Origin of the sequence: Streptomyces sp. NPDC017225 (genome assembly GCF_044331465.1) — a bacterium.
Taxonomy (GTDB): domain Bacteria; phylum Actinomycetota; class Actinomycetes; order Streptomycetales; family Streptomycetaceae; genus Streptomyces.
Window position 1 is genome coordinate 116,022 of sequence record NZ_JBIRNE010000003.1, and the last position, 56,610, is coordinate 172,631.

At 72.6% G+C, this 56,610-nt stretch carries 50 protein-coding genes and 2 pseudogenes (2 of these 52 running past the window's edge); 19 read left to right on the plus strand and 33 right to left on the minus strand.

Going from position 1 to position 56,610, the window contains the following annotated elements:
- Both ACH4NX_RS07760 and ACH4NX_RS07765 read left to right on the plus strand, forming a co-directional pair.
- Nucleotides 1–236 carry the final stretch of a rhomboid family intramembrane serine protease gene (locus ACH4NX_RS07760; protein WP_398127712.1) on the plus strand. 694 nt of this gene lie to the left of the window's left edge, so only the last 236 of its 930 coding nucleotides appear in the window; its start codon lies beyond the left edge, outside the window; the stop codon is at nt 234–236.
- Complete coding sequence (locus ACH4NX_RS07765) at nt 233–1,132, plus strand: chitosanase (RefSeq protein WP_351392030.1); 900 nt, start codon at nt 233–235, stop codon at nt 1,130–1,132. Before ACH4NX_RS07760 ends, ACH4NX_RS07765 begins: the two co-directional genes overlap by 4 nt.
- A gap of 123 nt (nt 1,133–1,255) precedes the next feature.
- On the opposite strand, the gene ACH4NX_RS07770 is transcribed toward ACH4NX_RS07765, so the two are convergent.
- The 3 genes from ACH4NX_RS07770 to ACH4NX_RS07780 all read right to left on the minus strand — a co-directional run bounded on the left by ACH4NX_RS07770 (nt 1,256) and on the right by ACH4NX_RS07780 (nt 8,423).
- A complete protein-coding gene (locus ACH4NX_RS07770; protein ID WP_398127713.1) occupies nt 1,256–2,719 on the minus strand; it encodes a glutamate synthase subunit beta in 1,464 nt (487 codons plus the stop codon).
- Entirely contained in the window at nt 2,712–7,265 is a 4,554-nt protein-coding gene (gltB, locus tag ACH4NX_RS07775) for a glutamate synthase large subunit (protein WP_351392479.1), read from the minus strand. The genes ACH4NX_RS07770 and gltB overlap by 8 nt, the downstream gene beginning before the upstream one ends.
- Nucleotides 7,266–7,691: 426 nt before the next feature.
- The gene (locus tag ACH4NX_RS07780; RefSeq protein WP_351392036.1) at nt 7,692–8,423 is read right to left on the minus strand and encodes a VIT1/CCC1 transporter family protein; all 732 of its coding nucleotides are present in this window, start codon (nt 8,421–8,423) and stop codon (nt 7,692–7,694) included.
- A 246-nt stretch (nt 8,424–8,669) separates the two neighbouring features.
- Between ACH4NX_RS07780 and ACH4NX_RS07785 the strand changes: the two are divergent.
- The 6 genes and pseudogenes from ACH4NX_RS07785 to ACH4NX_RS07810 form a co-directional block, all read left to right on the plus strand.
- Nucleotides 8,670–9,681: pseudogene (locus ACH4NX_RS07785) on the plus strand (ADP-ribosylglycohydrolase family protein); the annotation flags it as partial.
- A 535-nt stretch (nt 9,682–10,216) separates the two neighbouring features.
- Nucleotides 10,217–11,584: an ADP-ribosylglycohydrolase family protein gene (locus ACH4NX_RS07790; RefSeq protein ID WP_351392042.1), complete on the plus strand. Its 1,368-nt coding sequence runs from the start codon at nt 10,217–10,219 to the stop codon at nt 11,582–11,584.
- A complete protein-coding gene (locus ACH4NX_RS07795) occupies nt 11,581–12,804 on the plus strand; it encodes an ADP-ribosylglycohydrolase family protein (RefSeq protein WP_351392045.1) in 1,224 nt (407 codons plus the stop codon). Before ACH4NX_RS07790 ends, ACH4NX_RS07795 begins: the two co-directional genes overlap by 4 nt.
- Nucleotides 12,792–14,261, plus strand: a complete 1,470-nt coding sequence (locus ACH4NX_RS07800; protein WP_398127714.1) for an ADP-ribosylglycohydrolase family protein — start codon at nt 12,792–12,794, stop codon at nt 14,259–14,261. The genes ACH4NX_RS07795 and ACH4NX_RS07800 overlap by 13 nt, the downstream gene beginning before the upstream one ends.
- Nucleotides 14,237–15,493, plus strand: a complete 1,257-nt coding sequence (locus ACH4NX_RS07805; RefSeq protein WP_351392050.1) for a CoA transferase — start codon at nt 14,237–14,239, stop codon at nt 15,491–15,493. The genes ACH4NX_RS07800 and ACH4NX_RS07805 overlap by 25 nt, the downstream gene beginning before the upstream one ends.
- Nucleotides 15,490–16,314, plus strand: a complete 825-nt coding sequence (locus ACH4NX_RS07810) for a CoA ester lyase (RefSeq protein WP_351392053.1) — start codon at nt 15,490–15,492, stop codon at nt 16,312–16,314. Before ACH4NX_RS07805 ends, ACH4NX_RS07810 begins: the two co-directional genes overlap by 4 nt.
- Before the next feature lie 60 nt (nt 16,315–16,374).
- Here ACH4NX_RS07810 and lgt read toward each other — a convergent pair whose 3' ends face one another.
- The 11 genes from lgt to hisI form a co-directional block, all read right to left on the minus strand.
- Nucleotides 16,375–17,379, minus strand: a complete 1,005-nt coding sequence (lgt, locus tag ACH4NX_RS07815; RefSeq protein ID WP_351392056.1) for a prolipoprotein diacylglyceryl transferase — start codon at nt 17,377–17,379, stop codon at nt 16,375–16,377.
- Between the two features lie 184 nt (nt 17,380–17,563).
- Entirely contained in the window at nt 17,564–18,337 is a 774-nt protein-coding gene (locus ACH4NX_RS07820; RefSeq protein ID WP_398127715.1) for a DsbA family protein, read from the minus strand.
- A gap of 100 nt (nt 18,338–18,437) precedes the next feature.
- On the minus strand, nt 18,438–19,253 hold the full coding sequence (gene trpA / locus ACH4NX_RS07825; protein ID WP_398127716.1) for a tryptophan synthase subunit alpha: 816 nt from the start codon (nt 19,251–19,253) through the stop codon (nt 18,438–18,440).
- Nucleotides 19,250–20,533 carry a tryptophan synthase subunit beta gene (trpB, locus tag ACH4NX_RS07830; protein WP_398127717.1) on the minus strand — a complete coding sequence of 428 codons (1,284 nt, stop codon included), beginning with the start codon at nt 20,531–20,533 and terminating at the stop codon, nt 19,250–19,252. The genes trpA and trpB overlap by 4 nt, the downstream gene beginning before the upstream one ends.
- A 57-nt stretch (nt 20,534–20,590) precedes the next feature.
- Nucleotides 20,591–20,815, minus strand: a complete 225-nt coding sequence (trpM, locus tag ACH4NX_RS07835) for a tryptophan biosynthesis modulator TrpM (RefSeq protein ID WP_398127718.1) — start codon at nt 20,813–20,815, stop codon at nt 20,591–20,593.
- A gap of 21 nt (nt 20,816–20,836) precedes the next feature.
- The gene (gene trpC / locus ACH4NX_RS07840) at nt 20,837–21,646 is read right to left on the minus strand and encodes an indole-3-glycerol phosphate synthase TrpC (protein WP_351392067.1); all 810 of its coding nucleotides are present in this window, start codon (nt 21,644–21,646) and stop codon (nt 20,837–20,839) included.
- A 165-nt stretch (nt 21,647–21,811) separates the two neighbouring features.
- Complete coding sequence (locus ACH4NX_RS07845) at nt 21,812–22,270, minus strand: DUF2752 domain-containing protein (RefSeq protein ID WP_351392070.1); 459 nt, start codon at nt 22,268–22,270, stop codon at nt 21,812–21,814.
- Nucleotides 22,271–22,364: 94 nt separating this feature from the next.
- The gene (locus ACH4NX_RS07850; protein ID WP_279563301.1) at nt 22,365–22,616 is read right to left on the minus strand and encodes an HGxxPAAW family protein; all 252 of its coding nucleotides are present in this window, start codon (nt 22,614–22,616) and stop codon (nt 22,365–22,367) included.
- A gap of 208 nt (nt 22,617–22,824) precedes the next feature.
- Nucleotides 22,825–23,466 carry a TIGR02234 family membrane protein gene (locus ACH4NX_RS07855; RefSeq protein WP_351392074.1) on the minus strand — a complete coding sequence of 214 codons (642 nt, stop codon included), beginning with the start codon at nt 23,464–23,466 and terminating at the stop codon, nt 22,825–22,827.
- Between the two features lie 195 nt (nt 23,467–23,661).
- Complete coding sequence (locus ACH4NX_RS07860; protein ID WP_351392482.1) at nt 23,662–25,152, minus strand: anthranilate synthase component I; 1,491 nt, start codon at nt 25,150–25,152, stop codon at nt 23,662–23,664.
- Between the two features lie 20 nt (nt 25,153–25,172).
- A complete protein-coding gene (hisI, locus tag ACH4NX_RS07865; RefSeq protein WP_351392076.1) occupies nt 25,173–25,583 on the minus strand; it encodes a phosphoribosyl-AMP cyclohydrolase in 411 nt (136 codons plus the stop codon).
- Nucleotides 25,584–25,664: 81 nt separating this feature from the next.
- On the opposite strand from hisI, the gene ACH4NX_RS07870 reads away from it, so the two are divergent.
- Complete coding sequence (locus tag ACH4NX_RS07870) at nt 25,665–26,300, plus strand: TIGR03085 family metal-binding protein (protein WP_351392079.1); 636 nt, start codon at nt 25,665–25,667, stop codon at nt 26,298–26,300.
- 12 nt (nt 26,301–26,312) lie between these two features.
- Here the strand turns inward: ACH4NX_RS07870 and ACH4NX_RS07875 are convergent, their stop codons facing one another.
- From ACH4NX_RS07875 to hisD, 9 genes are all read right to left on the minus strand, one after another.
- Nucleotides 26,313–27,593: an MFS transporter gene (locus ACH4NX_RS07875; protein ID WP_398127719.1), complete on the minus strand. Its 1,281-nt coding sequence runs from the start codon at nt 27,591–27,593 to the stop codon at nt 26,313–26,315.
- A 143-nt stretch (nt 27,594–27,736) separates the two neighbouring features.
- The gene (hisF, locus tag ACH4NX_RS07880) at nt 27,737–28,492 is read right to left on the minus strand and encodes an imidazole glycerol phosphate synthase subunit HisF (protein ID WP_398127720.1); all 756 of its coding nucleotides are present in this window, start codon (nt 28,490–28,492) and stop codon (nt 27,737–27,739) included.
- Nucleotides 28,493–28,517: 25 nt separating this feature from the next.
- A complete protein-coding gene (locus ACH4NX_RS07885; protein WP_055416449.1) occupies nt 28,518–28,913 on the minus strand; it encodes a RidA family protein in 396 nt (131 codons plus the stop codon).
- Nucleotides 28,910–29,635 carry a bifunctional 1-(5-phosphoribosyl)-5-((5-phosphoribosylamino)methylideneamino)imidazole-4-carboxamide isomerase/phosphoribosylanthranilate isomerase PriA gene (priA, locus tag ACH4NX_RS07890; protein ID WP_351392085.1) on the minus strand — a complete coding sequence of 242 codons (726 nt, stop codon included), beginning with the start codon at nt 29,633–29,635 and terminating at the stop codon, nt 28,910–28,912. The genes ACH4NX_RS07885 and priA overlap by 4 nt, the downstream gene beginning before the upstream one ends.
- Before the next feature lie 2 nt (nt 29,636–29,637).
- The gene (gene hisH, locus ACH4NX_RS07895; protein ID WP_351392488.1) at nt 29,638–30,291 is read right to left on the minus strand and encodes an imidazole glycerol phosphate synthase subunit HisH; all 654 of its coding nucleotides are present in this window, start codon (nt 30,289–30,291) and stop codon (nt 29,638–29,640) included.
- A complete protein-coding gene (locus ACH4NX_RS07900; RefSeq protein ID WP_345596732.1) occupies nt 30,282–30,446 on the minus strand; it encodes a hypothetical protein in 165 nt (54 codons plus the stop codon). The genes hisH and ACH4NX_RS07900 overlap by 10 nt, the downstream gene beginning before the upstream one ends.
- Nucleotides 30,447–30,449: 3 nt before the next feature.
- The gene (gene hisB, locus ACH4NX_RS07905; RefSeq protein ID WP_345596734.1) at nt 30,450–31,043 is read right to left on the minus strand and encodes an imidazoleglycerol-phosphate dehydratase HisB; all 594 of its coding nucleotides are present in this window, start codon (nt 31,041–31,043) and stop codon (nt 30,450–30,452) included.
- Nucleotides 31,040–32,176: a histidinol-phosphate transaminase gene (locus tag ACH4NX_RS07910; RefSeq protein WP_351392089.1), complete on the minus strand. Its 1,137-nt coding sequence runs from the start codon at nt 32,174–32,176 to the stop codon at nt 31,040–31,042. The genes hisB and ACH4NX_RS07910 overlap by 4 nt, the downstream gene beginning before the upstream one ends.
- Nucleotides 32,173–33,498 carry a histidinol dehydrogenase gene (hisD, locus tag ACH4NX_RS07915; protein ID WP_398127721.1) on the minus strand — a complete coding sequence of 442 codons (1,326 nt, stop codon included), beginning with the start codon at nt 33,496–33,498 and terminating at the stop codon, nt 32,173–32,175. The genes ACH4NX_RS07910 and hisD overlap by 4 nt, the downstream gene beginning before the upstream one ends.
- A 200-nt stretch (nt 33,499–33,698) precedes the next feature.
- Here hisD and ACH4NX_RS07920 point away from each other — a divergent pair, with 200 nt between their 5' ends.
- The 4 genes from ACH4NX_RS07920 to ybaK all read left to right on the plus strand — a co-directional run bounded on the left by ACH4NX_RS07920 (nt 33,699) and on the right by ybaK (nt 37,946).
- Entirely contained in the window at nt 33,699–35,276 is a 1,578-nt protein-coding gene (locus ACH4NX_RS07920; protein ID WP_398127722.1) for an oxidoreductase, read from the plus strand.
- Between the two features lie 352 nt (nt 35,277–35,628).
- Nucleotides 35,629–36,678 carry a hypothetical protein gene (locus tag ACH4NX_RS07925; RefSeq protein ID WP_398127723.1) on the plus strand — a complete coding sequence of 350 codons (1,050 nt, stop codon included), beginning with the start codon at nt 35,629–35,631 and terminating at the stop codon, nt 36,676–36,678.
- An 11-nt stretch (nt 36,679–36,689) separates the two neighbouring features.
- On the plus strand, nt 36,690–37,430 hold the full coding sequence (locus tag ACH4NX_RS07930) for an LON peptidase substrate-binding domain-containing protein (RefSeq protein ID WP_351392100.1): 741 nt from the start codon (nt 36,690–36,692) through the stop codon (nt 37,428–37,430).
- Nucleotides 37,431–37,442: 12 nt separating this feature from the next.
- Nucleotides 37,443–37,946, plus strand: coding sequence for a Cys-tRNA(Pro) deacylase (gene ybaK / locus ACH4NX_RS07935; RefSeq protein WP_351392102.1), 504 nt, complete (start codon nt 37,443–37,445; stop codon nt 37,944–37,946).
- Between the two features lie 167 nt (nt 37,947–38,113).
- On the opposite strand, the gene ACH4NX_RS07940 is transcribed toward ybaK, so the two are convergent.
- The 4 genes from ACH4NX_RS07940 to ACH4NX_RS07955 all read right to left on the minus strand — a co-directional run bounded on the left by ACH4NX_RS07940 (nt 38,114) and on the right by ACH4NX_RS07955 (nt 42,173).
- Entirely contained in the window at nt 38,114–38,818 is a 705-nt protein-coding gene (locus ACH4NX_RS07940) for an AAA family ATPase (RefSeq protein WP_351392105.1), read from the minus strand.
- Between the two features lie 34 nt (nt 38,819–38,852).
- A complete protein-coding gene (locus ACH4NX_RS07945) occupies nt 38,853–39,677 on the minus strand; it encodes an ABC transporter permease (RefSeq protein ID WP_351392108.1) in 825 nt (274 codons plus the stop codon).
- Between the two features lie 98 nt (nt 39,678–39,775).
- Entirely contained in the window at nt 39,776–40,750 is a 975-nt protein-coding gene (locus tag ACH4NX_RS07950) for an ABC transporter ATP-binding protein (RefSeq protein WP_351392490.1), read from the minus strand.
- A 196-nt stretch (nt 40,751–40,946) separates the two neighbouring features.
- Nucleotides 40,947–42,173, minus strand: a complete 1,227-nt coding sequence (locus tag ACH4NX_RS07955; protein WP_351392110.1) for an NYN domain-containing protein — start codon at nt 42,171–42,173, stop codon at nt 40,947–40,949.
- Nucleotides 42,174–42,409: 236 nt separating this feature from the next.
- Here ACH4NX_RS07955 and ACH4NX_RS07960 point away from each other — a divergent pair, with 236 nt between their 5' ends.
- Complete coding sequence (locus ACH4NX_RS07960; RefSeq protein WP_351392113.1) at nt 42,410–42,574, plus strand: hypothetical protein; 165 nt, start codon at nt 42,410–42,412, stop codon at nt 42,572–42,574.
- Nucleotides 42,575–42,701: 127 nt separating this feature from the next.
- On the opposite strand, the gene dnaE is transcribed toward ACH4NX_RS07960, so the two are convergent.
- Nucleotides 42,702–46,241: a DNA polymerase III subunit alpha gene (gene dnaE, locus ACH4NX_RS07965; RefSeq protein WP_351392115.1), complete on the minus strand. Its 3,540-nt coding sequence runs from the start codon at nt 46,239–46,241 to the stop codon at nt 42,702–42,704.
- A 276-nt stretch (nt 46,242–46,517) separates the two neighbouring features.
- Here dnaE and ACH4NX_RS07970 point away from each other — a divergent pair, with 276 nt between their 5' ends.
- From ACH4NX_RS07970 to ACH4NX_RS07985, 4 genes and pseudogenes are all read left to right on the plus strand, one after another.
- Entirely contained in the window at nt 46,518–47,858 is a 1,341-nt protein-coding gene (locus ACH4NX_RS07970) for a DUF2252 domain-containing protein (RefSeq protein WP_351392118.1), read from the plus strand.
- A gap of 69 nt (nt 47,859–47,927) precedes the next feature.
- Nucleotides 47,928–48,635 carry a hypothetical protein gene (locus ACH4NX_RS07975; RefSeq protein ID WP_351392121.1) on the plus strand — a complete coding sequence of 236 codons (708 nt, stop codon included), beginning with the start codon at nt 47,928–47,930 and terminating at the stop codon, nt 48,633–48,635.
- 78 nt (nt 48,636–48,713) lie between these two features.
- The gene (locus ACH4NX_RS07980; protein WP_398127724.1) at nt 48,714–49,514 is read left to right on the plus strand and encodes a DsbA family protein; all 801 of its coding nucleotides are present in this window, start codon (nt 48,714–48,716) and stop codon (nt 49,512–49,514) included.
- A 75-nt stretch (nt 49,515–49,589) separates the two neighbouring features.
- Nucleotides 49,590–51,307 (plus strand): annotated as a pseudogene (locus ACH4NX_RS07985) (alkaline phosphatase D family protein).
- On the opposite strand, the gene ACH4NX_RS07990 reads toward ACH4NX_RS07985, so the two are convergent.
- The gene (locus ACH4NX_RS07990) at nt 51,292–51,963 is read right to left on the minus strand and encodes a dienelactone hydrolase family protein (RefSeq protein WP_398127812.1); all 672 of its coding nucleotides are present in this window, start codon (nt 51,961–51,963) and stop codon (nt 51,292–51,294) included. The pseudogene ACH4NX_RS07985 and the gene ACH4NX_RS07990 overlap by 16 nt on opposite strands.
- Nucleotides 51,964–52,023: 60 nt before the next feature.
- On the opposite strand from ACH4NX_RS07990, the gene ACH4NX_RS07995 reads away from it, so the two are divergent.
- Entirely contained in the window at nt 52,024–53,148 is a 1,125-nt protein-coding gene (locus tag ACH4NX_RS07995; protein WP_351392126.1) for a mechanosensitive ion channel domain-containing protein, read from the plus strand.
- 43 nt (nt 53,149–53,191) lie between these two features.
- Here ACH4NX_RS07995 and ACH4NX_RS08000 read toward each other — a convergent pair whose 3' ends face one another.
- The 4 genes from ACH4NX_RS08000 to lspA form a co-directional block, all read right to left on the minus strand.
- Nucleotides 53,192–54,778 carry a Na+/H+ antiporter gene (locus ACH4NX_RS08000; protein ID WP_351392129.1) on the minus strand — a complete coding sequence of 529 codons (1,587 nt, stop codon included), beginning with the start codon at nt 54,776–54,778 and terminating at the stop codon, nt 53,192–53,194.
- A gap of 92 nt (nt 54,779–54,870) precedes the next feature.
- Nucleotides 54,871–55,356, minus strand: coding sequence for a GNAT family N-acetyltransferase (locus ACH4NX_RS08005; protein ID WP_351392132.1), 486 nt, complete (start codon nt 55,354–55,356; stop codon nt 54,871–54,873).
- Complete coding sequence (locus ACH4NX_RS08010) at nt 55,353–56,297, minus strand: RluA family pseudouridine synthase (RefSeq protein ID WP_351392135.1); 945 nt, start codon at nt 56,295–56,297, stop codon at nt 55,353–55,355. The genes ACH4NX_RS08005 and ACH4NX_RS08010 overlap by 4 nt, the downstream gene beginning before the upstream one ends.
- 94 nt (nt 56,298–56,391) lie before the next feature.
- On the minus strand, nt 56,392–56,610 hold the 3' end of the coding sequence (gene lspA / locus ACH4NX_RS08015) for a signal peptidase II (protein WP_398127725.1). It continues 375 nt past the right edge of the window; only the last 219 of its 594 coding nucleotides appear in the window; its start codon lies off the right edge, out of view — the gene reads right to left on this strand; its stop codon occupies nt 56,392–56,394.

Genomic DNA, 56,610 nt, shown 5'->3' on the forward strand with positions numbered 1-56,610 from the left:
GCTTCATGGCGTTCCTGCTGCTGTGGCTGGTGGTGTCCGCCGGGCTCACCTCCTGGCAGGGCCATCTCGGCGGTTTCCTGGTGGGTGGCGCGGTGGCCCTGGCGTACGCGTACGCGCCCCGGGACGGGCGCCGGGTGGCGGTGCAGGCAGGTGTGTGCGCGGGGCTGGTGGTGCTGCTGGCGGTGACGGCGGCGGTCAAGATGTCGGAAATGACAGGCGGAGGTATCCCCCTATGAAACGTGCCGGTGTGCTGCTCCTCGCGGCCGTTCCCGTGATCGCCACGGGGGTGTACTTCGTGATGCCGACGGACTCGGCCGACGCGCCGGTGACGCCGCCCGTGGCCACCACACAGTCGCGTGAGGACGCCAAGAGCCGGGCGGAGGAGGAGCGGGCGGCGGACGACGCGCTGATCGCCGACCTGCCGCCGGGGCTCGCCGCGCCCGCGAAGAAGGAGCTGGCCCAGCAGCTGGTGTCCAGCGCCGAGAACTCGACCACGAAGTGGCGTACCTCCTACGGCACCATCGAGGATCTCGGCGACGGGTGCGGCTACACGGCGGGCATCATCGGTTTCTGCACCGGTACGCACGACCTGCTCACCCTGGTCGAGCGCTATACCGAGGCCCACCCGGACAACGGCCTGGCGACGTACCTGCCCGCCCTGCGCGAGGTGGACGGCAGCGACTCCCACGAGGGTCTGGACCCCGGTTTCACGGCCGCCTGGCAGGCGGAGGCGGAGCTTGACGCGTTCCGTGAGGCGCAGGAGGAGGAGCGCGACCGCGTCTACTTCGAGCCGGCGGTGCGCCTGGCCAAGCTGGACGGCCTCGGCACGCTGGGCCAGTTCGTCTACTTCGACGCGATGGTCTTCCACGGCCCCGACACGGACGCCGGGGGCTTCTACGGGCTGCGTGAGGAGGCCATGCGCAAGGCGGGGACGCCGGGGCGGGGCGGCGCCGAGAAGGCCTATCTGAAGACCTTCCTGGACGTCCGCCGGGACGCCATGAGGGCGAAGCGTCCGGGCATCGACACCTCCCGTGTCGACACGGCGCAGCGCCGCTTCCTGGAGGCGGGGAACATGAAGCTGGACACGCCGCTGGTGTGGGAGATGTACGGGGAGACGTACCGGCTGCCGTAGCCGCGCATGCGACGGCGCCTGCCCTTTGTCCGGTCGGGGACGGGGCAGGCGCCATCAGTGTTCCGCACGCCTTTGTGCGGGACGTTCTTCGGTTGTCCGTCCGTCGGACGGTCGTCCCGTCCGTCAGACCGCGAGGGCGCGGTCCGTCGGGCGGATCGGGGCCGGCAGTTCGCTGGCTCCGGTCAGGAAGCTGTCGGCGCCGCGGGCGGCCGAGCGGCCCTCCGCGATCGCCCAGACGATGAGCGACTGGCCGCGGCCGGCGTCACCGGCGACGAACACACCCGGCACGTTGGTCTGGAAGTCGGCGTCCCGGGCGATGTTACCCCGTGCGTCGAGCTCCAGGCCGAACTGGTCGACCAGTCCGTTCTCCCGGTCGGTGCCGGTGAAGCCCATGGCGAGGGTGACCAGCTGGGCGGGGATCTTGCGCTCGGTGCCCGGCTTCGGGGTGAGCTTGCCGTCGATGAACTCGACCTCGCTCATGTGCAGCCACTGGACGTTGCCGTCCTCGTCGCCCTCGAAGTGGGTGGTGGAGACGGCGTAGATTCGCTCGCCGCCCTCCTCGTGGGCCGAGGTGACCTTGTAGAGCATGGGGAAGGTCGGCCAGGGCTGGGCGACCGGGTTCCGCTCCTCGCCGGGGCGGGGCATGATCTCCAGCTGGGTGACGGAGGCCGCGCCCTGGCGGTGGGCGGTGCCCACGCAGTCGGCGCCGGTGTCGCCGCCGCCGATGACGACGACGTGCTTGCCCTCGGCGGAGATCGGCGGGGCGACGTAGTCACCCTCCTGGACCTTGTTGGCCAGGGGGAGGTACTCCATGGCCTGGTAGATGCCCTGGAGCTCGCGGCCGGGGACCGGCAGGTCGCGGGCGGTGGTGGCGCCGGCGGCGATGACGACGGCGTCGTAGCGCTTCTTCAGGTCGGTGGCCTTGAGGTCGCGGCCGATCTCGACTCCGGTGCGGAAGCGGGTGCCCTCCGCGCGCATCTGCTCGATACGGCGGTTGATGTGCCGCTTCTCCATCTTGAACTCGGGGATGCCGTAGCGCAGGAGGCCTCCGACGCGGTCCGCGCGCTCGTAGACGGCGACGGTGTGACCGGCCCGGGTGAGCTGCTGGGCGGCGGCCAGGCCCGCGGGGCCGGAGCCGATGACGGCGACGGTCTTGCCGGACAGGCGCTCGGGGATCTGCGGGGCGACGTCCCCGGTCTCCCACGCCTTGTCGATGATGGAGACCTCGACGTTCTTGATGGTGACCGGCGGCTGGTTGATGCCGAGGACGCACGCCGACTCGCAGGGGGCCGGGCACAGGCGGCCGGTGAACTCCGGGAAGTTGTTGGTGGCGTGCAGGCGCTCCTGCGCGGCCTGCCAGTCCTCGCGGTAGGCGTAGTCGTTCCACTCGGGGATCAGGTTCCCGAGCGGGCAGCCGTTGTGGCAGAACGGGATGCCGCAGTCCATGCACCGGCCGGCCTGCTTGCTGATGATCGGCAGCAGGGAGCCGGGGACGTAGACCTCGTTCCAGTCCTTGACGCGCTCCTCGACGGGGCGGGTCCTGGCGACCTCGCGTCCGTGGTTCAGGAAGCCCTTGGGATCAGCCATTGGTCGCCGCCTCCATCATCTTCTCGGTGGTCTCGGTCTCGGAGAGACCGGCTCGCTCGGCGGCGTCCTTGGCGGCGAGCACTGCCTTGTACGTGCTGGGGATGATCTTGCTGAAGCGCTCCACGGCGGTGGGCCACTCGGCGAGCAGCTTCTCGGCGACGGTCGAGCCCGTCTCCTCGCGGTGGCGGCGCACGACGTCGTGCAGCCACTGACGGTCGGTGTCGTCGAGTGCCTCGACGGCGCCGACGTTGCCGCCGTTGACGTTGTCCCGGTCGAGGTCGATGACGTAGGCGACGCCGCCGGACATGCCGGCCGCGAAGTTGCGCCCGGTCTCGCCGAGGACGACCGCGTGGCCGCCGGTCATGTACTCGCAGCCGTGGTCGCCGACGCCCTCGGAGACGACCAGCGCGCCGGAGTTGCGGACGCAGAAGCGCTCGCCGACCTTGCCGCGCAGGAACATCTCGCCGCCGGTGGCGCCGTAGCCGATGGTGTTGCCGGCGATGGTGGAGTACTCGGCGAGGTGGTCGGCGCCCCGGTCGGGGCGGACGATGATCCGGCCGCCGGAGAGGCCCTTGCCGACGTAGTCGTTGGCGTCGCCCTCCAGGCGCAGCGTGATGCCGCGCGGGACGAAGGCGCCGAAGGACTGGCCGGCGGAGCCGGTGAAGGTGATGTCGACGGTGTCGTCGGGCAGGCCCGCGCCGCCGAACTTCTTCGTGATCTCGTGGCCGAGCATGGTGCCGACGGTGCGGTTGATGTTGCGGATCGCGACCTGGGCGCGTACCGGCGCGGCCTCGGTGGCGTCGGCGCCGGCCAGCGCGTCGGAGGCGAGCTTGATCAGCTGGTTGTCGAGCGCCTTCTCCAGGCCGTGGTCCTGTTCGACGGCCTGGTGGCGCACCGCGCCCTCGGGCAGCGCGGGTACGTGGAAGAGCGGCTCGAGGTCGAGGCCCTGTGCCTTCCAGTGGTGGACGGCGCGGGTGACGTCGAGGGTCTCGGCCTGGCCGACGGCTTCCTCGATGGAGCTGAAGCCCAGCTCGGCGAGGATCTCGCGGACCTCCTCGGCGATGAACCGGAAGAAGTTCACGATGTACTCGGCCTTGCCGGAGAACCGGTCGCGCAGGACCGGGTTCTGGGTGGCGATGCCGACCGGGCAGGTGTCGAGGTGGCAGACGCGCATCATGACGCAGCCGGAGACGACGAGCGGCGCGGTCGCGAAACCGAACTCCTCGGCGCCGAGGAGGGCGGCGATGACGACGTCGCGGCCGGTCTTGAGCTGCCCGTCGGTCTGGACGACGATCCGGTCGCGCAGGCCGTTGAGCAGCAGGGTCTGCTGGGTCTCGGCGAGGCCGAGCTCCCAGGGGCCGCCGGCGTGCTTGAGCGAGGTGAGCGGGGAGGCGCCGGTGCCGCCGTCGTGGCCGGAGATGAGGACGACGTCCGCGTGCGCCTTGGACACGCCCGCCGCGACCGTGCCGACGCCGACCTCGGAGACCAGCTTGACGTGAATCCGCGCCTGCGGGTTCGCGTTCTTCAGGTCGTGGATCAGCTGGGCCAGGTCCTCGATGGAGTAGATGTCGTGGTGCGGGGGCGGGGAGATCAGGCCGACGCCGGGGGTGGAGTGCCGGGTCTTGGCGACCCAGGGGTACACCTTGTGGCCGGGCAGCTGGCCGCCCTCGCCGGGCTTGGCGCCCTGGGCCATCTTGATCTGGATGTCGTCGGCGTTGACCAGGTACTCGGAGGTGACGCCGAAGCGGCCGGAGGCGACCTGCTTGATCGAGGAGCGGCGCGCCGGGTCGTACAGGCGCTCCGGGTCCTCGCCGCCCTCACCGGTGTTGGACTTGCCGCCCAGCTGGTTCATGGCGATGGCGAGGGTCTCGTGCGCCTCCTGGGAGATGGAGCCGTACGACATGGCGCCGGTGGAGAAGCGCTTGACGATCTCGGAGACGGGCTCGACCTCGTCGAGGGGGATCGGCTGCCGGCCGTCGGCTCCGGACTTGAAGCCGAAGAGGCCGCGCAGCGTCATGAGGCGCTCGGACTGCTCGTTGACGCGCTCGGTGTACTTCTTGAAGATGTCGTACTCGCCGGAGCGCGTGGAGTGCTGGAGGCGGAAGACCGTCTCCGGGTCGAACAGGTGCGGCTCGCCCTCGCGGCGCCACTGGTACTCGCCGCCGATGTCCAGCGCGCGGTGGGCGGGCGCGATGCCGCTGGCCGGGTAGGCCTTGGCGTGGCGGGCGGCGACCTCCTCGGCGACGACGTCGATGCCGACGCCGCCGATCTTGGTGGCGGTGCCGTTGAAGTACTTCGCGACGAAGGCCTCGTCGAGACCGACGGCCTCGAAGACCTGGGCGCCGCGGTAGGAGGCGACGGTGGAGATGCCCATCTTGGACATGACCTTGAGGACGCCCTTGCCGAGGGCGTAGATCAGGTTGCGGATGGCCTGCTCGGGCTCGCCGTCGACGGCCTGGAGGAAGGTGCCCGCGCGGACCAGGTCCTCGACGGACTCCATGGCCAGGTACGGGTTGACGGCGGCGGCGCCGTAGCCGATGAGCAGGGCGACGTGGTGGACCTCACGGACGTCGCCGGCCTCGACGAGCAGACCCACCTGGGTGCGCTGCTTGGTGCGGATGAGGTGGTGGTGGACGGCCGCGGTGAGCAGCAGCGAGGGGATCGGCGCGTGTTCGGCGTCCGAGTGGCGGTCGGACAGGACGATCAGCCGGGCGCCGTTCTCGATGGCGGCGTCGGCCTCGGCGCAGATCTCCTCTATGCGCGCGGCCAGGCTGTCGCCGCCGCCGTGTACCCGGTAGAGGCCGGAGAGGGTCGCGGCCTTGAAGCCGGGCATGTCGCCGTCGGCGTTGATGTGGATGAGCTTGGCCAGCTCGTCGTTGTCGATGACCGGGAAGGGCAGCAGGACGGTGCGGCAGGAGGCGGCCGTCGGGTCGAGCAGGTTGCCCTGCGGGCCCAGCGAGGAGCGCAGGGAGGTGACCAGTTCCTCGCGGATCGCGTCCAGCGGCGGGTTGGTGACCTGCGCGAACAGCTGGGTGAAGTAGTCGAAGAGCAGCCGGGGGCGGTCGGAGAGCGCGGCGATCGGCGAGTCGGTGCCCATGGAGCCGATCGGCTCGGCGCCGGCCTTGGCCATCGGCGCGAGGATGACGCGCAGCTCCTCCTCGGTGTAGCCGAAGGTCTGCTGGCGGCGGGTGACCGAGGCGTGGGTGTGCACGATGTGCTCGCGCTCGGGCAGGTCGGACAGCTCGATCTCGCCGGCCTCGATCCACTCGGCGTACGGCTCCTCCGCCGCGAGCTGGGCCTTGATCTCGTCGTCCTCGATGATGCGGTGCTCGGCGGTGTCCACGAGGAACATGCGGCCGGGCTGCAGGCGGCCCTTGCGGACGACCTTGGCCGGGTCGATGTCCAGGACGCCGACCTCGGAGCCGAGGACGACGAGGCCGTCGTCGGTGACCCAGTAGCGGCCGGGGCGCAGGCCGTTGCGGTCGAGCACGGCGCCGACCTGGGTGCCGTCGGTGAAGGTGACGCAGGCGGGGCCGTCCCAGGGCTCCATCATCGTGGAGTGGAACTGGTAGAAGGCGCGCCGGGCCGGGTCCATGGAGTCGTGGTTCTCCCACGCCTCCGGGATCATCATCAGCACGGAGTGCGGCAGGGACCGCCCGCCGAGGTGCAGCAGCTCCAGGACCTCGTCGAAGGAGGCGGAGTCGGAGGCGTCCGGCGTGCAGATCGGGAAGATCCGCTCCAGGTCCGACGACGAGCCGAACAGGCCGGAGGCGAGCTGGGACTCGCGGGCGACCATCCAGTTGCGGTTGCCCTTGACCGTGTTGATCTCGCCGTTGTGCGCGACGAAGCGGTACGGGTGGGCGAGCGGCCAGGCCGGGAAGGTGTTCGTCGAGAACCGGGAGTGCACGAGCGCGATCGCGGAGGCGAAGCGGCGGTCGGACAGGTCCGGGAAGAAGGGTTCCAGCTGGCCGGTGGTCAGCATGCCCTTGTAGACGATGGTGCGCGCGGACAGCGACGGGAAGTAGACGCCGGCCTCGCGTTCGGCGCGCTTGCGCAGCGCGAAGGCGTGGCGGTCCAGGGCGACGCCCTGGGACACGCCGTCGGCCACGAAGATCTGGCGGAAGGCCGGCATCGTCGAGCGGGCGGTGGCGCCCAGCATCTGCGGGGCGACCGGGACCTCGCGCCAGCCGAGGACGGTGAGGCCCTCCTCGGTCGCGATCGTCTCGATGCGCGAGACGGCGTCCTCGGTGTCGTCCTCCGGCAGGAAGGCGATGCCGACGGCGTACGCCCCGGCCTCGGGCAGTTCGAATCCGGCCACTTCGCGGAAGAAGGCGTCCGGCACCTGGGAGAGGATGCCCGCGCCGTCGCCGGAGTCGGGCTCGGAGCCGGTGGCGCCTCGGTGTTCCAGGTTGCGCAGCACGGTGAGCGCCTGGTCGACCAGGGCGTGGGACGCCTCGCCGGTGAGGGTGGCGACGAATCCGACGCCGCAGGCGTCGTGCTCGTTGCGGGGGTCGTACATACCCTGCGCAGCAGGGCGAGCATCCATGAAGGACCGGTTCTGGCCATTCGCGGAGTGCTGGGACGGCTGGCGCGGCGTACGCATCGGCTCTCCCGTCGTCGTCATCTGGCATGTGCAAGTGCCGAGGGACGACGTTGGCCCTCTGCTGGGATCAAAATTTGGTGCAGATTACATGATGGAGCGGTTCTCGGAAAGCGGGATGATCCGTTCCATCATGCGGACACCTGGGGTGGCGGCGGGGGTACCGCGCCCGGCGGTGAAGGCTGTGGAGACCGAGGCGGACAGATCGATGTCCGTCGGTCCGAAGGCGCGGAGGGAGCGCCGTCGCTCGCCCCGCGGGTGCGCGGGAGGCCTCATTGCCTACAGCGCTTACGGCTCATGCCCGGAGATTACGCGCTCGAAACCAGTGAGTAACGGCTACTTATGCGGACCACCGCATAAGTTCGAGCCGGGCTATCCTACGGCCGTTCCGAACACGCTGCCCAGGGCGTACGTCACACCGGCCGCGGCGCCTCCGAGGGCGAGCTGCCGCAGTCCGCTGTACCACCAGCTGCGCGCCGTCACCTTGGCGACCACCGCGCCGCACAGGAACAGCCCGGCCAGGGCGAGCAGCACCGCGGGCCACAGCGCGTCGGCGCCCAGCAGGAACGGCAGGACGGGGAGCAGGGCGCCCAGCGCGAACGAACCGAACGACGAGACGGCCGCGACCAGCGGCGAGGGCAGATCGCCGGGGTCGATGCCCAGCTCCTCGCGGGCGTGTATCTCCAGGGCCTGCTCGGGGTCGCGCGACAGCTGGCGGGCCACCTCGCGCGCGAGGCCCCTCTCGACGCCGCGGGCCTCGTAGAGCGCGGCCAGCTCGGCCTCCTCGTCCGCCGGGTGCTTCCTCAGCTCCTGGCGTTCCACGTCCAGCTCGGCCTCGACGAGCTCGCGCTGCGAGGCGACGGAGGTGTACTCGCCGGCGGCCATGGAGAAGGCGCCGGCGGCCAGGCCGGCCAGTCCGCTCAGTACGACGGTCTGCTGACCGGCCGCGCCGCCCGCGACACCGGTCATCAGGGCGAGGTTGGAGACCAGGCCGTCCATCGCGCCGAAGACGGCGGGGCGCAGCCAGCCGCCGTTCACGTCGCGGTGCGTGTGGTTGTCACGGTGCGCCTCGTGCAGCGGCGCCTCGGTTTCGATGATGGCCATGAGGGTGCCCCCGGGAGGTTGGTACGGAAGCCAGTTTGGACAAGTTCTATTTCTCGACAACAGCCAATCTACGCCGGTCATTTCCGCGTCGCCAGCAAGGAAAGGCTGGGCTTACCTGCGGTTTTACCCTCTGGCGCTCATCCGTGATCTTGGCTGCACAGATGTCGACCGGGTGACGCTGAGGCCTGAGAGGCTGCGCGGCGCACCTCACCGGGGACACATCCGCAAAGGGAGAGGAGAGGCCGCATGGCATCAACCGCCTGCATTCCCCCGGCCCCCGCGTCCGGGGACGCCGTCGGACTCCGCGAACGGGCCCGGGGCGCGCTGCTCGGCCTGGCCGTCGGGGACGCCCTCGGGGCTCCGGCCGAGAACATGAAACCCTCCGAGATCCGCGCCCGCTGGGGCCGCATCACGGGCTACGTGGCCAAGAAGCCGGCCGGCACCGACGACACCGAGTACGCGATCTTCTCGGGTCTGCTGCTGGCCCGCTACGGCTCCGCGCTCACCCCGGCCCATGTCGAGACGGCGTGGCACGAGTGGATCGCGGACCGGGAGGAGGGCCCGTTCCGGGGCGCGGGCTTCAGCGAACGCGGCACCCTGGAGAACCTGCGCCGCGGTCTGGCCGCCCCGGTCTCCGCCCAGCACCGCCACGCCTGGAGCGACGGACTGGCGATGCGGGCGGCGCCCCACGGCGTGTTCGCGGCGGGCCGTCCCGCCGAGGCGGCCCGGCTGGTGGCGATCGACGGCTCGGTCAGCCACGACGGCGAGGGCATCTACGGCGGCCAGGCGGTGGCGGCGGGTGTCGCGGCGGCGATGGCGGGGGCGCCGCCCGTCACGGTCGTGGCCTCCGCCCTGGCCGTCGTCCCGGAGGACTCCTGGACGGCCCGTTGCCTGCGCCGCGCGATGACGGCCGCCCACCTCGGCGAACGCGCCGTCCGCTCCGCGGTGGTCATCGGCGGCTACCCCTGGACCGACCTGGCGCCCGAGGCGGTCGCCCTGGCCTTCGGCGCGTACGCGGCGGCCGACGGCGACTTCACGGACGCCGTGCTGACGGCCGTCAACATGGGCCGCGACGCCGACACCACGGCAGCGGTGGCGGGCGCCCTGGCCGGCGCCACCCAGGGCGCCGCCGCCATCCCTGCCGAGTGGGCGGCGGCCATCGGCCCGGCCCGCGGCAGCTGCCTGCCGGCGATGGCGGGACACCACGTGCTGGAGGTGGCGGATCTGCTGACGCGGGACGCGGAAGCCCCGAAAGGCCGCTCCCGCGCCACCCGGCCCCGGGACACCCCGCGGGACGCGCCCCCTCACCGCGGCGGCCCCCCGGCCGAACGCGCCGCACCGCACGCCGGTTCCGTACCGGGCCCGGTCGGCGCGGGCCCCACCGGTCCGCGGCAGACACCAGGGCACGAGCCGAGACCCGCGGCGGGGCACGGGCCGGACGACGGACCCACTCCGGCACCGGACGACGGAAGCGCTCCGGTACTGGGCGACGGGCTCGCTCCGCAACCGGACGACGGAAGCGCTCCGGCACCGGACGACGGACTCTCTCCGGCACCGGACGACAGACTCACTCCGCGACCGGACGACGGACTCACTCCGCACCGGGAAGGCGGAAGCGCTCCGGCACCCGGCCACGCGCTCGCAGGGCACGGCGGCCCCGTACGGACCGACACCCTCGCGGCACCGGGCAGGCGCCCGGCGCGGCACGGCCCGCCCGTACCGGAGGCGAGCCCCGCCGGGCGGGAAGGGAACGAACCCGCGCCGGACGGCGACGCGGCGGCGGGGGTGACACCGTGAGCAGGTCACGTCCCGCCGGTGAGGAACCGGTCACCACCGCGTACGTCGCCCCGCCCGGCGCACCGGAGGAGGCCGCGCCCACCGGGAGCGGGCACCGGCCGGGGACCGAGCCCGCAGCCCCGCCCCGCACGCCAGGCACCGAACCCGTCGCCCCGCCCCGCACGCCCGGGACCGGGCCCGTCGCACCGCCCCGCACGCCTGGGACCGGGCCCGCCGCGCCGCCCCGCCCGGTGACGCGGCCCGACCGCGTCGAAGGGCTCCTCCTCGGACTCGCCGCGGGGGACGCCGCCGGCTGGCCCGCCGCCCGGCACCGGGCCGCCCGGATGCCCGAGTGGACGCGCCGCCTCACCCGCGAACTGGACACCTTCGCCGAGCAGAACGCGACCACCACCCTCCCCGTCCCCATCGCGCTGAACCAGCCCCCGGAGCCGCTGCGCCTCGGCCCGTCGGACGACGCCGAGTGGGCCGCCTTCGCGGCGGAGGCGGTGCTGCGCGCCGGGGACGACAGCGCGCTCGGCGACCTGAGCCGGGAACGCCGCATGCGCGCCGCGATCGACCTGACCTGGAACGCCGTCGCCAGCGAGGTGGCCGCCGCCGCGGACCGCGCCCCCGAGGTCGAGTCGGCCGTACTTCCGCTGCGCGCCCGCATCTCGGTACGGGCCGGGCTGGGCAACCTCGCCACCGGCCTGCGCCCGCCCGCCACCGGCCACGACAACCCGCACTACTTCGACGACGCCGCCTGCGTGCGGGCCTGCGTCCTCGCCGTAGTCCACCCCGGCGCCCCGCGCCTCGCCGCCGACCTCGCCGAGTTCGACGCCCGGTACACCCAGGACGGCGACGGAGTGCACGGCGCCCGGGCCATGGCGGCGGCACTGTCGTGCGCCCTCGACGGCGCCGGCGTACGCGCCTGTGTCACGGCCGCGCTCGCCGAGCTGCCCGAGGAGACGGAGATCGGCCGCAACGCCCGCCACGCACTGGCGCTGGCGGCGGACGCCGAGAGCGCCTTCGCCCTCGTCCCGCTGCTGGAGCACGACATCGTCGACCACGTCTACAGCTACGGCATCGCCGCCGCCGAGACCGTCCCGGTCGCCCTCGCCCTGGCCACCGCGGCCGGGGGCCGCCTCGCGGAGGCGGTACCGGCGGCTGCCTGCCTCTCCCGGCTCGCGGACTCCGCCCCCGCACTGGCGGGCGCCCTCACCGGCGCACTGGGCGGCGGCACGTCGGTCCCCGCGTCCTGGCGGGAGACCTGCCGCACCCTCCCCGGCTGCGTACTGCCCCGGCTCACCGGCACCGACCTGGTCGAACTCGCCGGCCTCCTGCACGCCACGCAACCGTCCCGACCAGAAGGGCGACAGACGACATGAGGACACCCGGCACTACGGACGACGGCCCGACGGGCCACGGCACAGCGGACAACGGCACGGCGTTCAACGCCGGCGCGGGTCTGGACGAGCGCGTCACCGGCGCCCTCGTCGGCGCGGCCGTCGGTGACGCGCTCGGCGGCCCGGTCGAGGGCTACTCCCCCGAGCAGATCCTCGAACGCCACGGCGGCCGCGTCCACGGCGTCGTCGGCCCCTGGAACGGCGACGCCTGGCGCACCGCCCGCCCCGTCGCCCCCTACCACAAGGGCGACGGCCACGTCACCGACGACACCTTGATGACCCACGCGCTGGTACGGGTCTACGGCACGGTCCGCGACCACCTCGACGCCCACGCGGTCGCCGAACACCTGGTCCCGGACCTGATGACCACCCCGCGATGGATCCCGGAACTGGAGGCCGAGGCACTCCCGCTCCAGCGGATCTTCCTGGCGGAGAAGTGGCTGGTGGCCAGGGTCCACTACGGCCACGTCGACCCGCGCGAAGCGGGCACCGGCAACATCGTCAACTGCGGTGCCGCGATGTACATGGCCCCGGTCGGCCTGGTCAACGCCGCCCACCCGGCGGGCGCCTACGCCGAGGCGCTGGACGTCGCGGGCGCGCACCAGTCGTCGTACGGCCGGGAGGCGGCCGGTGTCCTCGCGGCGGCGGTGGCCGCGGCCTGCGCGCCCGGGGCGACGCCGGACTCGGTGGTGGCGGCGTGTCTGTCCCTGGCGAAGGACGGCACCCGGGCGGCGATCGAGGCGGTCTGCGACGTGGCCTCGCGGTACTCGGACTTCGAGTCGGCGCTCGGGCCGCTGCGGGAGGCGGTGGCGCCGTACGACACGGTGGGCCCCGACTACCGCGCGCCCTCACTGGCCGCCCGCCGCCCGTCCCGGGTCCACTCGATCGAGGAACTGCCCGTCGCCCTCGGCATGCTGCTCGTCTCCGGCGGCGACTACCGGCACGCGGTCCTCGGCGCGGTGAACTACGGCCGCGACTGCGACTCCATCGCCACCATGGCGGGCGCGCTGGCCGGGGCGCTGGGCTCACCGGTCCCGGAGGACTGGGCGAAGACGGTCGCCGAGGCGAGCCGCCTGGACCTCTGGGAACCGGCCGCGACGCTCACCGCGGTGGCCCGGGAGGTCTTCGGGCGCGACGTGGCGCGGCGCCGCGCCCACGAGCAGGCGTTCACCGCGATCAAAGGGGCGGGATGCTCCGACTGACCTGGGTCCAGCCCGAGGACCTGATCGGCCACGAGCTGCGCCAGGCGGCGCAGGACGGCCGCGACCCGTCGGCGATCGCGGCGCGCTGGCGAGCGGCCGGCGGCTGCGAGGCCCCCGCCCGGGCCGGCGCCTCCTCCCGGCCGGCCTCCCCCTGCCTGCGCCTGCTGGCGGAAGACCTGCTGGACGAACTGGCCGCCCTGCCGAGCCCTCTGGCGGACGCGGAGCCGACGGACCTGGACCGGATCCGGGCCCTGTGCCCGGACTGGCCCACGCCGCGCCCCTCGTCCGGCCCGGCCACGGCCCCGTTCCGTCCCGGGGCCGTCTCCCGGCCCGTCGCAGCCACGCCCCGACCCGCAGCCATGTCCCGCCCCGCAGCCATGTCCCGTGCCCGCCTGGAAGCCGCCTGGCTGGGCAGAGCCGTCGGCTGTCTCCTCGGCAAACCCGTCGAGAAACTCCCCCTGACCGGCATCCGGCGTCTCGCCAAGGCCACCGGCAACTGGCCCCCGACCACCTATTTCACCGCCCGGGGCCTGCCCGAGGACCTCACCGGCGCGTACCCGTGGAACCGCCGTTCCGCACCCACCTCCCTCGCCGAGAACATCGACGGCATGCCCGAGGACGACGACCTCAACTACCCCCTCCTGGGCCTCCTGCTCCTCCAGCGCCACGGCAGGGCCTTCACCACCGCCGACGTCGCCCGCGTCTGGCTCGACGAACTCCCCGCAGGCCGCACCTTCACCGCCGAACGCCTCGCCTACCGCAACCTCCTCACCGGTCTCGAACCCCCGCACACCGCCCGCCACCGCAACCCCTTCCGCGAGTGGATCGGCGCCCTGATCCGCGCCGACGTGCACGGCTGGACCAACCCCGGCGACCCGGCCGCCGCCGCCGGGCAGGCGCACCGCGACGCGACCCTCACGCACACCGCGAGCGGCGTCCACGCGGCGATGTTCGCGGCGGCCGTCATCGCCACCGCCGCCACCGGCGCCCACGACGTCCACGCCTGCCTGCGCGCCGGCCTCACGGTCGTACCGCCCGGCTCCCGCCTCGCCGAGGCGGTCCGGCACGCCGTCCACCTCGCCGAGACGCACGCCGACTTCGACACGGTCGTGGACGCGCTCCACGCCCGCCACTCCCCCACCCACCACTGGGTCCACGCCGTCCCCAACACCGCCCTGATCGCCGCCGCCCTCACCCACGCGGACGGCGACTTCACCGGCTCGGTCTCCCGCGCGGTCTCCGGCGGCTGGGACACCGACTCCAACGGCGCCACCGCCGGCAGCGTCGCCGGGCTCCTCGCCGGTTGTCCCGCCGCCCTGCCCGAGCACTGGACGGCCCCGCTGAAGAACCGCCTGGCCACCTCCGTCGGCGACTTCGACGGCACCGGCTTCGACGCCCTCGCCCACCTCACCCACCGGGAGGCCACCCGCCCATGCCCCAGTCCCAGCCCCGCCTGACCTCCGCCCCCGAGCCCCCGGCCGGTCCGGGCTCCCCCGGCTCCCCGGCCCAGCCCCTGACCGGTCTGCGCGTCCTCGACCTCGCCACCCTCTTCGCGGGCCCGCTGGCCGCCACCATGCTCGGCGACTTCGGCGCCGAGGTCGTCAAGGTCGAACACCCCGACCGGCCCGACCCCTCCCGGGGCCACGGCCCGTCCAAGGACGGCATCGGCCTGTGGTGGAAGCTGCTGGGCCGCAACAAGCGCACGATCACCCTGGACCTGTCCAAGCCCGCCGGCCGCACCACCCTGCTCCGTCTCGCCTCGACCGCGGACGTCGTCATCGAGAACTTCCGCCCGGGCACCCTGGAGAGGTGGGACCTGGGCTGGGACGAGCTGTCCGCCGTCAACCCCCGTCTGGTCCTCACCCGGGTCACCGGCTTCGGCCAGTTCGGCCCGTACGCGCGCCGCCCCGGCTTCGGCACCCTCGCCGAGGCCATGAGCGGCTTCGCCGCGATGACCGGCGAGCCGGACGGGCCCCCGACGCTGCCGCCGTTCGGCCTCGCGGACTCGATCGCCGCCCTGGCGACGTCGTACGCCGTGATGACCGCGCTCGCCGCGCGGGAGCGCACCGGTGAGGGCCAGGTCGTCGACATGGCGATCATCGAGCCGATCCTGACCGTGCTGGGCCCGCAGCCCACCTGGTACGACCAGCTCGGCCACGTCCAGCCGCGCACCGGCAACCGCTCCCAGAACAACGCCCCGCGCAACACCTACCGCACCGCCGACGGCAACTGGGTCGCCGTCTCCACCTCCGCCCAGTCGGTCGCCGAGCGCGTGATGCGCCTGGTCGGCCGCCCGGAGCTGATCGACGAGCCCTGGTTCGCCACGGGCGCCGACCGGGCCCGGCACGCCGACGTGCTCGACACGGCGGTCGGCGACTGGATCGCCCGGCACAGCCGCGCCGACGTGCTCGCCGAGTTCGAGAAGGCCCAGGCTGCGGTCGCCCCGGTCCAGGACGTGCGGGACGTGATGGCCGACCCGCAGTACCAGGCCCTCGACAGCGTCACCACCGTCGACGACCCCGAGCTGGGCCCCCTGCGCATGCAGAACGTCCTCTTCCGGCTCTCCGCGACCCCCGGCGCGATCCGCTGGGCGGGGCGCCCGCACGGCGCGGACACCGAGGAGGTGCTGACCGAGCTGGGCCTGACCCCGGCGGACGTGAAGGAGCTTCGTGAGGAGGGCGTCGTATGACCGCACCCCCGCTGACCTGGCTGTACGCCCCCGGGGACCGGCCCCGGGTGGTCGCCAAGGCGCTCGCCGCCGGTGCCGACGTGGTCGTGGTCGACCTGGAGGACGCGGTCGCCCCGGACCGCAAGGAGTACGCCCGCGAGGCCACCGCCGAGCTGCTCGGCGAGCCGCAGCCGGTGCCGGTCCACGTCCGCGTCAACGCCCTGGACGGGCCGTTCGCAGCGGCTGACCTGGCGGCGCTGGCCGCGCTGCCGGGACTGTCCGGGCTGCGGCTGCCCAAGGTGACGTCCCCCGCGCAGATCACCGGCGTCGTGGCGGCCACCGGCGGGCCGCCCCTGTACGCGCTCCTGGAGACAGCCCTGGGCGTGGAGCGGGCGTACCTCATCGCCGGCGCCCACGCGTCGCTGCGCGGCATCGCCCTGGGCGAGGCGGATCTCCGTGCCGACCTGGGTGTACGCGGCGACACCGGCCTGGACTGGTCGCGCTCGCGCGTGGTCGTGGCCGCACGGGCGGCGGGGCTGGTGCCGCCGTCGCAGACGGTGCATCCGGACACCCGGGACCTGGAGGGCCTGGCGGCGTCGTGCGCCCACGGCCGCGCGCTGGGCTTCCTCGGGCGTGCCGCGATCCATCCCCGCCAGCTGCCGATCATCGAGCGGGCCTATCTGCCCAGCGAGCGGGAGCTGGAGGAGGCGGAGACGATCGTCAAGGCGGCCACCGCGCAGCCGGGCGCGCTGGCGCTGCCGGACGGGCGGTTCGTCGACGCGGCGGTGGTGGCGACGGCCCGGCGCACCCTGTCGCTGGCCCGGCGGCCCGTCCTGTCCTGATACACGCCGAGGGCGCCCGGAGACTTCCGGGCGCCCTCGGCGACGTGCGGCGGCGGGCCGTCAGCCCTTCTTGGCCGAGTCGGCCCCGTCCTTCACGCCCTTCACGTCTTTCACGTCCTTCTCCGTGCCGTCCTCGGCGTCCGGGAGATCGGCGTCGGTTCTCTCGGGAACGGCGTCGGCGTCCGTGGTGCCGTCGTCGGCGTCGGCGTCGTCCTTCGCGTCGTCCCCGAAGCCGTCGGCGGAGGGCTCCGCGCCCGGCTCGACCAGCTGTTCCCGGCCCGGCCGCATCCGCGCCGAGAGCACCATGTACACCACGGCGAGCAGGAACACGAAGAGCGCGGTCCAGTTGTTCAGCCTGAGGCCCAGGATGTGGTGGGCGTCGTCGACGCGCAGGTACTCGGTCCAGAACCGGCCCACGCAGTAGGCGGCGACGTACAGCGCGAACGCCCGCCCGTGGCCGAGCTTGAAGCGGCGGTCGGCCCAGATGACGAGCACGGCGACGCCGACGCACCACAGCGACTCGTACAGGAAGGTCGGGTGGTACGTGCCCGGTACCCGGCCGTCGGCCGACGAGGTGATCTCCACGGCCCAGGGCAGGTCGGTGGCCTTGCCGTACAGCTCCTGGTTGAACCAGTTGCCCCAGCGGCCGATGGCCTGGGCGAGGGCGATGCCGGGGGCGACGGCGTCGGCGTACACGGGCATCGGGACGCCCATGCGCCGGGCGCCGATCCAGGCACCGAGCGCGCCGAACGCGATGGCGCCCCAGATGCCGAGGCCGCCCTCCCAGATCTTGAAGGCGTCGACCCAGTCACGGCCCTCGCTGAAGTACAGCTGGTAGTCCGTGATCACGTGGTAGAGCCGGCCGCCGACCAGGCCGAACGGAACGGCCCAGACCGCGATGTCGGCCACCGTGCCGGGCCGCCCGCCCCGGGCCACCCAGCGCCTGTTGCCGAGCCAGACGGCAACGAAGACGCCGATGATGATGCAGAACGCGTAGCCGCGCAGCGGGATGGGACCGAGGTGCAGCACCCCGCTGGACGGGCTGGGAATGAAGGCAAGTTCCATGGCAGGGTCGACGCTACCGTGTCGGAGGGGACCCGTGACGGGCAGCCCGGCTACGGGTCCGTAACGAGGGGACGGGAAGAGCGGACGGGAAGAGCGCCCCCTCGGTCATCCTGCGGACGCCCGCGGACACGCACGGACCCCCGCCGGAGCCCCGTGGGTACTCCGTCACCGCCGCGCCGCGGCGCTACTTGTTGGCGTCGAGCACCATCTGCTTCAGCTTCTCGGGGGTCATGGAGCGGTCCTGGTAGACGTTCTCGCCGTCCAGCAGGACGGTCGGTGTACCGCCGAAGCCGCCGGTGGTGAAGGCCTTGTTGGACTTCTCCACCCAGCTGTTGTGCGTGCCGTTCCTGACGCATTCCTGGAAGAGGGTGGTGTCGAGGCCGTCGACCTCGCGCGCCAGATCGAGCAGCTTGCTCTCGTCGGCGAAGGCGTCGTCGCTCTCCGCCGGCTGGTTGGCGAACAGCAGGTCGTGGTACGGCGTGAACTCGCCGGCGTCCTGGGCGCAGGCCGCCGCGTTGGCCGCCTTGCGGGAGCCGGTGCCGCCCATGTTGCCGTCGATGATCGTCGCCAGGTGGTACTCGACCTTGAGCTGCCCGGCTTCGGTGAGCTCGTGGATCGTGTCGCGGTACGCCAGCTCGAAGGCCTTGCAGGCCGGGCAGCGGAAGTCCTCCCAGATGGTGAGCGTCGACCTGGCGCTCTCCTTGCCGACGGGGATCGCGAGGCTGTCCTTCCCCTGGGCACCCGAGGGCGCCACGACCGGGCCGGCCGCCTCGCCGCCTTCGTCCTTGCCCGCGTTCGCGCCGATCACGCCGATCACCGCCGCGAGCCCCAGGACGCAGACCACGCTCGCGCCGACGATCAGCGCGCGCCGGCGCCTGTCCTTGGACCTCTGCTTCTCGCGCTCGGCCGCCAGCTTCTGACGGGCGGTGCGCTTTCCCTCTCGGTTCTTCTCGCTCACACCCCGCAGAACGAACCGGGGAGGCGCAGCGCGCCTCCCCGGTCCCAGGTCCACTCGTACGAGGGACCCCTGTCACGTGCCTGTCGTCAGGTGCCCGGCGTCACGCCTGTCCGCGCACGCCCTTCGCCAGGTCGGCGGCGAGGGTGCGGACGCCCTCCAGGCCGGCCGCGTCGTCGGGGGCGTCCAGCATCCGCTTGACGAACGCCGAGCCGACGATCACGCCGTCGGCGAAGCCGGCCACCTCGGCGGCCTGCGCGGCGTTGGAGACGCCGAGCCCGACGCAGACGGGGATGCCGGTGGTGGCGCGGGTGCGCCGCACCAGGTCCTCGGCCTGCGCGCCGACCGACTCGCGGGTGCCGGTGACGCCCATGAGGGAGGCGGCGTAGACGAATCCGCTGCCGGCCGCGGTGATCTCGGCGAGCCGCGCGTCCCTGCTGCTGGGCGCGACCACGAAGACGGTGGCGAGCCCGTGCTTGTCGGCGTGCTCCCGCCACAGCGCCGACTCCTGGACGGGCAGGTCGGGCAGGATGCACCCGGCGCCGCCCGCCTCGGCCAGCTCGGCGGTGAAGCGCTCGACGCCGTAGCGGTCGATGGGGTTCCAGTACGTCATGACGAGGATCGGCTTGCCGGTGGCCGCGTGCGCCTCGCGGACGGTGCGCATCACGTCGGCGATGCGGACGCCGCCGCGCAGGGCGATGTCGTCGGCGGTCTGGATGACGGGCCCGTCGAGGACGGGGTCGCTGTGCGGCAGGCCCACCTCGACGACGTCGGCGCCGCCGTCCAGCGCGGCCTTGACCGCCGCGATGCCGCCGTCCACGGTGGGGAAGCCGGCCGGGAGGTAGGCGATGAGGGCGGAGCGGCCCTCGGCCTTCGCCGCGGCGAGGGTGTCGTCCAGCAGTCGCACGTTCCCGCTCACTTGGCGTCCCCCTCGATCTCGGCGGTGCCGGCCTCGTCGGCGGCGACCTCGGCGTCGGTGTCGTACAGCCCGAAGTAGCGGGCGGCGGTGTCCATGTCCTTGTCGCCGCGGCCGGACAGGTTGACGACGATCAGCCCGTCCTCGCCCAGTTCCTTGCCGACCTCGATGGCGCCGGCCAGCGCGTGGGCCGACTCGATGGCCGGGATGATGCCCTCGGTGCGCGACAGCAGGCGCAGCGCCCGCATGGCGGCGTCGTCGGTGACCGCGCGGTACTCGCCGCGGCCGGAGTCCTTGAGGTAGGAGTGCTCGGGGCCGATGCCCGGGTAGTCCAGGCCGGCCGAGATGGAGTACGGCTCGGTGATCTGGCCTTCGTCGTCCTGGAGGACGTACGAGCGTGAGCCGTGCAGGATGCCGGGCTCGCCCTCGGTCAGGGTGGCCGCGTGCTCGCCGGTCTCGATGCCGTGTCCGGCGGGCTCGCAGCCGATGAGGCGGACGTCCGCGTCGGGGATGAAGGCGTGGAAGAGGCCGATGGCGTTGGAGCCGCCGCCGACGCAGGCGATCGCGGCGTCGGGGAGGCGTCCGGCCTGCTCCAGGAGCTGGCGGCGGGCCTCGACGCCGATGACGCGGTGGAAGTCGCGCACCATCGCCGGGAAGGGGTGGGGGCCGGCGACGGTGCCGAAGAGGTAGTGGGTGCGGTCGACGTTGGCGACCCAGTCGCGGAAGGCCTCGTTGATCGCGTCCTTGAGCGTGCGGCTGCCGGACTTCACGGCGATGACCTCGGCGCCGAGCATGCGCATGCGGGCCACGTTGAGGGCCTGGCGGCGGGTGTCGATCTCGCCCATGTAGATCGTGCAGTCGAGGCCGAAGAGCGCGCAGGCCGTCGCCGTCGCCACCCCGTGCTGGCCGGCGCCGGTCTCGGCGATCACCCGGGTCTTGCCCATGCGCTTGGTGAGCAGGGCCTGGCCGAGCACGTTGTTGATCTTGTGGGAGCCGGTGTGGTTGAGGTCCTCGCGCTTGAGGAAGACGCGGCAGCCTCCGGCGTGCCCGGCGAAGCGGGGTACCTCTGTGAGGGAGCTGGGCCGGCCGGTGTAGTGGACCAGCAGGTCGTCGAGCTCACGGGCGAACTCGGGATCGGCCTTCGCCTTGTCGTACTCGACGGCTACCTCGTCGACCGCCGCGACGAGGGCCTCGGGGATGAACTTGCCGCCGAACTCGCCGAAGTAGCCCTCGGCGCTGGGGACCTGCCCCTCCGGGTCGGGGATGAAGAAGTTGCTGGGCATGCGTGAACCTCACGGTGAGTGTCTGGTGTGGGCACTTTCGCCGTGGGGCGCGGGTCGTCAGGCCCCTTCGGGCCGTCTCTGGTTGCTCGCGCAGTTCCCCGCGCCCCTTACGGGGCGCTGAGGCCATCGCATGCCGTTGACCTGCCCGGGTTCGTCTCCGATGACGTAGCGCACCCTGCGACCACGCACCCTGCGCGCGGGCGCGCGGCAGCCCCGGGGCCGGCAGCCGCGCGCGAGGCGGGCATACGGGTCCCTGGTGGCGGGGGTGAGCGGGAGCGTCATCGTCGGCAAGCCTACCGGGGGTCAGCCGCGCCCGTGCCGCAGTGCCGGGTGCTCTCCGGCCGCGACCAGGTCGGAGACCGCCGTCTTCGGGTCACGGCCGGTGACCAGGGACTCACCGACCAGGACGGCGTCGGCGCCCTCGTTGGCGTAGGCGATGAGGTCGTGCGGGCCGCGGACGCCGGACTCGGCGACCTTGACGATGTGCGCGGGGATCTCGGGGGCGACCCGCTCGAAGGTGCCGCGGTCGACCTCGAGCGTCTTCAGGTTGCGCGCGTTGACGCCGATGATCCTGGCGCCGGCGTCCACCGCGCGCTCGACCTCGTCCTCGTCGTGCACCTCGACGAGCGGGGTGAGCCCGATGGACTCGGCGCGCTCGATCAGCGACTCGAGCGCCGGCTGCTCGAGGGCCGCGACGATCAGCAGCACGAGGTCGGCACCGTGCGCGCGGGCCTCCCACAGCTGGTACGAGGTGACGATGAAGTCCTTGCGCAGCACGGGGATGTCCACGCTCGCGCGGACCGAGTCCAGGTCGGCCAGCGAGCCGCCGAAGCGGCGCTCCTCGGTGAGGACGGAGATGACGGCGGCGCCACCCGCCTCGTAGTCCGCGGCGAGTCCGGCGGGGTCGGCGATGGCGGCCAGCGCGCCCTTGGACGGGCTGGAGCGCTTGACCTCGCAGATGACCTTGACGCCGTCGCCGCGCAGGGCGGACACGCCGTCCTTGGCGGGGCGAGCCTTGGCCGCGCGCTCCTTGAGCTCGTCGAGGCTGACGCGCGCCTGCCGTTCCGCGAGGTCGGCACGGACTCCGTCGATGATCTCGTCGAGCACACTCACGCGAGCGGCCCCCTTTCAGACGGCGAAACCTGTGGTCACTTGTGATGGTATCCGGAGCACGGCACGGGCCTCGCATCCGGTGGACGCCGATCGCTCCCCCGCCCTCGGACCGGCTTCGCCCGGCCCTGGCGCGAGGCACTCCCGTCCTGGACGTTCGTCAGGTGATCAAGGGATGAGCCAGCCGCCGAACGGCAGGTTCCGGACCACGGTGAAGACCAGCAGCAGCGTCCCCAGCGTCCACAGGTGCACCGGACCGAGGTCGATCCGCAGGGGGCGGCCGCGCACCACGCGGACCACCCAGACGGTCCACAGCACGGCGAAACCCAGATAGCCCAGGACGGCCGGCGCGTTGGCGTGCAGCGCGGCCAGCACGTCGCCGTGGGCGAAGGCGTGGGCGCTGCGCAGGCCGCCGCAGCCCGGGCAGTGGATGCCGGTGAAGCGCAGCAGGGGGCAGACGGGGTAGTGGCCGGGTTCGCCCGGGTCCACGTTGCCCACGTACGTGAAGGCGCCGACGACGGCCGCGAGCACTCCGGCCGGGACGGCCAGGCCCAGGAGGGCGGGCGTGCCCCGTGTCACGGTCCTGCTCCGCGTCGGCTTCCCGGTCTCGGCATCCACGCACCGCATTGTGCCCCTGCCGGGCCGTGAGCGCACGTGAGGGGCGGCTCCGGCACTCTCGTGCCGATCCGCCCCTCGGGAATGGCGTGACCGCCGTGCCCGGTCAGCCCTTGGCGCCGGCCGGCTCGCGCTCGCCGGCGACCTGGTGCACGGGGTGGTTCGACTTCGGCTGGCCGAGACCCATCATGCGCATGATGCCGCCCACGGCACCGCCGAGAAGCACGACCGCCATGCCGGCCCAGAAGCCCACCGGCTGGGCCGCCACCATGAACACGCCCGCGACGCAGAAACCGATGAAGGCGATGATGACACCCGTCCAGGCGGCCGGGGTGTGACCGTGGCTGCTGCCCGACATTGCTTGCTCCTCGTTGCTGTGTGCCAAGTCTGAGCAGGACGCTCGTGCCCATTGTCCCGCACGGACGCGCGCGGTGTGAGCGGGGGTGGTCCCCACGCGCGGGCCGCTGCCCACGCGCGCGCGGCGGCCGCCGGGCGGCGTCCGGGGCGCGCGTGCCGGGTCGACGGGTGCCCTCGTGCGCGCGGGTGAACCACCGGCCGGGGGCGTGTCAGGCGCCGGTCGGGTCCTCGCCCCGGTCGATGGCCTTCCAGAGGTCCTCGGGGCGGTTGGGGTCGACGGTCTGGGGGGCGCGGCGCGGGCGCGGGGTGCCGTCCCGCTCGTAGCGGCCGGACATCGCGGGCCACAGGCGGCCGTAGCGCAGGGCGAGCAGCCCGGCCAGCAGGAGCAGGGCGCCGCCCACGGCCGCGACGTAGGGCCAGGCGGTGTGGGAGAGGGCGTCCACGGTGGCGGAGGTGTCACCGGCCGCCTTCGCCGCCTGTTCGTCCAGCGCGGAGCTGTCGGAGGCACCGGCCAGGGCTGCGGCGACGGTGCCCGCGCCGCTCAGCGCGAGCAGGGCGGCGACGGCGAACCGGCCCGCGCGGCGCACGGCGAAGACGGCGACGAGCGCGGCGAGGCCCACTATGGCGAGCGCCGCGGGCACGCCCGTGACGTCGCTGCCCTTGGCGGTCAGGGGGAACGCGCCGCCGGCCACCGTCGCGGTGCCCTCCGCCCACTCCTGCCGGGTGGCGAGCAGGGCGACGGCCGCGCCGAGCGCACCGCACAGCAGGGCGGCGGCGAGGCTGCGGCGGCCGGCCCGGGCGGGTCCTGCGGCTGGGGTACGGGGGTGAGGAACAGCTGTCACGTACTCCACTATCACCCGAACCCCGGGCGAACCCTCACGCGGGGCTCGGATTGGCGGACGTGAGAATCGCCCCACCGTCTCCGTCCGAGCCTCCCACCGCCTCCGTCCGAGCCCCCGGCCGGGCGGGCGGATCGCCCCCGCCACCCCGGCCGGAGCGCCCCTACTGCCCCGGCCGGAGCGCCCTACGGGCCCCTCCGGGTCGCCCTACCGCCCCAGCCGGTTGGCCGTGTGCACCGCCCTCAGCACCGCCGCCGCCTTGTTGCGGCACTCGGTGTCCTCGGCGACCGGGTCGGAGTCGGCCACGACTCCGGCGCCCGCCTGGACGTAGGCCGTGCCGTCGCGCAGCAGGGCGGTGCGGATGGCGATGGCCGTGTCGGAGTCGCCCGCGAAGTCGAGGTAGCCGACACAGCCGCCGTACAGGCCGCGCCGGGACGGTTCGAGTTCGTCGATGATCCGCAGGGCGCGCGGCTTGGGCGCGCCGGAGAGCGTGCCGGCCGGGAAGCAGGCGGTGAGGACGTCGAAGGCGGTGCGGCCCGGGGCGACCCGGCCGGTGACCGTGGAGACGATGTGCATGACGTGCGAGTACCGCTCGACGGACATGAAGTCGACGACCTCGACCGAGCCGGGTTCGCAGACCCGCCCGAGGTCGTTGCGGCCGAGGTCGACGAGCATGAGGTGCTCGGCGCGCTCCTTGGGGTCGGCGAGCAGCTCGTCCGCGAGCGCCTGGTCCTCCTGCGGGGTGGCACCGCGGGGCCGGGTGCCGGCGATGGGGTGCACCATGGCGCTCCCGTCCTCGACCTTGACCAGCGCCTCGGGGGACGAGCCGACCACGTCGAAGCCGTCGAGGCGGAAGAGGTACATGTACGGGGAGGGGTTGGTGGCCCGCAGCACCCGGTACACGTCCAGGGCGCTCGCCGTGCACGGCGTCTCGAACCGCTGCGAGGGCACGACCTGGAAGGCCTCGCCCGCGCGGATGCGCTCCTTGATGTCCTCGACGGCCTCCTGGAAGTCGGGGCCGCCCCACAACGCGGTGTACTCGGGCAGCTCGGACGGCGGCAGCGCGGCCGGGGGCTGGGCCACCGCGCGCGTGAGGTCGGCCTCCATGGCGTCCAGGCGGGCCACCGCGTCGGCGTAGGCCTCGTCGACGCCCGTTTCGAGGTCGTTGTGGTTGATCGCGTTGGCGATCAGCAGGACCGACCCCTCCCAGTGGTCCATGACGGCGAGGTCGCTGGTGAGGAGCATGGTCAGCTCGGGGAGCTTCAGGTCGTCGCGCTCCCCCGGGCCGACCTTCTCCAGGCGGCGCACGATGTCGTAGCCGAGGTAGCCGACCATGCCGCCGGTGAAGGGCGGCAGGCCCAGGTCCTGGGCGAGGTCGCGTGGGGTGTGCAGGGCCTCGACGGTGGTGCGCAGGGCGGCGAGGGGGTCGCCGTCGGTGGGGACGCCGACGGGCGGGGTGCCCTGCCAGTGGGCTTGTCCGTCCCGCTCGGTGAGGGTGGCGGCGCTGCGGACGCCGACGAAGGAGTACCGGGACCAGGAGCGGCCGTTCTCGGCGGACTCCAGCAGGAAGGTGCCGGGGCGTTCGGCGGCGAGCTTGCGGTAGAGCGCGACCGGGGTGTCGCCGTCGGCGAGGAGCTTGCGGCCGACCGGGATCACCCGGCGGTCGGTGGCCAGCTTGCGGAAGGTGTCCAGGTCCATGACGTCCATGGCGGCAGACCCTACTGATCCGCGGCGGGCGCGTCGGCACCCGCGCCGTCGACGGCGTCCGTGAGGAGCACGTCGGCGTCGAAGCAGGTGCGCGCGCCGGTGTGGCAGGCGGCGCCGACCTGGTCGACCTTGACCAGGAGGGTGTCGGCGTCGCAGTCCAGGGCGACGGACTTCACCCACTGGAAGTGTCCTGAGGTGTCGCCCTTGACCCAGTACTCCTGCCGGCTGCGCGACCAGTAGGTGCAGCGCCCGGTCGTCAGGGTGCGGTGCAGTGCCTCGTCGTCCATCCAGCCGAGCATCAGCACCTCACCGGTGTCGTACTGCTGGGCGACGGCGGGCAGGAGACCGTCGGCGCCGCGCTTGAGGCGGTCGGCGATCTCCGGGGCGAGCGGGCTGGTCGGCCGGGGGGAGCTGCTGGTCATGCGCCCATTGTGCCGCGCGGGAGGGACACGCTCCGGCGCTGTCCACTGGGCGGACCCGGCCGGCGGCCGTAGGCTGACCGCATGTCGACCTTCGCCAAGCGTGAACGACTTCTGCTCGCGGACCTGTTGGAGACGGCGGGGCCGAGCGCCCCGACCCTGTGCGACGGCTGGCGGACCCGTGACCTCGCCGCGCACGTGGTGGTGCGCGAGCGCCGGCCGGACGCCGCCGGGGGCACCCTGATCAAGCAGCTGGCGTCCCGGCTCGACCGGGTGATGGAGGAGTACGGGGCCAAGCCGTACGACGAGCTGATCCAGCTGATCCGCACCGGCCCGCCGCGGTTCTCGCCGTTCTCGCTCAAGCAGGTCGACGAGGCGGCGAACATCGTGGAGTTCTACGTCCACGCCGAGGACGTCCGCCGTGCCCAGCCGGACTGGTCGCCTCGCGAGCTGGACCCCGTCTTCCAGGACACCCTCTGGTCCCGCCTGGAGCGCAGCGCCCGTCTGATGGGCCGCGGCATCCCGACGGGCCTGGTGCTGCGCCGGCCGAACGGCCAGACGACGGTCGCCCACCGCGGTACGCCGGTGGTGACGGCGACGGGCGAGCCGTCCGAGCTGCTGCTGTTCGCGTACGGCCGGCAGAGCGCCGCGAAGGTGGAGCTGGAGGGCGAGAAGGAGGCGATCGCCCGGCTGCACGAGACGAAGCAGCTCGGCATCTGAGCGCGGGGGCCGCTACTTCGGCAGTTCGGCCCGCCGCACGCCGGGCGCGCCCAGGGCGACGACCCCGCCGAGTGCGCAGACCGCGCCGCTGACGGCGAAGACCGGGCCGGTGCCCCAGACGCCGATGGCGGCGGCGGACAGCGGCATGCTCAGCGGTGCCACGCCGAGGCTGACGATCCCGCCGACCGCGGTGACGCGTCCCAGGTAGGCGGGTTCGGACTGGGTCTGCAGCAGGGCTCCGCACATGGCGCCGCTGAGGCCTGTGAGCAGCCCGATGATCACCGAGATGCCGACGGCCGCGAGGAGGCCGGGCGCGTGTGCGAGGGCGCCGATCGCGGCCGCGCCGGGGATGAGGGCACCGGCGGCGACGCACCCGGCGCGCGGCAGGCGCCCCCGTACGGTCAGCAGCACGGCGGCGACTCCGGCCCCCGTGCCGAACCCGGCGAGCACCCAGCCCATCCCGGAGGCGCCCCAGCCGCGCTCGTCCGCGAGCAGGGTCAGGCCGACGTTGAGGGGGCCGACGAAGCCGAGGTCGCCGAGGGCGATGGCCACCATCAGGGGGCCGAGGACGCGGTGCCGGCGGATGTGGCGGAGCCCGTCCACCAGGTCCCGCCACGCGGTGGCCTCCTCCGCGGCGGGCGCGCCGGGCGCGTCGTCGGGCGGCAGCTCGCGCATCCGTACGGAGATCAGCAGCGGCACCGACACGGCGATCAGCAGCCCGGCGAACGCGAAGGCTGCCGCCGCGCCGCCGACCGCCACGCAGAGCCCACCGAGCGGCGCGCCCACGACGGCGGCGAAGCGGACGGCGAGGCCGCGCATGCCCTGCACCCGGGCGAGCTGGTCCTTGCCGGTGATACGGGCCGGGAGCGCCCCGACGGCGGGCAGGAAGAGGGCGTCGACCGTGCCGAAGACGACGGCGAGCAGGGCGAGGAGCCACAGCCCGGGGTCGGTCGCGAACAGTACGGCGGCGACCGCCAGGACCGTGACGCACCGCACGGCGTCACTGCCGATGACGACCTTCCGCGGCCCCAGCCGGTCGGCGACCACGCCGCCCCCGAGCATGAGCAGCGCGCGCGGCACCGCGCTGACGGCGGTGACGATGCCGGCCTCGGCGGGGCTGCCGTTGCGCACGGCGGCCCAGGACAGCGCCAGGTAGAACACCATGTCGCCCACCATGGAGGCGGTGTAGGCGGCGACCCAGCGCAGGACGTTTGCGTCGCGGTGGGCGGGCACGGCGGCGGTGGCGGCCCTGGATATGACCGTGTCCGGCACGGACCTGGCCTCTTCGGACACGGAACGGGAATCCTTACACGTGCGGCGCCGCGTTCTCACGCCGGCTGGAGGGTGTCGTTTCGATCAGGTCGGCTCCAGGAGACAGCGCCTCACGGCGGAGCGCGTGCCAGACCCCGCGGCCGGCGCGGTCCGAACCCCGCCCCTCAGCGCACGGGATGCCCCGCCTCCCGCAGCGTCTCCTTCACCTGGCCGATCCGCAGGTCGCCGAAGTGGAAGACGGACGCCGCCAGCACCGCGTCCGCGCCCGCCTCGACGGCCGGCGGGAAGTCGGTGAGGCGGCCCGCGCCGCCGGAGGCGATGACGGGGACGGTCACGTGCCCCCGGACCGCCGCGATCATCTCCAGATCGTAGCCGTCCTTCGTGCCGTCCGCGTCCATCGAGTTCAGCAGGATCTCCCCCGCGCCCAGCTCGGCGGCGCGGTGCGCCCACTCCACCGCGTCGATGCCGGTGCCGCGCCGGCCGCCGTGGGTGGTCACCTCGAAGGTGCCGGCCTCGGTGCGGCGCGCGTCCACCGACAGGACGAGGACCTGGCGGCCGAAGCGCTCGGCGATCTCGCGGATCAGGTCGGGGCGGGCGATGGCGGCCGTGTTCACGCCCACCTTGTCCGCGCCGGCCCGCAGCAGCTTGTCGACGTCGTCGGCGGTGCGTACCCCGCCGCCCACGGTCAGCGGGATGAACACCTGCTCGGCGGTGCGGCGCACCACGTCGTACGTCGTCTCGCGGTTGCCCGACGAGGCGGTGATGTCCAGGAACGTCAGCTCGTCGGCTCCCTCGGTGTCGTACACCTTGGCCATCTCGACGGGGTCGCCCGCGTCGCGCAGGTTCTGGAAGTTGACGCCCTTGACGACCCGGCCGTTGTCCACGTCCAGGCAGGGGATGACTCGGACCGCCAGGGTCATGAATCCACGGCTCCTTCGATGCCTCTTACTGTCCTCTGAATGCTTCCAGCTCCACCGACACCAGGACCCGGGAGTCCATGAAGCCCTCCACGACCAGCAGGGTCGTGACCGGGCGTACGGAGTCGAACAGCTCTTTGTGGGCGCGGCCCACCTCGTCGACGTCCCGGGAGTGTGCCAGATACACACGGGTCCTGATCACGGACTCGATGCCCAGCCCGAACTCGCCGATCGCCTCGACCGCGGTGGCGAAGGCCACCTTGGTCTGTTCGTACGGGTCGCCGTCGCCGTACAGCAGGTCGCCCTTGAAGGCGGTCGTGCCGGCCACGATGACTTGATCACCCGCCGCCACGGCCCGTGCGAACCCGAAGGACTCTTCCCAGGGACTTCCGCTCTGCACGCGCCGTACGGCTTCGGATGTCATGACGCCACAGCCTCCAAGGCTTCTTCCAGGGTGAACGCCTTCGCGTACAGGGCTTTCCCTACGATGGCGCCCTCGACACCGGCCGGGACGAGGCCGGCGATCGCGCGCAGGTCGTCCAGGGACGACACGCCGCCCGACGCCACGACCGGGCGGTCGGTGGCCGCGCAGACGTTCTTCAGGAGTTCCAGGTTGGGGCCCTGGAGGGTGCCGTCCTTGGCGATGTCGGTGACGACGTACCGGGCGCAGCCCTCCTTGTCGAGGCGGGCCAGCGTCTCGTAGAGGTCGCCGCCGTCGCGGGTCCAGCCCCGGCCGCGCAGGGTCGTGCCTCGTACGTCCAGGCCGACCGCGATCTTGTCGCCGTGCTCGGCGATGATCTTGGCGACCCACTCGGGGGTCTCCAGGGCCGCCGTGCCGAGGTTCACGCGCGTGCAGCCGGTGGCGAGCGCCGCGGCGAGGGTGGCGTCGTCGCGGATGCCGCCGGACAGCTCCACCTTGATGTCCATGGCCTTGGCGACCTCGGCGATCAGCTCGCGGTTGTCCCCGGTGCCGAACGCGGCGTCCAGGTCGACGAGGTGCAGCCACTCGGCGCCGGAGCGCTGCCAGGCGAGGGCGGCCTCCAGAGGGGAGCCGTAGGAGGTCTCGGTGCCGGACTCGCCGTGCACGAGGCGGACGGCCTGGCCGTCACGGACGTCGACGGCGGGGAGGAGTTCGAGCGTGCTCATCTCTACAGGGTCTCGATCCAGTTGGTGAGGAGCTGGGCTCCGGCGTCGCCGGACTTCTCGGGGTGGAACTGGGTGGCCCACAGGGCGCCGTTCTCCACGGCCGCCACGAAGGGCTTGCCGTGCGTGGACCACGTGACCCTGGGAGCGGCGATCCGTGGGTTGTGCGACTCCAGGGTCCACTCGTGGACGGCGTAGGAGTGCACGAAGTAGAAGCGGGCGTCCGCGTCCAGGCCGGCGAAGAGCTGGGAGTCGGCCGGTGCCTCGACCGTGTTCCAGCCCATGTGGGGGACGATGTCGGCCTGGAGCGGTCCGACGGTGCCGGGCCACTCGTCCAGGCCCTCGGCCTCCACGTCGTGCTCGATGCCGCGCGCGAACAGGATCTGCATGCCGACGCAGATGCCCATCACCGGGCGTCCGCCGGACAGCCGGCGTTCGACGACCCAGTCGCCGCGCGCGGCCCTGAGGCCGTCCATGCAGGCGGCGAAGGCGCCGACGCCGGGGACCAGCAGGCCGTCGGCGTTCATGGCCTTGTCGTAGTCACGGGTGATCTCGACGTCGGCTCCCGCGCGCGCGAGGGCACGCTCGGCGGAGCGGACGTTGCCGAAGCCGTAGTCGAAGACGACGACCCGCTTGGAGTTCACCGATGTCAATTCCAGACCTCCAGCCTCAGGACGCCCGCGAAGAGACACATCGCGGCGCCGATGGACAGCAGCACGATCAGCCCCTTGGGCATCTGCTGCTTGGCGAAGGAGATGATGCCGCCGAGGAAGAAGAGACCGACGACGATCAGTACGGTGGACGTGCCGGTCATGAGTTACAGCGCGCCCTTCGTGGAAGGCAGGATGCCGGCCGCGCGCGGGTCGCGCTCCGAGGCGTAGCGCAGGGCCCGTGCCAGCGCCTTGAACTGGCACTCCACGATGTGGTGCGCGTTGCGCCCGTACGGCACGTGCACGTGCAGCGCGATCTGCGCCTGGGCGACGAAGGACTCCAGGATGTGCCGGGTCATCGTCGTGTCGTACTCGCCGATCATCGGCGCCATCTTCTCGGGCTCGGTGTGCACGAGGTAGGGACGGCCGGACAGGTCGACGGTGACCTGGGCGAGGGACTCGTCCAGCGGGACCGTGCAGTTGCCGAAGCGGTAGATGCCCACCTTGTCGCCGAGGGCCTGCTTGAAGGCGGCGCCCAGCGCGAGGGCGGTGTCCTCGATGGTGTGGTGGGAGTCGATGTGCAGGTCGCCGTCGGTCTTCACGGTGAGGTCGAACAGACCGTGCCGGCCGAGCTGGTCGAGCATGTGGTCGTAGAAGCCGACACCGGTGGCGATGTCGGTCTTGCCGGTGCCGTCGAGGTCGATCTCGACGAGGACCGAGGTCTCCTTGGTGGTGCGCTCCACGCGCCCTACGCGGTTCATGCGTCCTGCTCCTTAGGGGGTGTGGGGGTCTCCCCCACACAACGCTGTACTTCACGGGCCGCGTCCAGGAACGCGTCGTTCTCCTCCGGGGTGCCGGCGGTCACCCGCAGCCATCCCGGTACGCCGTTGTCCCGGACCAGGACGCCCCGGTCGAGGATCTTCCGCCAGATGGCGTGCGAGTCGGCGAACCGTCCGAACTGGACGAAGTTCGCGTCGGACTCGGTCACCTCGTAACCGATCGCGCGCAGTTCGGCGACCAGCCGGTCCCGCTCGGTCTTCAGCTGCTCGACGTACTTCAGCAACGTGTCCGTGTGTTCCAGGGCGGCCAGCGCGGTGGCCTGGGTGACGGCCGACAGGTGGTACGGCAGCCGTACGAGCTGGACGGCGTCGACGACGGCCGGGTGCGCGGCGAGGTAGCCCAGGCGCAGGCCCGCCGCGCCGAACGCCTTCGACATCGTCCGGGAGATCACCAGGTTCGGCCGGCCCGCCAGCAGCGGCAGCAGCGAGGCGCCGTGGCTGAACTCGACGTAGGCCTCGTCCACGACGACCATCGACGGCTTGGCGGCCTGCGCGGCGTCGTACAGGGCGAGGACCGTCTCGGCGGGGACCGCGTTGCCGGTGGGGTTGTTGGGGGTGGTGATGAAGACGACGTCCGGGCGGTGCTCGGCGACGGCCTTCTCGGCGGCGGGCACGTCGATGGTGAAGTCGTCGTGGCGCGGGCCGGAGATCCAGCCGGTGCCGGTGCCGCGCGCGATGAGGCCGTGCATCGAGTACGACGGTTCGAAGCCGATCGCGGTACGGCCCGGCCCGCCGAAGGTCTGCAGCAGCTGCTGGATGACCTCGTTGGAGCCGTTGGCGGCCCATACCTCCCGCACGTCCACGGCGTACCCGGAGGTCTTCGTCAGGTACTCCGCGAGCCTGGTGCGCAGCTCGACCGCGTCGCGGTCCGGGTAGCGGTTGAGGTCGCGGGCGGCCTCGCGGACCCGCTCGGTGATCCGCTCGACCAGTGCCTCGGGCAGCGGGTAGGGGTTCTCGTTGGTGTTCAGCCGTACGGGCACGTCCAGCTGGGGCGCGCCGTAGGGGGACTTGCCGCGCAGCTCGTCCCGTACGGGGAGGTCGTCGATGCCTGTCACTTGCCGTCCGGGACCTTCCAGTCGAACCGTGCCTTGACCGCCGCGCCGTGCGCGGGCAGGTCCTCCGCCTCCGCCAGCGTCACCACGTGGTGCGCGACCTCGGCCAGCGCGTCGCGCGTGTAGTCGACGATGTGGATGCCGCGCAGGAAGGACTGCACCGACAGGCCCGAGGAGTGGCAGGCGCAGCCGCCGGTGGGCAGGACGTGGTTGGACCCGGCCGCGTAGTCGCCGAGCGAGACGGGCGCCCAGGGGCCGACGAAGACCGCGCCGGCGTTCCTGACCCGGTCGGCGACGGCGGCGGCGTCGGCGGTCTGGATCTCCAGGTGCTCGGCGCCGTAGGCGTCGACCACGCGCAGGCCCTCGTCGATGCCGTCGACGAGCACGATCGCGGACTGACGGCCCCCGAGGGCCGGGACGATCCGGTCGTCGACGTGCTTGGTGGCCTCGACCTGCGGCCGGAGCTCCTTGACGACCGCGTCCGCGAGGTCGGCGGAGTCGGTGACCAGGACTGCGGCGGCCAGCGGGTCGTGCTCGGCCTGGCTGATCAGGTCGGATGCGACGTGCACCGGGTCGGCGGTGGCGTCGGCGAGGACCGCGATCTCGGTCGGGCCGGCCTCCGCGTCGATGCCGATCTTCCCGGTGAAGTAGCGCTTGGCGGCGGCGACCCAGATGTTGCCGGGGCCGGTGACCATGTTGGCGGGCGGGCAGGACTCGGTGCCGTACGCGAACATCGCGACGGCGGTGGCGCCGCCGGCCGCGTAGACCTCGTCGACGCCGAGGAGGGCGCACGCGGCGAGGATCGTCGGGTGCGGCAGGCCGTCGCAGTCGGCCTGCGCAGGCGAGGCGAGCGCGATCGACTCGACACCGGCCTCCTGCGCGGGTACGACGTTCATGATCACGGACGACGGGTAGACCGAGCGTCCGCCGGGAGCGTACAGGCCGACGCGATCGACCGGCACCCACTTCTCGGTGACGGTGCCGCCGGGCACGACCTGTGTGGTGTGCGTCTCGCGGCGCTGCGCGCGGTGGACGAGGCGGGCGCGGCGGATGGACTCCTCCAGCGCCGCGCGCACGGCCGGATCGAGCTCGTCCAGCGCGCGCGTGAGCGCGTCGGCCGGGACCCGCACCCGGTCGAGCCGGACGCCGTCGAACCGCTCGGCGAAGTCGATCAGCGCCGCGTCGCCACGATGATGCACGTCCTCGCAGATCGGACGCACCTTCTCCAGGGCGGCCGAGACGTCGAAGTCGGCTCGGGGCAGCAGGTCGCGCAGGGCGGGGCCCTCGGGGAGGGCGTCGCCGCGCAGATCGATTCGGGAGATCACGGAACCAATTCTCTCAGACCCGCGTCGGGCACCGTTCGCGCGTATCAATGGCTGATACAGAACGCGACGGGTCCGCGCGGGCCACGCCGGGGATCGGGAGATCGTGCTCACTATGAGTGTTCAAGGGGTCACCCAGTGGGCATGAACGGTTGTACGAAGTGTGAGCGACCGACGAGTAGCTGGGGAGGGAGTGAAGCGCCGTGACCGAGGGGGCCGGCCACCGTGACGGAGAGCTGCCGGACGACCTGACCGCCACCGAGGCCGGCATGTGGCAGGCCTTCCGCAACGGCAGCGTGTACGACCTCAGCAGCGGCGACGCGCTCGCCGACGACCCGCACGGCGGGCATCCGTGGGGACCCGAGCGGACCGTGCGGGCACGCATCGTGTGCTGGCTGCTTCTCGACGGTCCGCCCGCGCTCGCGGGCCGGGTGTCCTCGCTGCAGCTCGTGGGCGTGCGGATCAGCGACACGATGGACCTCGCGGGCGGCACGGTGGTGCCCTACGTCGAGCTGCGGGGCTGCCGGTTCGAGCGGGAGGTCCTGCTGCCGGAGACCCGTTTCACGACCGTGAGGCTGGTGGACTGCGCGGTGCCGCGGCTGGAGGCGGCCCGGTTGCAGACCGAGGGCGATCTGCATCTGCCGCGCTGCCGGTTCAGGTCCGGCATCCGGCTCACCGACGCGCAGATAGGCACCGACCTGCTGCTCAACCAGGCGATCGTGCACCGGGACCGCAGCGGACGCTCGATCGCCGCGGACGGCCTGAGCGTCGGGCAGGACCTCCAGGCCGAGATGCTGGAGTCCTACGGCGAGGTGAGTCTGCGCAGCGCCCAGGTCGGCGTCTCGCTGAGCCTGCGCGGCGCCCGGCTCCTCAACCCGTACACGCGGCACGCGCTGAACGCCCCGCAGCTGACGGTGGAGCGCACGCTGTACCTGACCCCGGCCGGGCTCGGCAGCCCGCTGATGCGGGGCACGACTCCGGCGCAGGGGACGCGGATCCAGCGGTTCGAGTGCGAGGGCGGGGTGCGGCTGGACGACGGGCGGTTCGGCGACGCCGTGGACTTCGAGCACGCCCGGTTCACCTTCACCGACGAGCAGGAGCTGTCGCTGCGCCGGGTGCAGACGCCCGAGCTGCGGTTCCTCGGCGAGCGGCCGGCGCGCGGCCGGGTGGTGCTGTCGGGGGCGCGGGTGGTCAACCTGATGGACCGGGCGGCCAGCTGGCCGGGGCCGGGACGGCTGCACATGGGCGGCTTCGCCTACGAGAACCTGGTGCCGCGGGGGCCGTTCCCGCTGGCGAAGCGGTTGCGCTGGGTGGGCGCCGCGACCGCCGAGTACAACCCGGAGCCGTACGAGCGCCTCGCCGCGGTGCTGCGGGCCGGCGGCGAGGACGAGGACGCCCGCGAGGTACTGCTCGCCAAGCACCGCCGGCGCCGCGAGAGCCTGCCGATCGCCGCGAAGCTGGTGGGATACGCGCAGGACTGGACGGTCGCCTACGGTTACCGGCCGGGCCGGGCAGCGGTGTGGATGGCGGTGCTGTGGGCGGCCGGCTCGCTCGCCTTCGCGCGCGCCGACCCGCCGCCGCTGAAGAACGGCGAGCATCCGGACTGGAACCCCGCCCTCTTCGCCCTCGACCTGCTGCTGCCGGTCATCGACCTGGGGCAGGCCGGCTTCTGGCAGCTGCGGGACGGCTGGCAGTGGCTGGCGACGGCCCTGATCCTGCTGGGCTGGGTCCTGGCGACCACGGTCGCGGCGGGAGCGACGCGCCTGCTCCGCCGAAGCTGACCGCGTCACCCCGGCCCGGCTCCCCTCCCCGCCGAGGGACCCACGGCGCCCGGCTCGGGCAGGCACCGCTCCCGGCCCGGGGAAGACACCGCACCCGTCCCGAGGCAGTACGCGCCCCCTCCCGGCCCGGGAAGGCACCACCCCGCCCCGAGGCAGCACGCCTCCCCACCCGGTCCCGGCACCCGGCACCCGGCACCCGGCACCCGGCACCCGGCCGAGGGAAGCGCGACTCCTCCGCCGGCCACCCGCACCCGACGACGAAAGCCGCACGGTGGTGCGGGCGGGAACACAAACGGCCGAAGTCGAAGCCGAGCCGCACAACCATCACGAACCGTCGGCCGTCGTACTGGCCATGCTGCGCGCGTTCCTCCGGACGGCGGCCCGGGCCGCCCGCCCCCGGACGTCACGGCCCGCCCAAGACGAAGAGGTACTCCTCGACGCCCCCGACGACCACCTCGCCCCCGCCCTCGTCGCGGCGGCCCGCGGCGATTCCGCCCCCGCGGCCGCCCTCCTCGCCGGCACCCGGGAGAACGCCGCGTGGGAGCACCGCGACCGTTACGCGACCCGGCTGGCCGCCTTCGCGCGCTCACGCTCCGAGTGGCTCGACGACTGGCGTGCCACCGCTCCCGACGACCCCGACGCCCTGCTGGTCGCCGCCCGGCTGACGGTGGAGCGCCACTGGGACTCGCCGGCCCGCACGGAGCTCCTGCGCCAGATCGTCCCCGCCGTCACGGCCGCCGCCGAGGCCGCCGGCCCCGACCCGGTGCCGTGGCGGACCGCGCTGGACACCGCTCGGGGCGCACGCGCCGGGCACCCCGAGTTCGAGCGCCTGTGGGCGCAGGCGGTCCGCCGCTCCCCGCACCACTACGGCTGCCATGTCGCCGCCCTCGACTACCTGGCCGCCACCTCGCCCGGCGCACACCGCGAGTGCCTCGACTTCGCCGAGACGGCGGCGCAGGACGCGCCCGAGGACGCGCTCGTACGGGCGCTGCCGCTGAGGGCGGCCTTCATCTGCCTGACGACGAGCGGCGGCGGCAGCGGCGGCGGCGCGGGGGGCGTGCACCGCGCGCGTCTGGACGCGGCCGCCGAGAGGGCGATCGCCCTCTCGGCCGCCCGCCCGGCGGCCGACCCCTGGCCGGCGGAGCTGCGGAACCTCCTGACGTACGTCCTGGTGCGCCTGGAACGCCACCAGGACGCGGCGGAGCAGCTGCGTCTGACCGGCCCGTACGTCACGTCCTTCCCATGGGGCCGGGACGGGGACCGAGCCGCGGACGACCCGCTCGGCCGCTTCCTCCAAGTGCGCGCCGACGTCCGTGCCGCGGTGGCCTCGGCGAGGGAGACGACAGGTTCAGGTCATCCACGAAGTGGGCACGGCGGTCGCGTCCGCCCCGGCGACCATTAGGCTTCTGGGTCGTGACCACCGTCCGGCTCCCCCTCTTCCCCCTGAACTCGGTCCTGTTCCCGGGGCTGGTGCTCCCGCTCAACATCTTCGAGGAGCGCTATCGCGCCATGATGCGCGAGTTGCTGAAGACTCCCGAGGACGAACCGCGCCGGTTCGCCGTCGTGGCGATCCGCGACGGCTACGAGGTGGCCCGGAGCGCGCCCGGCCTGCCCGACCCGACGACGACGCTCGAACGCGGACCGACGGCCGGGTTCGGGCCCGACCCGGTCAAGGCGTTCCACAAGGTGGGCTGCGTCGCGGACGCGGCGACGATCCGCGAGCGGGCCGACGGCACCTTCGAGGTGCTGGCCACCGGCACGACCCGGGTGCGACTGCTCTCGGTGGAGGCCTCGGGCCCCTTCCTGACGGCCGAACTGGAGCCGCTGCCCGAGGACGACGGCGACGAGGCGGGCGCGCTGGCCGAAGGGGTGCTGCGGTCCTTCCGGCAGTACCAGAAGCGACTGGCGGGGGCACGCGAGCGGTCGCTGGCGACCGGCGCCGAGCTGCCGGACGAACCGGGCGTGGTCTCCTACCTGGTCGCCGCCGCGATGATGCTGGACACGCCGACGAAGCAGCGTCTGCTCCAGGCTCCGGACACCGCCTCGCGGCTGAGGGACGAGCTGAAACTCCTTCGCTCCGAGACGGCCGTCATCCGTAGCCTGCCGTCGTTGCCGGCGATGGACCTGACGCGCGGTCCCACGAGTCTCAACTGAGGTACTGGCCCCATGGCGAAGAAGTCCAGGAAGCAGCAGCAGTCCGGTGGCACCCCGGCGACGGTGGCGCTCGCGGCGGCCGGAGTGACGTACACGGTCCACGCGTACGAGCACGATCCCTCCCACCCGTCCTACGGCGAGGAGGCGGCCGAGGCGATGGGTGTCTCGCCGGAGCGGGTCTTCAAGACGCTGGTGGCGGACGTCGACGGCGCGCTGACCGTCGCCGTGGTGCCGGTCGCGGGCCAGCTGGACCTGAAGGCGCTGGCCGCCGCGGTGCGCGGCAAGCGGGCGGCGATGGCCGACCCGGCGCTGGCCGAGCGCACCACGGGCTATGTGCGGGGCGGCATCTCTCCGCTGGGCCAGCGCAAGAGGCTTCCGACGGTCCTGGACGCGTCGGCCTCGGAGCACGCCACGATCTGCGTCTCGGCGGGCCGCCGCGGCCTGGAGGTCGAACTCTCCCCCGAGGACCTGACCAGGCTGACGAACGCGGTCCTCGCCCCCGTCGGCCGCGCGTGACCCCTCGACGGACGCCCTGTTCTCGGCCAATGAGACAGGACATGTCGAAGCGAACACGCAAACGCAGGTGGCGTATCAAAAAGGGCAGGGCGAACCACGGCCGCCGCCCCGCCCAGCAGGCAGGCCGCGGGCAACCGCGCCGCCGGGACAGGGCAGGGCGGCAGAACCTACGCCGGCTTCTCCCCGTACGGCCCCGGCGGGTGCTGCCGCGGCCCAGGCCAGGGATCGGGCTCCGGATCCCGGGGCCCGAACAACCCCGTCAGCCCCAGATGAACCACCAGCGCCGCCACCGGCCACGCCAGCAGCGCCCCCTTGGCGCTCAGCTGCAGCGGTGCGGAGAACGTCACCCCCTGGCCCACGTCCTTCGCCTGGGCGATCACGTCCTGTGCGGGGCCCAGCCACACCCCGACCCGCCACGCCAGCAGCGACCCGAGCAGCCCGCCGACGCCCAGTGCCACCACCAGCGGCACGCCGCCACGCCGCCGCAGCAGGAAGACGACCACCGCGCTGAGTACGCCGAACGCCAGCGCGAGGAGTGTGAACACGCCGTCGACGCCGATCACCCGTTCGCCCTCGGGGTTCTCCGGTACGACCGTCCAGCCGTCACCCAGCACGCCGCCGACCAGCGGCACGCTCGGGGCCAGCTTCCACCACAGGACGCCGAGCAGCGCTCCGGAGAGCGCCACCGCCACCACGGTCACGGCGGCCTGACGCACTTCGGTCAACATCCCGGGGCCGTCCTGTTCGCCGTGGTCGTGCGGGACGCCGTGCGCGGCGCCCATGGCGTGCGCGCCGACGGGCGGTGGCACCGGCCCGCCCTGATACGACGAGCGTTCGTTCGGCGGCGGTGGCGGAGTCAGAGGCGCGGTCACCCCGCCATCGTGCCAAACCCGCCCGTGCGGCGCGTCACCGGACGGCGGCCCGGCGGTACGCCCAGGTCGCCACGGCCAGCGAGATCACGCCGACGACCGCGCACACCGCGAGGTCGCCGAGGACGAAGGCCCAGTCGGGCCGCGGGCCGAACGTGCGCGCGAAGGCCTCCACGCCGTACGTCGAAGGCAGCAGGTCCCGCGCCAGGCGGACCACCTCCGGCATCCGCTCGGCCGGCAGCACGCCCAGCAGCAGCGCCGCCGACATGCCCAGCTGGCCGAGGAGCGTGGCGAACTCGGGCCGGGGCGCGAGCAGGCCCAGGGCCGCGCCCAGCCCGGCGAGCGCGGCGCCCGCCAGCGGGATCACGGCCACCAGCACCCACAGATGCGTCATCGGCAGCCCGAACAGCAGGCAGCCGAACACCGCCGTCACCACGGTCCCCGGCACGGTGAACGACGCGTACGCGCCCGCCGCGCCCAGCACCACCGCGGCGGGCGGCACCGGCAGCGTCGCGTAGTGGTCGAGGCCGCCGCTGGCCCGCAGCTGGCCGAAGTACTGGGCGAGGAGGTTCAGCGCGACGAAGGCCACGACGAGCACCGCCGAACCCGCGACCACGGCCTGCGCCTCGCCGCCGCCGTCCACGACACCGCGCATCAGGATCATGATCCCGACCGACTGGAAGGTGGCCACGAACAGCAGCGGGATGCGCGCGACCCGCGCCCTGGAGAGCTGTGCACGGTAGACGGCCACCAGGGAGGGCCACAGCCGCGCCTTGGGGCCGAGCTCGGCCGCGCCGGTGGCGCCCTGCTTCTCGGCTGCCAGGGCGCCGCCCGGCAGGACATCGGCGGGTACGACACTCACGTCGCGCTGCTCCCCTTCGGTCGGGTCGTTCGAAGCGGTCGCCCTGACGGGTACGGATGCGGCGGCCGGTGTGCTCACCGTGCGCGCCGTTCGCGGACTCAAGCCCTCACCAGTCCCTGTCGCGCGGCACCGCCCAGCGCCAGGTAGACATCCTCCAGGCTGGGCGTGGCGAGGGTGAAGTCGTCCAGGGCGGCGAAGGCGGCGCCGCCGGTGACGGTGGCGACGACCGCACGGGCCTCCTCGGGGGCGAGCCGCAGTGTCCAGCGGCGGCCCGACTCGGTGGCGCGGTCGCGCAGGGCGGCGACCTCCGGGACGTGCAGGGGCGCCGTCTCGCGCCACACCAGGTCGACGCGGACCTCACCGGCGACCTTCTCCTTGAGCCCGGAGGGCGTGTCACAGGCGATCACGCGTCCCCGGTCGAGGACGGCGACCCGGTCCATCACGGTCTCGGCCTCGATGACGTTGTGGGTGACGAGGAGCACGGTGGCGCCGCTCTCGGCGCGCCGCCGGTCGACGGCCCCCCACACCGCGCGCCGGGCCACCGGGTCCATACCGGTGGTCGGCTCGTCCAGGACGAGCAGCGAGCGCGCCCCCACCAGCGCGGCGGCGAAGCAGGCCAGGCGGCGCTGTCCGCCGGAGAGCTTCTTGATCGGGCGGGCGGCGAGCGGGGTCAGGCCCAGCTCGTCGAGGACGGCGTCCCGCTCGGCGCGGGCCTGCCGCACCTCCAGGCCGCGCAGCCGTCCGGTGGTCTCGGCGGCGAGGGAGACCGTCAGCTCGTCCAGGGCGCTGGACTCCTGCCCGAGGTAGGCGAGGATCCGCGCGGCCCGCTCCGGGTGGCGCACGATGTCGTGCCCGAGGATCTCCACGCTGCCGCGGTCGGGGCGCATCAGCCCGGTGAGCTGGCGTACGAGGGTGGACTTGCCGGCGCCGTTCGGTCCGAGCAGTCCGAAGATCTCGCCGCGGCGGATCTCCAGGCTCACGTCGTCGGTGGCCCGCACCTCGGGGGTGGCGGGAACGCCGCGCCTGCCGCGTACCGGCGGATAGGTCTTGGTCAGTCCGCGCACCACGCACACGGCATCGTCACCGGGTCGAAGTGCCTGTGCCGCGCGCGTACTCACAAGGGACGAGAGTACGGGGTCCGCCCCTCCGCCCCGCCCTCGGGTCCGCCCATAAGTGTCGATTCAGCCGGGAAAGCCGAAGGGGCGCCGGGGGGAGCCGGAGGAAAGCCGAGGGGAAGCCGGAGGGAAGCCGGAGGAGCGCCGGAGAGTCTCACTCCACCGCGGGGGTGCGCTCGGTCGCCGTCCGGACGTCGATCTCCCGCCAGAATCCGGCCCGGATCGCGTACCGGTCGTGCTCGTCGATCTGGTCGTCCTTGTGGGCCAGCAGTCCGAAGCGGGCCGCGTACCGCAGCAGCTCGCCGTCGACGCGGTGCGGGATGCGGGGGTACATCCCGGAGAGCTTCTGCAGGTGGCCGTGGTCGCCGAGGCGCTCCAGCCAGCGGCGGGCGAAGACCTGCCCGACCTCGTACGGGTCGCCGCCGACCGTGGTGATGTCCTCCTCGCGGTCGGCCCAGCGCTGCTCGGCGGTGGTGAGCTGGGCCAGCGTCGGCAGCGAGACGGCCTCGGGCGGCTCGGCGCCGGACCGGTCGACCCAGCCCTTGTCCGAGGACCAGCGCAGGGTGGCGGTCGGCGGGTGCGGGGCCGGGTGGGCGGTGGCGGCGCCGGGGGCACGCAGCGCGGCGAGGTCCTTGGGGGTGGGGACGCCCTTGGCGGGCGGTACGCGCTCCTCGGTGCCGTTGCGCGCGGCGCTGGTCGTCGTGGGGTGCTCCGGCTCCTCCGCGGGCCGCCGCTCGGCGGCGGCGGACAGGGCGGACTCGGGCAGCGGCGCGGAGAGGATCGCGGCGATCTCGGGGCGGGGCACGGGCGGCGGCGCGCAGATCCCGCCGATCTCCTTGGCGCGTACGGCCTTGGTGATCCACGTACGGTCCAGGACGCGCCGTTCGTCGGCCTCGGCGACCAGGTCCTCGGACTGGTTGTAGTCGCCGTCGGCCGCCTGCACGGCCCACAGGTGGACGGCGACTCCGTGCTCCTTCGCGGCCATCATGCCGGGCAGCAGGTCGCCGTCGCCGGTCACCAGGACGACGTCGGAGCAGGCGCGGTTGCGGGCGAGCTCGGTCAGCTCGGCGTGCATGGCGGCGTCCACGCCCTTCTGCGCCCAGCGGCCGTCGCTGCGGGTGAGGGCACCGAGCCGGACGGTGACCCGGGGCATCACGCGCAACCGGCGGTGTTCGGGCTGCGGGACGCGGTCGGGGGCGCCGTCGAACCAGTAGATGCGCAGCAGGGGCTGCTGCGTGTCGGACTCGGCGCGATCACGGAGCCCCTGGATGAGGGCGGCGTGATCGACGGTGATGCGTGAGCGCGACGGCTCTCCGGCGAGGAGACTGGCGGCGGCCCCCAGCAGATACCCGGCGTCCACCAGGACGATGCAGCGGTCCACGCGATCCACCCTCTTTCCGGGAGGTTTGCTTCGGGCTTCCTTCGAGTCTGCCCGACCACGCGGAGGTTAACGGCCCGAACTCGATCTTCGGCGTGGCGTTTCCGCACAACCGGTTCGCCCTCGCACCCCGACGAGCCGCATCACGGACGGTAATTGCCCGATATGCGTTCTTGGTTGGCCTATGTGAATCTGATCCCGGACCTGGCCCCCAGATCCCCCTCAGGAGGTAGATCACCATGGCCAAGAACAAGAACAACCGTGATCGTAAGCAGCCCCAGACCGAGCGCGCCCAGCAGACGGCCGAGTCCCCCGTGCTGGACCGCGAGGAGCAGCACGGCCCGCAGCTGACGCCCGGCGACGTCGCCTCCCGCAAGCGGCAGAAGCGCTTCGGCCACAACTGACACCCGCAGGACGGGCCGTTGCGGCCCGCACACCCGAGGGGCGCACCCGGCGACGGGTACGCCCCTCGGGCGCTACGGGGACCTCGGACACCTCGAAGGCCCCGGCGGCTTCGGCCGCCTCGCGCGCTCAGCCCGCCAGACAGGACGGACCGAGCAGCACCTTCAGGTCGCCGAACAGGGCCGGATCGGGCTTCACCCGGTGCCGGTCCAGCCGCAGCACCGTCGTCTTCCTCGGCCCCTGGAGCCTGATCCGCACCTCGCTGTCGCCCCGGTGGTGCGTGAGGATCTCGCCGAGGCGGCTGACCATGGGCGGGGTGACCCGGGTGGCGGGGATGGTGAGGACCACGGGCGCGTTGGTACCCGCGTTGGACAGGTCGGGAACCATCAGCTCCATGGCGACCAGCCGGGGCACGTCCTCCCGCTTGTCCAGGCGTCCCTTGACGAACACCACGGCGTCCTCGACGAGTTGGGTGGACACCAGCTGGTACGTCGCCGGGAAGAACATGCACTCGATGGAGCCCGCGAGGTCCTCCACGGTGGCGATGGCCCAGGCGTTGCCCTGCTTGGTCATCTTGCGCTGGAGGCCGGAGATGATGCCGCCGATGGTGACGACCGCGCCGTCGCCGAAGTCACCGCCGGTGAGCTGGGAGATGCCCGCGTCGGCCTTGTCGGACAGCACGTGCTCCAGGCCGAAGAGCGGGTGGTCGGAGACGTAGAGACCGAGCATCTCCCGCTCCTGGGCGAGCAGGTAGGTCTTGTCCCACTCGTCCTCGCCGAAGACGACGTCGAGTCCGAAGCCGGGCTCGTCGTTCTGCTCCTCGCCCATGCCGCCGAAGAGGTCGAACTGGCCCTCGGCCTCCTTGCGCTTGACCGCGACCACGTTGTCGATCATCGGCTCGTACTGCGCGGTGAGGCCCTTGCGGGTGTGCCCCATCTCGTCGAAGGCGCCGGCCTTGATCAGCGACTCCGTCGTCCGCTTGTTGCAGACGACGGCCTCCACCTTGTCGAGGTAGTCGGAGAAGGAGGCGTACTTCCCCTTGGCCTTGCGGCACCTGATGATCGACTCGACGACGTTGGTGCCGACGTTGCGCACGGCGGAGAGGCCGAAGAGGATCACGTCGTCGCCCTGCGCGGCGAAGTTCGACATGGACTCGTTGACGTTGGGCGGGAGGACCTTGATGCCCATGCGCCGGCACTCGTTCAGGTAGACGGCCGACTTGTCCTTGTCGTCCTTGACCGAGGTGAGCAGACCGGCCATGTACTCGGCCGGGTGGTTCGCCTTCAGGTACGCCGTCCAGTACGAGACCAGCCCGTACGCGGCGGAGTGCGCCTTGTTGAAGGCGTAGCCGGCGAAGGGGACCAGCACGTCCCACAGGGCCTGGATGGCCTCGTCGCTGTAGCCCTTCTTGCGGGCGCCCTCCTGGAAGAGGACGAAGTTCTTCGCCAGTTCGTCGGGCTTCTTCTTGCCCATCACGCGGCGGAGGATGTCGGCCTCGCCGAGCGAGTAGCCCGCGATGATCTGGGCGGCCTTCTGCACCTGCTCCTGGTAGACGATCAGGCCGTGGGTGACCGCGAGGACCTCCTGGAGGGGTTCCTCCAGCTCCTTGTGGATCGGCGTGATCTCCTGCAGGCCGTTCTTGCGCAGCGCGTAGTTGGTGTGCGAGTCCATGCCCATGGGGCCGGGACGGTAGAGCGCGGAGACGGCGGAGATGTCCTCGAAGTTGTCGGGCTTCATCAGCCGCAGCAGCGAGCGCATCGGTCCGCCGTCGAACTGGAAGACGCCGAGCGTGTCGCCCCGCTGGAGCAGGTCGAAGGTCTTGGGGTCGTCCAGCGGCAGCGACAGCAGGTCGAGGTCGATGCCCTTGTTGGACTTCACCATCTTGACGGCGTCGTCCATGATCGTGAGGTTGCGCAGGCCCAGGAAGTCCATCTTCAGCAGGCCGAGCGACTCGCACTGCGGGTAGTCCCACTGCGTGATGGTCACGCCGTCGGTGTGCCGCACCCAGATGGGGGCGTGGTCGACGATGGGCTCGCTGGACATGATCACGCCGGCGGCGTGCACGCCCATCTGCCGCACCAGGCCCTCGACGCCCTTGGCGGTGTCGATGACCTTCTTCACGTCCGGCTCGTTCTCGTACATCCCCCGGATCTCGCCGGCCTCGCTGTAGCGGGGGTGCGTGGGGTCCGTGATGCCGTTGAGGTCGATGCCCTTGCCGAGGACGTCGGCGGGCATGGCCTTGGTGAGCCGGTCGCCCATGGCGTACGGGTAGCCCAGGACGCGCGCGGAGTCCTTGATGGCGTTCTTCGCCTTGATCTTGCCGTACGTGCCGATCATGGCGACCTTGTCGGCGCCGTACTTCTCCGTCACGTACCTGATCACCTCGACGCGCCTGCGCTCGTCGAAGTCGATGTCGACGTCGGGCATGGAGACGCGCTCGGGGTTGAGGAACCGCTCGAAGATCAGACCGTGCGGGATCGGGTCGAGGTCGGTGATGCCCATGGCGTACGCCACGATCGAACCGGCCGCGGAGCCTCGGCCGGGGCCGACCGCGATGCCCTGGTTCTTGGCCCACATGATGAAGTCGGCGACCACCAGGAAGTAGCCCGGGAACCCCATCTGGATGATGACGTCCATCTCGTACTCGGCCTGCTTCTGGCGGTCGTCGGGGACGCCGCCGGGGAAGCGGCGCTCCATGCCGCGGCGGACCTCCTCCTGGAACCAGGTGACCTCGGTGAAGCCCGCGGGGATGTCGAACTTCGGCATGAGGTCGCGCTTCTCGAACATGCCGTCGATGTCGATCATCTCGGCGATCAGGCGCGTGTTGGCGCAGCCCTCCTGCCAGGCGTCGGAGGAGTCGATGGCGTACATCTCGTCCGTCGACTTCAGGTAGTAGCCGGTGCCGTCGAAGCGGAAGCGGTCGGGGTCGGAGAGGTTCTTGCCGGTCTGGATGCACAGCAGGGCGTCGTGGGCGGTCGCCTCGTGCGCGTAGGTGTAGTGCGAGTCGTTCGTCACCAGGGGCGGGATGCCGAGCTTCTTGCCGATCCGCAGCAGGTCCTCGCGCACCCTGTGCTCGATGTCGATGCCGTGGTCCATCAGCTCCAGGAAGTACCGGTCCTTGCCGAAGATGTCCTGGTAGTCGGAGGCGGCCTGGACGGCCTCGTCGAAGTGACCGAGGCGCAGCCGCGTCTGCACCTCGCCGGAGGGGCAGCCGGTGGAGGCGACGATCCCCTCGGACCACTGGGAGATCGTCTCCTTGTCCATCCGGGGCCACTTCTGCAGCCAGCCCTCGGCGTACGCGTCGGAGGAGAGACGGAAGAGGTTGTGCAGGCCGGTGCTGTTCGTCGCCCACATGGTCTTGTGGGTGTAACCGCCCGAACCGGAGACGTCGTCCCGCTTCTGGTGCGGCTGGCCCCACTGGATCTTGCGCTTGTTGCGGCGGGACTCGGGGGCGACGTACGCCTCGATGCCGATGATCGGGGTGACTCCGGCCTTCTTCGCGGAGTGGAAGAAGTCGTACGCCCCGTGCAGGTTGCCGTGGTCGGACATGGCGATGTGCGTCATGCCCATTTCATTGCAGGCGTCGAACATGTCCTTCAGCCGTGCGGCACCGTCCAGCAGCGAGTACTGGGTGTGGACGTGCAGGTGCGTGAACGGCGGCTTGGACACGTTCGGCCTCCAAATCAGGGCTTGGGCGCGAAGCGCCTCGTTGAGGGGCGACGGGCCGGCGGCGGGCCGCGGCCGGTCCGCGGTCGGTCCGGGGGTCAGCGTCGAAGTCTATGCCTCGCCACTGACACTCCGAGGCGATCCGCGCGTACCTTCGGGGGCGGGCCCGCGTGTCGGGGCGGACCCCGGGCGCGGGCACTCCCGCACCCCTTCGAACGTTGGTCCGAGTGGAGACGCGCTCCACTCGTCACGCACCACCCGCACCAGGAGGCACCAGGCATGTCGGTCCCGCAGCTCAACGAGGAGCACCGCGGCGAGGAGATCCTCGCCGTCTTCGACACCGCCTTCGGCCAGCTGCTGGCCGCGGATCCGGCGGCGTTCCGCGTGAAGTTCCGGAAGATGGCTGCCTCGGCCTTCGCCTTCTACCGCGGCACGGCATGTCTCTTTTACCATGATCTGACCGTGGACCAGGAGTTCGGTTCACAGCAGGGCGGCCCGTACCTGGACGAGCGGACCTCCCGGGTGTGGATCCACGGCGACCTGCACGCGGAGAACTTCGGCACGTACATGGACTCGACCGGCCGGCTGATCTTCAACGTCAACGACTTCGACGAGGCCTACGTCGGACCCTTCACCTGGGACCTCAAGCGCTTCGCCGCCTCCGTCGCGCTGATCGGGTACGCGAAGGCGCTCAGCGACGAGCAGATCACCGAGCTGGTGCGGGTGTACGCGGACGCGTACCGGGAGCGGATCCGCGCCCTGGCCACCGGGGCCAAGAGCGACGAGGTGCCGCCGTTCACGCTGGACACCGCGGACGGGCCGCTGCTGGGCGCCCTGCGTGTCGCGCGGTCCCTGACCCGTTTCGGGCTGCTGGAGACGATGACCGAGATCCGGGACTTCGAGCGCCGTTTCGCCCCGGGCGGCGGCTCCATCGAGCTGGACGCGGCCACCCGTTACAAGGTGCTCGCGGCCTTCGACGGATACCTGGAGACGCTCCCGGAGTCGTCCCTGACCCGCCCGGACTCCTACCGCGTGAAGGACGTCGTCGGCCGCCGCGGCATCGGCATCGGATCCGCCGGCCTGCCCTCGTACAACATCCTCCTGGAGGGCAACAGCGACGCCCTGGAGAACGACGTCGTGATCTACATCAAGCAGGCCCAGACCCCGGCGGTCTCCCGGCACATCACCGACCAGGCCATCCGGGACTACTTCCAGCACGAGGGCCACCGCACGGTGATCTCCCAGCGCGCCCTCCAGGCGCACGCCGACCCGTGGCTGGGCTGGACCGAGCTGGACGGCTCGGGTCAGCTGGTCGCCGAGGTCTCGCCGTACGCCGTCGACCTGGACTGGGGCGACATCGACGACCCGGAGGAGATCGCCGAGGTCGTCGCCGACCTGGGCCGGGCCACGGCGGCCATGCACGCGGCGGCGGACGACCAGTCCGGCGAGTCCCTGGTGCCCTTCTCCACCGAGCGGGCCATCGACGCGGCGATCGCCGCCGACGAGGAGGGCTTCGCCCCCCTGCTGGTCGACTTCGCCCACCGGTACGGCGCACGCGCGCGTGCCGACCACCAGACCTTCGTCGACCTCTTCCGCAACGGCCGGATCCCGGGTCTGTAACCGTCGGCTCTCGCACAGGAACCCTTTAGGGGTCCCTTACCGGGCCCCATGACACACTCTCCAATCGCTATGGACATATCCGGAACCCCGCTCAGAGCCGTGCGCGCGGCGCTGTTCACGGCACTCGTCGTGACGCTCAGCACCGCGTCGCACGTACTGCTGTCCGGGGTCCCGCTGCCGCTGCCCACCGTGGCCGGGGTCGCCGCCGCCGTCTTCCTGATCGCGTACGCCCTGGCCGGGCGGCGCGAGCGCGGCTTCGGGCGGATCGCCGCCCTGCTGATCCCGCTGGAGCTGGCCGCCGACACGGTCTTCACCACCGGCCAGCACGTCTGCTACGGACGGACGGGCGGCCCGGTCACGGGCCCGCTGCGCTCCGTCGGCTTCGACGTGCTGTGCGGCGGCGGGACCGGCGTCCACGCCGGCGTCGCGGCCCCGCTGACCCGGGTCACGGGCGCCGAGACCGACCGGCTGGCGACCGTGCTCGCCGACTCCGACCCCGCGACCGCCTGGCTGCTGCTCGGCGCGCACGTCGGCGTCGGCCTGCTGGCGGCGGCCTGGCTGCGGCGCGGCGAGCGCGCGCTGGCCCAGCTGCTGAGCGCGGTGGCCGCGACCACCTTCCGGCCGCTGCTGCTCGCCGTCGCGGCCGTGAGCGTACGCCGGGCCCCGGCGGTGCGCTGCCCGGCGGCCCCGGCCCGCCGCACCACCGGCGCCCGCGAGCGGATCCTCACGCACTCCCTGGGACGGCGCGGACCACCGTGCTCGGCCGCCTTCGTGTGACGTGTCACCGAGCACCCAGCAGTCCCCCGTACGCATTCCGCACACACCCGTGTGCGCGTCCCCGGAGAGATCACCACCATGAGCAAGCGGAACACCCAGGCGGCCAAGACGGCGGCGCGTGAGCGCCTGCGCGAGGAGCGCGAGCGTCAGGCCAGGCGTGACAAGACCAAGCGGCAGGTCGTCGTGGCCTGCTCCATCGTCGGCGTGCTGGCGATAGCCGGCGGCATCGGCTACGCCGTCATGCAGATGAACGAGCCCTCGGGCTGGGACAAGGCCGCCGACGCCAAGGTGGTGGCCCCGGCCAACACCTCCGGCAAGAACGGCACCACGGTCCTCGTCGGCGACTCCAAGTCCGACCACGTCGTCCACCTCTACGAGGACCCGCGCTGCCCGGGCTGCGCCTCCTTCGAGCAGGGCGTCGGCGAGTCCGTCAACAAGGGCATGGAGGACGGCACCTACAAGCTGTCCTTCACGATCGGCACCTTCCTCGACGGGAACCTCGGCGGTGAGGGCTCGAAGAACGCGCTGAGCGCGCTCGGTGCCGCGCTGAACGTCAGCCCCGAGGCGTTCATCGACTACAAGACGGCGCTCTACTCCTCCGAGCACCACCCCTCGGAGTCGACCGACGAGTTCGCCAAGGACGACTACCTGATCAAGGTGGCGGACACGGTCGAGGCCCTGAAGAACAACAAGAAGTTCCAGGACGCCGTGGAGAAGGGCACCTACGACGCCTGGGCGATGAAGATGAGCGACGCCTTCCAGAAGGCCGAGGACGTCCAGTCGACCCCGACCGTCAAGATCAACGACAAGGTGATCGAGACCCCGGGCACGGACGCCGACTGGCAGAAGGCTCTCAAGGACGCCGGCGTCACCAAGTGAACCTGGCGTGAACGGGCGGGCGAACTTCCCGAGTTCGCCCGCCCGCTCGCATACCGATCAGTAACCTGATCGGTCGTGACCAGTCGACACAGACCATCCGAGAACACCGTTCCGTCGGCCGCCGACGGTGCGGACACCCTGATCCCGAGCCGCCGTACGGTCGTCAAGGCCGCGGCGGCCGGCGCCGTCCTGGCCGCCCCGCTCGCCGCGGCGCTGCCCGCCGGTGCCGCCGGCGTCGCCCCCGCCTTCCTGCACGGCGTCGCCTCCGGCGATCCTCCCCCACTGCCTCAACGGCGTGGGGGGACCCCCACCCCGACGGCGTCCTGCTGTGGACCCGGGTGACCCCGACGCCCGAGTCCATACCGGGTTCCGGGGCCGGCCCGGACACCGAGGTGAGCTGGGTCGTCGCCACGGACAAGGCGTTCACGAACATCGTCGCCAAGGGGTCCACCACGGCGACGGCCGCCTCCGACCACACCGTCAAGGCCGACGTCCGGGGCCTGTCACCCGCCACGGACTACTGGTTCCGCTTCTCCGCCGGCCCCACCGACTCCCCCGCCGCCCGCACCCGCACCGCCCCCGCGGCCGACGCGGCGGTGACGGGCCTGCGCTTCGGCGTGGTCTCCTGCTCCAACTGGGAGGCCGGCCACTTCTCGTCGTACCGGCATCTCGCGGCCCGCGGCGACCTGGACGCCTGGCTGCACCTGGGCGACTACATCTACGAGTACGGCGCCGGCGAGTACGGCACCCGCGACACCGTCGTACGGCCGCACGCGCCCGCCCACGAGATCCTCACCCTCGCGGACTACCGCCTCCGGCACGGCCGGTACAAGACCGACCCCGACCTCCAGGCGTTGCACGCCGCGGCGCCCGTCGTGGCGATCTGGGACGACCACGAGATCGCCAACGACGCCTGGTCGGGCGGTGCCGGGAACCACACCGAGGGCGCCGAGGGCACCTGGCCGGCGCGTCAGGCCGCCGCCAAGCGGGCCTACTTCGAGTGGATGCCGGTGCGCCCCGCGATCGCCGGCACCACCTACCGCAGGCTGCGCTTCGGCAAGCTGGCCGACCTGTCGCTGCTGGACCTGCGCTCCTTCCGCTCGCAGCAGGTGGCGCTCGGCGACGGCGAGGTCGACGACCCGGAGCGGACCCTCACCGGCCGCGCCCAGCTCGACTGGCTCAAGTCCAATCTCGCCTCCTCGGACACCAGGTGGCGGCTGGTCGGCAACTCGGTGATGATCTCGCCGTTCGCCATCGGCTCGATCCCCGCCGAGCTGCTGAAGCCGCTCGCCGAACTGCTCGGGCTGCCCAAGGAGGGCCTCGCCCTCAACACCGACCAGTGGGACGGGTACACCGACGACCGCCGCGAACTGCTGGCGCACCTGCGCGCGAACGCCGTCCGCAACACGGTCTTCCTGACCGGCGACATCCACATGGCCTGGGCCAACGACGTGCCGCACAACGCCGCCACGTACCCGCTGTCCGCCTCGGCCGCCACGGAGTTCGTCGTCACCTCGGTGACCTCCGACAACCTCGACGACATCCTCAAGGTCCCCGAGGGGACGGTCTCGGCGATCGCCGCACCGGTCATCCGGGCCGCGAACCGGCACGTCCACTGGGTCGACACCGACCGGCACGGCTACGGCGTGCTGGACATCACCGCGGACCGGACGCAGATGGACTACTACGTCGTCTCCGACCGCACCGAGCCGGACGCCACGTCGAAGTGGGCGCGTTCGTACCGCACCCGCAGCGGTACGCAGCGGGTGGAGCGGGTCTACTCGCCGGTCTGATTCCCGGTCCGGCCCCCGTCGCCGGCGGTCTCGTCCTGCGCCCGGAGCGAGTCGAGGAAGCCGAGCGCCACCCGCCAGGTGGCCTCGGCCGCCTCCTCGTCGTAGTCCGGCAGGCCGGGGTCGGTGTAGAGGTGGCCGGCCCCGGCGTATCGGTACACCTCGACGTCGGCGCCGGTCCGGCCCATCTGGAGATACCAGGCGCTCAGCCAGTCGTCCGTCTCGAAGGCGTCCGGCTCCGCCACGTGCAGCTGGACCGGCAGGTCGTCGACCGAGGCGTTGGCCGCGATGTCCGAGGTGCCGTGCAGAAGCAGCAGGCCGCGGGAGCGGTGGTCACCGAGGGCGAGGGTCTGGGCGACGGAGGCGCCGAGCGAGAACCCGGCGTACACCAGCCCGCGTTCGGAATACGGGGCGGCGGCCAGCACGGCCCGCTTCAGCAGCTCCTCCTTGCCGATCTCCTCCTGGTGGGCCATGCCCTCCTCGACCGTGTCGAACGTCCGGCCCTCGAAGAGGTCCGGTGTCCACACCTGGTGCCCGGCTTCGCGCAGCCGGTCGGCGGCCTGCCGCACCGCGGGCCTGGGGCCGAGGGTCGAGTGAAAGAGCACGATGTTCATGAGCCCATGGTGCCAGCCGGGTGTGACAACGCGGTGCGCGGCGATACCCGGGACGGGACGGAAGTCACAGGTTCGCGGCACGGCGGGTCCGGTTACGTTCGAGGGATGGAGACCATACTCCGGCCCCTGATCGTGGTCGGCGGTTCCGTCCTGCTGACCCTGGTCATCGGATGGGCCACCGACCTGCTGTTGCGCAAGGCCGACGGACGGCACCCCGAGACGCCCCTGTGGGGGCTGCTGCGCCGTGCCCGCATCCCCTACCAGCTCCTCCTCTGCTCGGCACTGCTGAGGGGGTCGTACGTCGAGGCACAGGTGTTCCCCGACCACCGGGAGGGGGTCGGCCGGACGCTGACGCTGGTGCTGATCGGCTCGGCGGCCTGGCTGGTGATCCGGATCGCCGCGGCGGTCGTCGAGACGTCGTACTCCCGCTACGCGCACGCCCACGCCCAGCGCAACCCTGCCCGGGTCCGGCGGGTGCGTACGCAGGTGTCGCTGATCATGCGGGTGGTCTCGGCGGTCGTCGGCGTGGTCGCCGTGTCGTCGATGCTGCTGACGTTCCCCGCGATGCAGGCGGCGGGCGCCTCGCTGCTGGCCTCGGCCGGCATCCTCGGCATCGTCGCCGGTGTGGCCGCCCAGTCCACGCTGGGCAACATGTTCGCCGGTTTCCAGATCGCCTTCGGCGACATGGTGCGCATGGGCGACACGGTCGTGGTGGACGGGGAGTGGGGCACCGTCGAGGAGATCACCCTCACGTTTCTGACCGTGCGTACCTGGGACGAGCGCCGGATCACCATGCCGGTGTCGTACTTCACGTCGAAGCCGTTCGAGAACTGGTCGCGCGGCACCCCGCAGATGACCGGGACCGTCTACTGGCACCTCGACCACTCGGCGCCGCTGGATGCGATGCGCGAGCGGCTGCGCGACATCCTGCGGGAGTGCCCGGCCTGGGACGGCCGCGACTACAACCTGACCGTCACCGACACCACCCCGAACACCATGCAGGTGCGGGCCCTGGTGACGGCGAAGGACGCGGACGACATCTGGACGGTACGGGTCACGGTCCGCGAGGGGATGATCCGCTGGCTCGCCGAAGAGCACCCGCACGCACTGCCGCGGATCAACACGGCGGACGCGGTCACGCGTCCGCCCCTCGACGGCCTGCACCGCCCCCGCCGCTCCCCCGACAGCAGTCCCCGCCGCTTCCCGGAACAGCCGGCCAAGAGCCTGTGAGCCCGCTGAGGCGGGGCCCCGGCATGTACGGCGGGGGCCCGCCTCAGCGCAGGCTGCGGACGTCGAGCTGACGCAGTACGCGGTCCACGATCTCCGGGTCGGCTCCGGCCTCGCTGCGCGCGGCCAGCACCTCGTGCCGGGCGGCGCTCATCATCTCGCCCTGGATACGGCGGATCCGCTTGGCCCGCCTGGCCCGCTGCTCCTGTGCCTCGCGCCGCTCCTCGTCGGCGACGTCGGGGCTGATCCGCATCCCGATGTCGAAGGCCCGCCGCAGCAGCTGCTCGGACAGTTCCTCCGGCAGCTCCTCGACCGACTCGATCTCCCTGAGCCGCTGCTTCGCGGCCCTGGCCGCCCGTACGGCCAGTTCCTTCTCGTACTCCTTCTCCCGCTCGGTGTCCGCCCGCACCCCGAGCCGGCCCACCAGCCACGGCAGCGTCAGCCCCTGCAACAGCAGGGTGACCATGATCACGCCGAACGCGACGAAGATGATCTCCTCGCGGTGGGGGAAGGCGGACCCGTCGTCCGTCTCCAGCGGGATCGCGAGCGCCAGCGCGACCGAGGCGACGCCCCGCATCCCCGACCACCACATGACCACGGTCTCCCGCAGGGACATGGGGATGTCCTCGTCGCGGTCGCGCCTGGCGTGCAGCCGCTTCGTCAGCCAGGTGGCCGGCAGCAGCCACACCAGCCGCACCACGATCACCACACCGGCGATCGCCGCGGCCCAGCCGAGCAACTCGGTCCAGTGACCGGAGGCCGTGCGAATCGCGTTGTGCAGCTCCAGACCGACCAGCCCGAACGCGACGCCGGTGACGAGCGTGTCGACGACGTCCCACACGGTGTGCCCGGCGAGCCGGATCATCACGTCGTCGGCGTCGAAGGCGTACTCGGCGAGGAACATCGCGGTGGTGAGCACCGCGAGCACCCCGGAGCCGTGCAGTTCCTCGGCCAGGACGTAGGCCGCGTACGGAACCAGCAGGGTCAGGCCGATCTGCAGGGTGGCGTCTCCCAGCAGGCTCAGCAGCCTGTTGGTGGCCCAGCCCAGGGCGAGGCCGACCGCGACGGCGACGACGGCGGACAGCACCAGGTCGAGCCCGGCCCGCCACGGCGAGAAGGTGCCGCCGACGGCCGCGGCGATGGCCACGTGGTACAGGACGATGGCCGTGACGTCGTTGAACAGCCCCTCGCCCTCCAGGATGGAGACCAGGCGGCGCGGCAGTCCCAGTTGCCCGGCGACGGCGGTCGCCGCGACGGGGTCGGGCGGCGCCACCAGCGCGCCCAGCGCGAAGGCGGCGGCGATCGGCAGCCCCGGCACGACCGCGCTCGCCACCGCGGCCACGCAGGTCATGGTGACGAAGACCAGCGCGACCGCCAGCAGGAAGATCGGGCGTTTGTTGGCCGCGAACTGCCGCCAGGACGTGCGCCGCACGGCCGCGTACAGCAGCGGCGGCAGCAGCGCGGGCAGGATGAGCTCGGGCGGGATGTCGACGTCGGGCACGAACTCGAGCAGCGCCAGGACGATCCCGAGGACCGTCATCAGCACCGGCGCCGGCAGCCCGAGCCGGGCACCGGCCGGGACGCTCAGCAGGGCCCCGAGCAGCAGCATGAACAACAGGGCCAGCTGATCCACGGTCAGCGCTCCGGTGGGGTCTAGGGGCTGTCGTGACGGCGGACCTCAAGCCTGCCACGCCACCGGCCCCACCAGCCCGTTCGGCGCCCCGGTTACAGGGCGCGCCGCATCGCGCGGTGGGGGATCCCGGCGTCGGGGAACTCGGGCCCGTACACCTCGTACCCCAGCCGCTCGTAGAAACCCAGGGCGTGGGTCTGCGCGTGCAGGTCCACCGCGGTGAGTCCCCGCGCGCGTGCCGCGTCCTCGACGGCCCGCACCAGGGCGGCCCCGACGCCCAGCCCTCGGGCGTGCGCGGTCACCGCGAGCCGGCCCAGGGAGCCGACGGCCGGGTCTCCGTCGCCGTTCTTCGCCGCGGCGGCCGCGCCGTGCAGCAGCCGGCCGGTGCCCAGCGGTACGCCGTCCTCCCGGATCGCCAGGACGTGCACGGCGTCGGCGTCGTGGGCGTCGTACTCGATGTCCTCGGGGACCTTCTGCTCGCCGACGAAGACCTCCTTGCGCACGGCGAAGCACGCCTCCCGGTCGTCGAGGTCCTCGGCGAGCCGCACCTCGTACGAGGGCGTCCGGGCCGGGGCGCTCATCCGTAAGTCTCCTCGCGGACCAGGTCCAGGGCCTGCTGGAGGTCCTCGGGGTAGTCGCTGGCGTACTCGACCCACTGGCCGTCGCCGGGGTGCTCGAAACCGAGCCGTACGGCGTGCAGCCACTGGCGGGTCAGGCGCAGCCGCTTGGCGAGCGTGGGGTCGGCGCCGTAGGTCAGGTCGCCGACGCAGGGGTGCCGGTGGGCGGCCATGTGGACGCGGATCTGGTGGGTGCGGCCAGTCTCCAGCTTCACGTCGAGCAGGGAGGCGGCGCGGAAGGCCTCGATGAGGTCGTAGTGCGTGACGGAGGGCTTGCCCTCGGCGGTGACGGCCCACTTGTAGTCGTGCTGGGGGTGGCGGCCGATGGGGGCGTCGATGGTGCCGCTGGTCGGGTCGGGGTGGCCCTGCACGAGCGCGTGGTAGCGCTTGTCGACCGTGCGCTCCTTGAACTGGCGCTTGAGCGAGGTGTACGCGCGCTCCGACTTGGCCACCGCCATCAGGCCGGAGGTGCCGACGTCGAGGCGGTGCACGATGCCCTGCCGCTCGGCGGCACCGGACGTGGAGACGCGGTACCCGGCGGCGGCCAGTCCGCCGATGACGGTCGGGCCGCTCCAGCCCGGGGACGGATGGGCGGCGACGCCGACCGGCTTGACAATCACGATCACGTCGTCGTCGTCGTGCACGATCTCCATGCCCTCGACGGGCTCGGCGATCACCTGCACGGGCGCGGGCGCCTGCGGCATCTCCACCTCGAGCCAGGCGCCGCCGTGGACGCGCTCGGACTTGCCGACCACCGATCCGTCGACCTGGACCTTGCCCGCCGCGGCGAGCTCCGCGGCCTTGGTACGGGAGAAGCCGAACATGCGGGAGATGGCGGCGTCGACACGCTCGCCCTCCAGGCCGTCGGGCACGGGCAGGGTACGGATCTCGGGAATCGTGCTCACCCGTCGAGTATGCCGGACGGACCGGACACTCCCGAACACGCGCTCAGTCCTCGCGGCCGGTCAGTGCTCGCGGACGGTCAGGACGCGTCGACGGTCAGTCCTTGTGGACGGTCCCGTCCGGGTCCAGGCCCCGGAAGGAGAGGATCACGATCAGGATGCCGCCGCAGACGATCGCCGAGTCGGCGAGGTTGAAGACGGCGAAGTGCTTGGGCGCGATGAAGTCCACGACCGCGCCCTGGAAGACGCCGGGCGCGCGGAAGATCCGGTCGGTGAGGTTGCCGAGGGCGCCGCCGAGCAGCATGCCGAGCGCGAT

Bases quoted from the DNA above. Each gene is read 5' to 3' on its own strand.
- ACH4NX_RS07765 (WP_351392030.1), top strand. From the start codon at position 233: ATGAAACGTGCCGGTGTGCTGCTCCTCGCGGCCGTTCCCGTGATCGCC.
- ACH4NX_RS07770 (WP_398127713.1), bottom strand. From the start codon at position 2,719: ATGGCTGATCCCAAGGGCTTCCTGAACCACGGACGCGAGGTCGCCAGG.
- gltB (WP_351392479.1), bottom strand. From the start codon at position 7,265: ATGGATGCTCGCCCTGCTGCGCAGGGTATGTACGACCCCCGCAACGAG.
- ACH4NX_RS07780 (WP_351392036.1), bottom strand. From the start codon at position 8,423: ATGGCCATCATCGAAACCGAGGCGCCGCTGCACGAGGCGCACCGTGAC.
- ACH4NX_RS07795 (WP_351392045.1), top strand. From the start codon at position 11,581: ATGAGGACACCCGGCACTACGGACGACGGCCCGACGGGCCACGGCACA.
- ACH4NX_RS07800 (WP_398127714.1), top strand. From the start codon at position 12,792: ATGCTCCGACTGACCTGGGTCCAGCCCGAGGACCTGATCGGCCACGAG.
- ACH4NX_RS07805 (WP_351392050.1), top strand. From the start codon at position 14,237: ATGCCCCAGTCCCAGCCCCGCCTGACCTCCGCCCCCGAGCCCCCGGCC.
- ACH4NX_RS07810 (WP_351392053.1), top strand. From the start codon at position 15,490: ATGACCGCACCCCCGCTGACCTGGCTGTACGCCCCCGGGGACCGGCCC.
- lgt (WP_351392056.1), bottom strand. From the start codon at position 17,379: ATGGAACTTGCCTTCATTCCCAGCCCGTCCAGCGGGGTGCTGCACCTC.
- trpB (WP_398127717.1), bottom strand. From the start codon at position 20,533: ATGCCCAGCAACTTCTTCATCCCCGACCCGGAGGGGCAGGTCCCCAGC.
- trpM (WP_398127718.1), bottom strand. From the start codon at position 20,815: ATGACGCTCCCGCTCACCCCCGCCACCAGGGACCCGTATGCCCGCCTC.
- ACH4NX_RS07845 (WP_351392070.1), bottom strand. From the start codon at position 22,270: ATGCGGTGCGTGGATGCCGAGACCGGGAAGCCGACGCGGAGCAGGACC.
- ACH4NX_RS07850 (WP_279563301.1), bottom strand. From the start codon at position 22,616: ATGTCGGGCAGCAGCCACGGTCACACCCCGGCCGCCTGGACGGGTGTC.
- ACH4NX_RS07860 (WP_351392482.1), bottom strand. From the start codon at position 25,152: ATGGACCTGGACACCTTCCGCAAGCTGGCCACCGACCGCCGGGTGATC.
- hisI (WP_351392076.1), bottom strand. From the start codon at position 25,583: ATGACCAGCAGCTCCCCCCGGCCGACCAGCCCGCTCGCCCCGGAGATC.
- ACH4NX_RS07870 (WP_351392079.1), top strand. From the start codon at position 25,665: ATGTCGACCTTCGCCAAGCGTGAACGACTTCTGCTCGCGGACCTGTTG.
- hisF (WP_398127720.1), bottom strand. From the start codon at position 28,492: ATGACCCTGGCGGTCCGAGTCATCCCCTGCCTGGACGTGGACAACGGC.
- ACH4NX_RS07885 (WP_055416449.1), bottom strand. From the start codon at position 28,913: ATGACATCCGAAGCCGTACGGCGCGTGCAGAGCGGAAGTCCCTGGGAA.
- priA (WP_351392085.1), bottom strand. From the start codon at position 29,635: ATGAGCACGCTCGAACTCCTCCCCGCCGTCGACGTCCGTGACGGCCAG.
- ACH4NX_RS07900 (WP_345596732.1), bottom strand. From the start codon at position 30,446: ATGACCGGCACGTCCACCGTACTGATCGTCGTCGGTCTCTTCTTCCTC.
- hisB (WP_345596734.1), bottom strand. From the start codon at position 31,043: ATGAACCGCGTAGGGCGCGTGGAGCGCACCACCAAGGAGACCTCGGTC.
- ACH4NX_RS07925 (WP_398127723.1), top strand. From the start codon at position 35,629: ATGCTGCGCGCGTTCCTCCGGACGGCGGCCCGGGCCGCCCGCCCCCGG.
- ybaK (WP_351392102.1), top strand. From the start codon at position 37,443: ATGGCGAAGAAGTCCAGGAAGCAGCAGCAGTCCGGTGGCACCCCGGCG.
- ACH4NX_RS07960 (WP_351392113.1), top strand. From the start codon at position 42,410: ATGGCCAAGAACAAGAACAACCGTGATCGTAAGCAGCCCCAGACCGAG.
- ACH4NX_RS07970 (WP_351392118.1), top strand. From the start codon at position 46,518: ATGTCGGTCCCGCAGCTCAACGAGGAGCACCGCGGCGAGGAGATCCTC.
- ACH4NX_RS07975 (WP_351392121.1), top strand. From the start codon at position 47,928: ATGGACATATCCGGAACCCCGCTCAGAGCCGTGCGCGCGGCGCTGTTC.
- ACH4NX_RS07980 (WP_398127724.1), top strand. From the start codon at position 48,714: ATGAGCAAGCGGAACACCCAGGCGGCCAAGACGGCGGCGCGTGAGCGC.
- ACH4NX_RS07995 (WP_351392126.1), top strand. From the start codon at position 52,024: ATGGAGACCATACTCCGGCCCCTGATCGTGGTCGGCGGTTCCGTCCTG.
- ACH4NX_RS08005 (WP_351392132.1), bottom strand. From the start codon at position 55,356: ATGAGCGCCCCGGCCCGGACGCCCTCGTACGAGGTGCGGCTCGCCGAG.